This is a genomic window from Streptomyces physcomitrii (genome assembly GCF_012273655.1).
In the GTDB taxonomy this organism is placed as follows: Bacteria; Actinomycetota; Actinomycetes; order Streptomycetales; family Streptomycetaceae; genus Streptomyces; species Streptomyces physcomitrii.
Window position 1 is genome coordinate 57,672 of sequence record NZ_JAAWWP010000008.1, and the last position, 57,671, is coordinate 115,342.

Below are 57,671 nucleotides of genomic sequence, written 5' to 3' on the forward strand. Positions count from 1 at the left end.
CACTTGTAGTACTCGGGGTCGATCGTCGCGAAGGACCGCCGCCGGTCGTGGCCCAGGCCCAGCCTGCGCAGCTGGGCCCGCATGTTCGCCATGTTGGCCTCGGTGGAGACCCGCGGGTGGGTGCCGGTCTGCACCGCGTACTGCTCGGCGGGCAGGCCGAAGGCGTCGAAGCCCAGGGTGTGCAGGACGTTGTGGCCGGTCATGCGCTGGTAGCGGGCGGAGACATCGGTGGCGATGTAGCCCAGCGGGTGCCCGACGTGCAGTCCCGCACCGGAGGGGTACGGGAACATGTCCATGATGAACTTCTTGGGCCGGGCGGCGACGGCGGGATCCCCGGCCAGGTCACCGCTCGGGTTGGGCGCCTCGTACGTGCCCTGCGCGTCCCAGAAGTCCTGCCAGCGTGCCTCAATACCGGCCGCGGTGGCGGCGGTGTAGCGATGGGGCGCCGACTCGGAGGTGGCGGTCCCCGACGCGTCGGCGGCGGAGGAGTTGGTCTCGCTCATGATCCTCAAAGCTCCATGGGTCGTCTCTGCCTGCGGTCCGGAAACGAAAAATCCCCTCGCACAGGAGGGGACGCCGCGCCGATGCCGACCGAGGTTCTCCGTCGGTCGGGACTGATCAGCGCGGCCCGCTAAGCAGAAGGCGTACGGCACGCATGGCGTCAGGGTACCGCAGCCCCCACACCCCTCGCGACGAGGTAAGCCCCGCCCCGGTCCACCCCACCGAAGCCCAGCCGACCGCCCAACCGATCCCAGCGCCCGAGACGGACACCCAACCGAAGACGGCCCCTCAAGGCGGACACCCAACCAACCACCGCGACCCACAACGGCCACCGAACCGACCACCGTGACCAAAGGCAGACACCGAACCGACCACCGTGACAAAAGGCGGACACCGAACCGACGACCGCGACCGACGACGATGGGGGTGCGGGTGGCGAAGCCCCCGCCCCGCGCGGCGCCAGCCCGCGCAAAAACAACGAAAGCGACGAGGTCCACGCTCTCCGTGGACACACGTCGCCTCCGCTTTCGTGGAGCTAAGGAGAATTGAACTCCTGACCTCCTGCATGCCATGCAGGCGCTCTACCAACTGAGCTATAGCCCCGTGCTGCTTCCGCCTGGTTTCCCTGGCGGCGACGCCAACATTACACGGTCGGGGCGGCCCACCACCAAATCGTTTCCCGTGGAGGGGGACGGGGGCCGGACGGCGGTGCCGGGGAGGGGAGTTGGGGGGCCGGCAGGGCCGGTGCCTCAGGCGGTGGCGAAGGTGTAGAAGCGCTTGAGGGTGCAGTGCTCGTCGAGGAGCCTGCCGTAGATGGGCTCGCCTTCGAGTTCCCGGTAGGTCTCGATGGGGTCGCCTTTTATGATCAGCGCCCGCGCGCACTCCTCGCACCAGTACTGGTAGTCGGGGTTGACGGGCTCCATGTCGCGGACGATGGGCGTACCGCTGCCGCACCAGTCGCATTTCCTCCTGTGTGCACCCATCGCTCAGCTCCAGCTGTGGCCGCAGGCCGTACACACGTAGGAGACGCCGCCGTTGTCCCCGAGGACCTGGGCGACATGGGCGGATCCGCAGGACGGGCAGTTCAGGTGCGTTCTCACGGAGGCGGCCTCGTTCGCGGAACTCGCTACGCCGAGGAGCGGGATCTCCTCGGGGTTGCGCGCAGGCATCGCCTCTCCCTCCCGCCGGACCGGTGTCCCCCCGTCCGGCCGTACCGATTCTGCCACGGCCCGGCCACTACGGTCAGCGATGCCTTACGGGCAGACCGTCCACAGCGCGGGGAGCCCCTGGTCCCCCGACCGCACCCGAGGACGTGCCCACCCGAAGCCCAACCTGAAACCCCCGACCACAGGGTCCAGAAGAAGCCCCCGCCCCACCCGACGACCACACCGCGAGGCAGCCACCGACCAACGACCGCACCCGAAGGCGGCCCCCCAGCCGACGACGACGGCCCCCAAAGCCAGACACCCACCCAACCACCGCGACCAACAACGGCCACCGAACCGACAACCTCGACCCACGACGATGGGGGTGCGGGTGGCGAAGCCCCCGCCCCGCGCGGCGCCAGCCCGCGCAAAAACAACGAAAGCGACGAGGTCCACGCCTTCCGTGGACACACGTCGCCTCCGCTTTCGTGGAGCTAAGGAGAATTGAACTCCTGACCTCCTGCATGCCATGCAGGCGCTCTACCAACTGAGCTATAGCCCCGTGTTCTTCCCGCCCGGCGGGCGAACAAGAAGAACCTTAGCCTGCGGGAAGCCGGAAAGTGAAATCCGGCCCCGGGTGCCCCGCGGGCGGCTCAGTCGTCGTCGCCGAGGACGGGTTCGGGCAGGGTGCCCGCGTTGTGTTCGAGGAGCCGCCAGCCGCGCGCGCCCTCGCCGAGCACGGACCAGCAGCAGTTGGAGAGGCCGCCGAGGCTCTCCCAGTGGTGCGGTTCCAGGCCGAGCAGGCGCCCGATGGTGGTCCGCAGGGTGCCGCCGTGGCTGACCACGACGAGGGTGCCGTCCTCGGGCAGCTTGGCGGCGTGCGCGAGGACCACGGGGGCGGCGCGGTCGGCGACCTCGGTCTCCAGTTCGCCGCCGCCGCGGCGCACCGGCTCGCCGCGCTTCCAGGCGGCGTACTGCTCGCCGTGCCGGGTGATGATCTCCTCGTGGGTGAGGCCCTGCCAGACGCCCGCGTAGGTCTCGCGGAGCGCCTCGTCGTGGGTGACCTCCAGGCCGGTGAGCGCGGCGAGCTGGGCGGCGGTGTCCGCGGCGCGGCTGAGGTCGGAGGCGATGATCGCCTGCGGTTCCAGGGAGGCGAGCAGCCGGGCGGCACGGCGGGCCTGGCCGACGCCGGCCTCGGTCAGCGCGATGTCGGTGCTGCCCTGGAAGCGGCGCTCCAGGTTCCAGGCGGTCTGCCCGTGCCGCCACAGGATGATCCGGCGGCCCTTGCGGGGCGCGCGCTCCCGGGCCGCCTCCTCCTGCCGGGCGGAGGCCCCGGCGGACCCGGCGGTCGCGGGCCCCGGCGGTGACTGCGGCTGGGCGGGGGTGGTCACCGCATCTCCCCGCCGAGCTCCCGCAGCTCGGGCGCGACCTCGGCGGCCTCCTGGCGCTGCGCGTACTCGGCGCCCTTGCCGCGGGTGGCCTTGGCCTCCTCGGGCAGTTCCAGCTCCGGGCAGTCCTTCCAGAGCCGCTCCAGGGCGTAGAAGACGCGCTCCTCGCTGTGCTGCACATGGACCACGACGTCGACGTAGTCGAGCAGGATCCAGCGGGCGTCGCGGTCGCCCTCGCGGCGGACCGGCTTGGCGCCGAGGTCCTTGTTGAGGCGCTCCTCGATCGCGTCGACGATGGACTTGACCTGGCGGTCGTTGGGCGCGGAGGCGAGGAGGAAGGCGTCCGTGATGGAGAGCACATCGCTGACGTCGTAGGCGATGATGTCGTGCGCGAGCTTGTCGGCCGCGGCCTGGGCGGCGGTGGTGACGAGTTCGATGGCGCGGTCCGTGGCGGTCATTCCTGGCTTTCGTTCGGCGATGCGGGGCGGTGTGCCGGCCCGGTCGGCCCGGTCGTGGGCACGGCTTCCAGGATCTCACGTACCTCCGGCGTCCCCGGGACGGGCGGAACGCTGGTGCACAGCCGTGACCCGGGCCGCGGGGGCCGGCCGCGCCGCCGCCCGCCCCCGCCCGCCGTGCCCGGCCGGTGCCGCCGGGTTCAGTCCGGCTTCGGCGGCTCGTAGTCGCCGCCGAGCTGCACCAGGACGTCGGCGTTGGCCGGGACCTTGCCCTTGCCCGCGGCGCTCGCGGGCAGGCCGAGGGTCTTGGCCACCTCGACGGCCTGCTGCTTGCGGGACGGGTCGGCGTAACGGACCTGGGAGTCGCCGGTGTGCTGCCCGCTGCCGCCGTCGACGAAGGTGAAGCCGCCGTTGACCAGGCTGACCCGGGCGCTGTCGACCTCGTCCCGGCCCTCCTCGCCCCCGGTGCCGCCGCGGACGCCGACGCGCAGGGCGTCGCCCTTCTCGGGTGCCTTGACGGTGCCGCCGAGGACCTTCCCGACCACCTCGTCGGTGGCCGCGCGGCTCAGGGTGCCGTCGTCCCGCACGGGCAGCAGCGCGGTCTCGTAGTCGCCGCCCTTGGCGCGTTCGGCGAGGCCCGCGAGGAAGGCGCCGAGTTCGCGTTCGGGCAGCGAGGGGTCGAGGATCTGCGCCAGGGACTGCACGGTGACGGTGGCGCCCTGGGTGTCGGAGGAGAGCTTGCGCAGTACGCCCTGCATGACCTGGCCGAAGCGTTCCAGCTGGGCGGTGGGCTGCTCGCCGGGGGCGCGGTAGGTGGCGTAGGCGACGGCCATCGGACCGCTGAGGGTCTGCGCCTCGCCCTTGTGCACCAGCGGGGCCTCGCCCTTCTTCGCCTTCGGCGCGGGCACGTCGGTGTCGGTGGTGACCTCGATGCTGCCGACGAGTTCGACGAGGTTGTTCAGGTACGGGGTGTCCAGCCGCCAGGTGCCCTCGACGCGGGTGCCGAGCAGGGTGTCGACGGCCTCGCTGGTGCCGCTGGACCCGTCCTGGTCCACGGACTTGGCGAGGGTGGTCGCGCTCCCGTCGTCCCCGGCGACGGCGAGCGAGTTGGGCAGCAGTACGGTGCTGCCGCGCCCGGTGGTGGTGTTGTCGACGAGCAGCGCGGTGGAGGTGCCGCCGCCCTTGGTGTTGTGCAGATGGACCAGGATCATGTTCCGCTTCTGCGGACCCGCGGCCTCGGCGCCGCCCTCGTCCTGTCCGGCGCCGAGCCCCGGTATCTTCCCCGCGGACCAGAGGTATCCCCCGCCGCCGAGCAGGGTGAGCACCAGGACGCAGATCAGCGCCAGGCGGCGGCTGCGCCCGCGCCGCTTGGCCTCCTCGCGCCGCTCGGTACGGCTCTCGGTGAACTTCAGCCAGTCGATGACGTCCTCGGAGTCCTCGGTGGGCTCCTCGACGAAGGAGAACTGCTCGGTGCCGTAGTCCTCCCCGCCCCGCTCGCCGAACTGGTCCCGCTCACCGAACTCGTCCTGCCCGCCGAAATCGCCCTGCCCCTCGTCGCTCTCCCGCCCGTGCCCGGGCGCGGGCGCCCGCCGGGACTGCTGCGGGATCCGGTCCGCCTCGCCGAGCCCGGTCCGGCCCTGGCCGGGCTGCGGTGCGGTGTCCCCGAGCTGCGCGTAGGGATCCCCCGGCGGCACCGGCGGCTGCTGCCCGGTGCCGTCCCCGAGCGGACCGTACGGGTCCTGGGCGCCGGGGCCCTGCCCGCCCTGGTGGCCGCCGGTGGCGTACGGGTCGTGGGCCGGCTGCTGCCCGTACCCCGGCTGCGCGTAGGGAGACGGCTGCTCGTACGGGGAGGTCGGGTAGGGCTGGCCGTAGCCCTGGGACTCGTAGGGGGACGCGTAGCCCTGCGGCTCGTACCCCTGGGAGGCGGGCTGTTCGTAGCCGGAGGGGTCATAGCCCTGCCGGCCGGAGGTCTCGAAGTCCTGGGGCCGGTACGGCTGTTGGGGGCCGGTGTCCTGGGCGTACGGGTCGTAGCCGTAGCCCTGGCTCTGGCCCTGGGACTGGTCGTGGGAGTACGAGGAGTACGGGGACGGGTCGGCGTAGGGCTGCTGCCGGCCGTACGGGTCGTAGGAGTCCTGCGGGGGCGGGGCGTCCGGGACCCTGCGGTACACGGGGGCGCCCGAGGCGTCGTAGCCGACGAGTTCGTAGGACTCGCCGGCGGGGTCCCGGTGCCCGTCCTCGCCGTATCCGCGGTAGCCGTCGCTCATGGTGCGCCTCCGCCCCGGGGTGTGCCGCCGCGGTACAGGGCTCTCTTGTCGATGTACCGCACCACTCCGTCCGGCACCAGATACCAGACCGGGTCCCCCGCCGCGACCCTCGCGCGGCAGTCCGTCGAGGAGATGGCCAGCGCCGGGACCTCGACGAGGGAGACCCCGCCGTCCGGGAAGCCGGGGTCGGCGAGGACGTGGCCGGGGCGGGTGACGCCGATGAAGTGGGCGAGGGAGAAGAGTTCCCCGGAGTTCTTCCAGGTGAGGATCTGGCCGAGGGCGTCGGCGCCGGTGATGAAGAAGAGGTCGGCGTCGGGGTCGAGGGCGTGCAGCTCGCGCAGGGTGTCGGTGGTGTAGGTGGCACCGCCGCGGTCGATGTCGATCCGGCTGACCGAGAACTGCGGGTTCTCGGCGGTGGCGATCACCGTCATGAGGTAGCGGTCCTCGGCGGGGGTGACGTCCCGCTGGCTCTTCTGCCAGGGCTGCCCGGTCGGCACGAACACCACCTCGTCGAGGTGGAACCGGGCGGCGACCTCACTGGCGGCGACCAGGTGCCCGTGGTGGATCGGGTCGAAGGTTCCGCCCATGACGCCCAGGCGGCGCTTGACCGTGCTCACCGGACCGGCCGGCTTGTCCTGCTCTCCCATGCGTGCAGACCCTACCGGCCCGGCCGCGGGGGCCGGGGCGGAAGGGGCGGCCCCGGGCTTCCTCAGCGGTCGCGGTTGAAGCGGGTGGTGATCCAGAGCAGCAGCAGGAGGGCGAACAGGGCGCCGCCGCCGGTGAGATAGGGGTTGAGGCTTTCGTGGTTGCCGCCGTGCTCGCCGCCCTCGGAGGCGAGAGTGACCAGCTGGGCGGCGGTGCTGTGGAGGCTCATCGTGACCTATCCGGGAGCGGGGAGCGGGCAGCGGACAAAGAACTGCCGCCATCGTATGCGGGGCCCTCACGCCCCCACACGCCGACTCGGCACTTCGGCGCCCTCGCGGCCTTCGTGCCGGAGTCGGCGGATTTCGCGGGTACGGGCCCCGGCCCGCGATGTGGCCAAGAGCACGGCGGGCAGGGGGACGTGCGGGCGGCGGGACGGGAGGGCCGCCGGGGCCGCCGTGCCATGGGTGGGCGTGAGCGGTCCGGGCCGGTCAGTCGCGGTCGCGGTAGCCGCGGAGCAGTAGCCAGGCCAGGAGCACCGCGCCGAGGACCGAGACCACGATCACCACGCGCAGCAGATTGCCGGCGCCTTGTTCCGCTGCCAGGTCCGTGGCGAGCAGCACCGGGTGCGCGTCGTGCATGGCGGACTCTCCTGGTTCGGGTGGCTCCCGGCTGTTCCGGTGGCTCCGGTTCACGGTAGCTCCGCCCGGTTTCGCCGCCTCGGGCGGGGCCTCGACCGAGGGGCGCGCGGGGTGTGCGCGGCGGCTGCCGGGCCCTGGTCGCGCGCCCGTGGCGGAACCTTCCACCCTGCTCCGGGCGTCCTACTGTGAGGCCGGGGCGGCAGGCTCTTTGGCGATCGACGCCCGTATGCGCTCCCTGTGCGCTCCATTTCGACCACTGCCCGATGGGGGATTCATGACTGAAGGCTTCGAGAAGGTCCCGAGCAGGCAGCGCAGGCGGTTTCCCGGGATCTCCTCCCGGGCGTACGAGCACCCGGCCGACCGGTCGGCGCTGGTCGCGCTGCGCAAGCTGAGCGGTTTCGACACCGTCTTCAAGACGCTCAGCGGGCTCCTGCCGGAGCGGAGCCTGCGGTTGCTGTTCCTCTCGGACTCGGTACGCGTCTCGGACGCGCAGTTCGCCCACCTCAACGACATGCTGCGGGACGCCTGCTACATCCTGGACCTGGAGAAGGTCCCGCCGCTCTACGTCACCCAGAACCCGCGGCCGAACGCCATGTGCATCGGCCTCGACGAGCCGATCATCGTGCTGACCACGGGACTTGTGGAACTCCTCGACGAGGAGGAGATGCGCGCGGTCGTCGGCCACGAGGTGGGCCACGCCCTCTCCGGCCACTCCGTCTACCGCACGGTCCTGCTCTTCCTGACCAACCTCGCCGTGAAGGTCTCCTGGATCCCGCTGGGCAGCGTCGCGATCTACGCCATCGTCACCGCGCTGCGCGAGTGGTTCCGCAAGTCGGAGCTGTCGGCGGACCGGGCCGGGCTGCTCGTCGGCCAGGACATCCAGGCCTCGATGCGCGGACTGATGAAGCTCGCGGGCGGCAACCACCTGCACGAGATGAACGTCGACGCCTTCCTCGCCCAAGCCGAGGAGTACGAGCACTCCGGTGACCTGCGCGACTCCGTGCTCAAGATCATGAACGTACTGCCGCGTTCGCACCCCTTCACCACCGTGCGGGCGGCCGAGCTGAAGAAGTGGGCGGCCTCCCGGGACTTCCAGCGGATCATGGACGGCCACTACCCGAAGCGGGAGGAGGACAAGGAGGCCTCGGTCTCCGACTCCTTCCGGGCCTCGGCCGCGCACTACGCCAACGACATAAAGAGCTCCAAGGACCCGCTGATGAAGCTGGTCAGCGACCTCGCGGGCGGCGCGGGCGACCTCGGCGGCAAGGTGCGGGACAGGTTCACCGGCGGCGGCCGGGGCAACGCCCCGGGCGGCCGTTCCGAGGAGGCCGAGAACTCCGGGGGTTCCGGCGGTTCCGGCGCGGACGGCTCCGGTACGGACGGCTCGGGCGAGTCCGGGGACGGACGCCGGCAGTAGCGGCTCGCGGGGGCGGGCGGCGGGCGTCAGCCGGTGGGGGCGGTCTGCGGGCGTCAGCCGGTCGGTGCCGCGGCCCGCCCCTTCGCGCCGCCGCCCGCCGGGTGCGGGGCGAGGGCGCCGCAGAGCGCGGTCGCCGCGCCCCGCGCATAGGGGTCGGTGCCCGCGGCCGGGCCCTTGCCGCTGGCCCGCTGCCCGGCGAGCACGGGGCTGAAGCCGCCGGCCCAGTCGACCGCGCAGTCCAGCGGCCCGGCCTGGACGTAGGAGACGAGGAGCTCGGCGCGGTGGGCGCGCAGGTCCTCGCGGTCGAAGCGGAAGTGCAGTTCGCGGTGGACGGTGAAGAGCGAGGGCTCGACGCCGCCCGCCTGGCCCGCGGGGCGCACCGCGTAGACGAAGGTGTGCTCCGAGGTGACCTCAAGGGTGCGGGAGTCGGCCTCGGCGGCGTGCACGGTGCCCTGGACGCGGATCTCGGGGTCGGCCAGGCGCACGGTGCCCGGGTTGAGGCGGACCGCCCAGCCGGTGGCCGCGTACCGGGCGCCGGGCACCGGACGGGCGAAGCTCTCGTCGAACTGCGCGGTCTGGCCGGGGTCGAGCAGCTCGCGTACCGGCTCCGTGCTGCCGCCGCCGACCACCTGCGGGTCGAGCGAGGAGGCGACCAGGTAGTCCTTGGCGGTGGTCAGGGCGGACATGATCTGGCTGTCCGAGAAGTGCGGGGTGGGTTTGGCGGCGGGCAGCCTGATGCCCTCGCCGCCGATCGCGAAGCGGGCCGCCGGGCTCTTCCGGAAGAGCGCCCGCACCGTCGGCGCCCCCGGGACCCGGCCGGGCGGCGCCAGCGGTATCACGGTCATCCGCAGCGGTTCGGTGCGCCGTCCGGAGGCGGTCGGCGACTGGTAGGGGTGGCGGACCCCGATGTAGATGGCGGTGCCGAAGGCCACGGCGAGCAGCAGCACCAGGACGAGGGCCTGCCGGGTCAGCCCGCGGTGCAGCCGGGGCGTGCGGCGGACGGCGGGGATGTGGTCCGGGTCGGCGATGCGCTCCTCGGCGGAGAACTCCTGCAGCTGGGCAGCGCGGACGAACGATTCGTCGAAGACGACGGATCGGTACTCGTCGTCGCCACCACCGGGAGCGCCCTCGGGTGTGCCCTGCGGTGGGTCTCCTGGCCCGCTCATACCTTCAGAGTAGGTCGCGGCGGACCCCCGTAAACGCGCGGGTATGCGACAACTTGCGGCGGCTTTCGGCCCGACGCGCCCCCGCGCCGCTCCCCCGCCGGGCCCCGCGCAGGTCGGGGGCGCCGCGTCCGTCCCGGCGCGGTCCCGGCCGCCGTACGCGTGGTGGGCCTCAGGGCGTGCGGGCGGCGCCGGAGAGTTCCTCCTGGCCGCCGCGGATCCGGTCGGCGGATCCGGCGGGGGCGCCCTTGTCGACCTCGCTGGAGCTGGCCGGGCGGCCGGGCTCGGGGTTGCCGGAGGCGGAGGCGCCCCGGTAGACGGCGGTGAAGGCGAGGGCGACCACGCCGACGCCCATCACCACGGCGAGCATCCAGGCCACCGGGCGGTGCCAGCGGGCGTAGCCGCCGTACGAGCCGTAGCCGTCCTCCAGGTCGCCGAAGTCCTCGGGGCCGTAGGCCTCGTCGGGAAGGTGGCGGCCCTCGGTGGACGGGGCCCGCCACAGGCGGCCCCGGCGGATCTCCTCCGCCTCGGCGGCCGCGGCCCGGGCGCGGGCGGCGGCGAGGAGGCGCTCCACCGCGCTGGGTTCGTGGACGGGTGCCGCACGGACGAAGTCCTCGTCGAACACCACGGTCGCGGACTCCTCGTCCGCGCCCCCGTGGTCGTGGTTCTCGTCGGGGTCGCGGCCGTCGTGCGACGGTGTGCCCCCCACGTCCTTCGGCACGCTGCCCAGAGTAGACCCGCTGGACCGCTTTGTGCAGGGGGCCTTGTGCGGGGGCCCGGGATTCTCAGCCGCGGGTGTGGCCGTCGCCGGTGAGGATGTACTTGGTGCTGGTCAGCTCGGGCAGGCCCATGGGGCCGCGGGCGTGCAGCTTCTGGGTGGAGATGCCGATCTCGGCGCCGAAGCCGAACTGGCTGCCGTCGGTGAAGCGCGTCGAGGCGTTGACGGCGACCGTGGTGGAGTCCACCAGCTGGGTGAAGCGGCGGGCGGTGCGCTGCGAGGTGGTGACGATCGCCTCGGTGTGCCCGGAGGACCAGAGCCGGATGTGCTCCACGGCCTGCTCCAGGGAGTCGACAATCCCGGCGGCGATGTCGTACGAGAGGTACTCGGTCTCCCAGTCCTCGACGGTGGCCTCCACGACGGTGGCCTTGGTGCCCTCCGCGTAGGGCAGCAGCCGCTGGTCGGCGTGGACGGTGACCCCGGCCTCCGCGAGGGCGTCCAGGGCGCGCGGCACGAAGGCGTCGGCGATGTCCTGGTGGACGAGGAGGGTCTCGGCGGCGTTGCAGACGCTGGGGCGCTGCGCCTTGGAGTTGACGAGGATGTCGACGGCCATGTCGAGGTCGGCCTCGGCGTCCACGTACACATGGCAGTTGCCGGTGCCGGTCTCGATGACGGGCACCGTGGAGCCCTCGACGACGGTGCGGATGAGGGAGGCGCCGCCGCGCGGGATGAGGACGTCGACGAGTCCGCGGGCGCGCATGAGTTCGCGTACCGATTCGCGGTTCTCGCCGGGGACGAGCTGGATCGCGTCGGCGGGCAGGCCCGCGCCGCCGACCGCGTCCCGCAGCACGCGCACCAGGGCGGTGTTGGAGCGGTGGGCGGAGGAGGAGCCGCGCAGGAGTACGGCGTTGCCGGACTTCAGGCAGAGCGCGGCGGCGTCGACGGTGACATTGGGACGGGCCTCGTAGATGATCCCGACGACGCCGAGCGGGACGCGGACCTGGCGCAGGTCGAGGCCGTTCGGCAGGGTCGAGCCGCGGACGACCTCGCCGACCGGGTCGGGCAGGACGACGACCTCGCGGACGTCGGCGGCGATGGCGCGTACCCGCTCCGGGGTGAGGGTGAGCCGGTCGACCACGGACTCGGCGGTGCCGGCCTCGCGGGCGGCGGCGACGTCCTCGGCGTTGGCCTCGACGATCTCGCGGGTGCGGACCTCCAGGGCGTCGGCGATCGCGAGGAGGGCGTCGTCCTTGACCGCGCGCGGCAGCGGGGCGAGGTCCGCCGCGGCGGCCCGGGCGCGGTAGGCGGCCCGGACGACCGGCGTCATGTTGTCGTACGGCGAAACCGAGGGCAGCGAGGTCATGCCCCGAGGGTAGGCGACGCCACCAGTCGGATGGTCCGGTTCCAGGGGGTGAGACGGTCTGCGGGGGTGCGGGGCGGGGCGGCGGGCGTGCGGCGCCCGGCCGTGCCCGGTCGGCGGAGGCCGGGACGGCGGCTCGCCAGAGGCCGGGCCGCCGGGCGCTCGGAGGGGGTGCACGCCGACCGGGTCAGAACGGGTGCACGCCCATCGGGGAGGCCGGCGGCGGACCGTATCCGGCGGCGATCCGCAGGTGGTAGGTGTCCCGGTCGATGACTTCGAGGCCGACGATCTCCCAGGGCGGCAGCCGGGCGCTCAGCCGGTGCTCGCCCCACAGCCGCAGGGCGACCGCGGCGGCGTCGTGCAGGTCCCGGGCCTCCTCCCAGTAGCGGACCTCGGCGTGGTTGCCCGCGTAGCGGCTGGTCAGCAGGAAGGGGTGGTCGTGGGCCAGCTGCTCCAGGGCGCGGCGCACCTCGGCGAGCGGGGTCTCGGCACCGGAGACGCTGAGCGTGACGTGCCACAGCCGGGGCCCGTCGGCCGGTTCCGCCGTGCGGTCGTCGAGGCGCTCCCCGGCGGCGACGCTGGTGAGCCGGGGCTGCTGTCCCTGGTCCCGTCCGCGGGCCGCGCCGCCGGTGCGGGACGCCGTCTGGGGGCGCACTTTTCTCACGGCGACCTCCTTCGCGCAATGCCCGTGCCGCAATTTCCTGCAACAAAGTGGAGCAGGCGGGGCGCTCCCGCGGGAGCGTTTTCCGGAAGGTCCCTCAGCCGAGGCAGGAAGATCTCCGGCCATCCCCGGCTATTTATGCAAAAGCACCAGATCGTCGCGGTGTACCACTTCCCGCTCGTACGCCGGACCGAGGTCCCGGGCGAGATCCCGGGTGGAACGCCCGATGAGCTGGGGAATCTCCCGGGCGTCGAAGCTGACCAGGCCCCGGGCGACGGCCCGGCCCGCCGGATCGCGCAGTTCGACCGGGTCCCCGGCGGCGAACTCGCCCTCGACGCCCGCGAGTCCCGCGGGCAGCAGCGACTTGCGGCCGTCCACCACCGCGCGTACCGCGCCCTCGTCCAGAAGCAGGGCGCCGCGCGGCGTGGAGGCGTGCTGGAGCCAGAGCAGACGGTCCGCGCTGCGGCGCCCGGTGGCGTGGAAGTACGTACCCGTGTCCCGTCCGGCGAGCGCGTCCGCGGCCCGGACCGCGGAGGTGAGCACCACCGGGATGCCCGCGGCGGCGGCGATCCGCGCGGCCTCCACCTTGGTGGCCATGCCGCCGGTGCCGACGCCCGCCTTGCCCGCGCTGCCGATCTCGACGCCGTCCAGGTCGGCGGGGCCCCGGACCTCCGCCAGGCGCGTGCTGCCGGGCTTCGCGGGGTCGCCGTCGTAGACGCCGTCCACGTCGGAGAGCAGGACCAGGAGGTCGGCGCGGACCAGGTGGGCGACGAGGGCGGCGAGGCGGTCGTTGTCGCCGAAGCGGATCTCGTCGGTGGCGACGGTGTCGTTCTCGTTGACGACGGGCAGCGCGCCCATGGCGAGCAGCTTGTCCAGGGTGCGCGAGGCGTTGCGGTGGTGGGCGCGGCGGCTGGTGTCGTCGGTGGTGAGCAGCACCTGCCCGACCCGGACGCCGTAGCGCGCGAAGGAGGCCGTGTAGCGGGCGACGAGGAGCCCCTGTCCGACGCTGGCGGCGGCCTGCTGGCGGGCCAGGTCCCGGGGGCGGCGGCGCAGCCCGAGCGGGGCGAGCCCGGCGGCGATGGCGCCGGAGGAGACGAGCACCACCTCGCGGGCCCCGCCTTCGGGGGCGCGCCGGTCGCCGCGGGCGGTCGCGAGGACGTCCACCAGCGCGTCGACCCGGTCCGCGTCGAGGCCGCCGGAGGCCGTGGTCAGCGAGGAGGACCCGACCTTGACGACGACCCTGCGCGCCCCCGCCACCGACTGCCTCGCCCCTGACACGTTCATCTCCGTCCACCGCCCGGCCCAGCGGATCCCTGCCGGTCCGCTGCTCGTGCCGGCAAATCTACGTGAGCGCCCGCACCCGCCGCCCGCCCATTTCAAGGGGCGGACCGCGGCCCCGTCTTCGCGGCGCGGCTACGACTCCTGTACGACTCCCCTACGAGCACTCCACGCGTCCGCGGACCTTTTCTCACCTTTGCGCGCAATGACGTCGGGCAAGATTGCCGGGGGGCCGACAGAAGTCATACGGTCAGTGGTCGGCCATCGACATCCGGGGAGTACCTCCCCTGTGACGGGCCGCCCCCACCCCCTTGTCACACCCGGTCCGATCCCCCGCAGGAGCCCTCCCCGTGTCCTTTGCCGGACTCGCCCCCCGCCGCCTCGTGCAGCTGGGCGCGCTGACCTTGTTGTCCGCGCTGTTCGTCGCGCAGCTCATCGGTGCCTTGCTGCCCAGCGCCCCGCTCCTCGCCGTCGCCGGTGCGGGCGGGCTCGCGCTCGACACGGCCCTCCAGTACAAGCAGCCCGGACTGCTCTCCGCGCTGTCCAAGGTCCGCTTCGACGTCACCGTGCGCCAGCTGCTGCGCGACGCCCTGCTCCTCATCGGCCTGCTGCGGCTCGACGAGGTCGGCCGGGGCGCCCAGGCCGCCGCCACGGTCCTGCTGCTCGGCGGCTACCTCACGCACTTCGCCTGCCAGGCCGCCGCGGTGCTGGTCCGCCGCACCCGCTCGCTGCCGGTGGTGACCCGCAACATCGACGCCTCCGCGCTGCGGCTCTCCACCGCCCCGCCGCGGATCCTCTCCCGCCGCCCGGGGCACCGGCTGCTCGCCTTCTCGGTCCCGGCGACGCTCGGGCTCGCCGTGAGCGCGCTCGGCGGCGAGGGCCTCGGCGCCGTGCTGGGGACCGCCCTCTCGCTGGCGCTGCTGCTCGGCGGCACCGCCTTCCTCGCCACCTGGCTGCTGCCGAAGAAGCGCGCGGTCGACGAGCGCCGGGTGATGGAGTGGATCGACGCCTGGCTCGCGGACTACCAGCCGAAGGTCGCCATGTACTTCTCCGGCGGCGCCTCCTCGGCCTACCAGGCGAACATGTGGCTCTCCACCCTCGCCGGTCTCGACAAGCCGCTGATCGTGCTGCGCGAGCGCTTCATGGTGCAGAAGATCGACGCCACCGACGTACCGGTGATCTGCTACCCCAAGGTCGCCACCATGTTCTCCCTGGAGAACTCCACGCTGAAGATGATGCTGCACCCCGCGAACTCCGGTAAGACCTCCCAGGTGCTGCGCATCCCCACCGTCAAGCACGCCTTCATCAACCACGGCGAGAGCGACAAGCTCTCCTCCTGCAACCCCTACGCCAAGGCCTACGACGAGGTCTGGGTGGCCGGACCCGCGGCCCGCGAGCGCTACGCCCTCGCCGACGTCGGCGTGGAGGACAAGGACATCGTCGAGGTGGGCCGCCCGCAGCTCACCCCCATCCGCCCCTACGCGGGCCCGCCCACGGGTACGTACACCACCGTGCTCTACGCGCCGACCTGGGAGGGCTGGGACGGCAACCCCGGCAACACCTCGGTGGTCCTCGCGGGCGAGAACCTGGTGCGCCGCCTCCTCGCCGACGAGGGCGTCCGCCTGCTCTACAAGCCGCACCCGATGACCGGCTCCGTCGACCCGCGCGCCGGTGCCGCCAACGAGCGCATCATGGCGATGATCCGCGAGGCCAACACCCGCCGCACCGGCGAGCGCCCGGGCCCCGAGGCCGCCGCCGAGCTGACCCGCCGCACCACCGCCCTGGACGAGCTGACCAGCACCTCCTTCCGCAACAGCGCCGACGAGATGGAGCGGATGCTGCTCCAGGGCGCCCCCGACGGCTCCCGGGACGCGGCGATCCTCGCCGCGACGGCGGAGTGGGAGCGCGCCTACTGGGCCTCCTTCCCCGAGTGGGAGCACCAGATCATCACCGGCCCCCGCCCGGCGATCTTCGCCTGCTTCAACGTCGCCGACCTGCTGATCAGCGATGTCTCCAGCGTGGTCTCCGACTGGCTGAGCAGTGAGAAGCCCTACGCCGTCGCCAACACCTCGGGCCTGACCGAGCAGGAGTTCCGCGAGGGCTTCCCGACCGTGCGCGCCGCCACCCTCCTCAGCCCCGGCGCCGAGGAGATCCCGGAGCTGCTCGCCGCGGTGCGCGAACCGGCCAGGGATGGCCTCGGCGCGGAGCGCGCCGCGCTCAAGGAGCACCTGCTCGGCCCGGCCGAGCCGCCGTCCATGGTGCGCTTCCGCGCGGCCGTGGATGCCCTGTCCGCGCGGGCCGACGAGCGCCGGGTGCGGATGGTGGGACGCCTGGACGAGGGCGCCCCCAGCGGAGACCCCGAACTGGTCGACGAGCCCGCCGAGTCGGAGCACGGCGAGAACGGCTCCGGCGCGGAGGACGGCTCCGACACGGCGCACTCGCTGTCCGCGGAGCCCCCGAACGCCGAGGACACCGTCACCGCCTGAGCGGCGGACGGACCCGGCCCGGCGGCACCACCGGCCGGGCCCGGGACGGACAGCACAACCGAGGGCGGCCCGCCCGACTGCGGGCCGCCCTCGGCGCGTTCAGGCGGTCGGCCCGCCGGTCCACCGGCCGACCGGCCCACCAGTCGGCCGACCGGGCGCCGGTCAGCCGGTCAGCACACGTACGCACCGCGCGCACCGTACGCACCACCGCTCACGGCGTGTACAGCCGCTCGGCCGGGATGATCTGCTGGGGCTGGTGGGCGCTGGACCAGAGCAGCTTCATATGGGACTCGCCGCCGCCCTCGGTGTGCTCCACCCTGATCGCGTGCCTGCGGCCCGCCTGGAGGGTGACCGCGGCCCGGTCCACCTTCGGCCCGTGCGGGACCGAGCTGTCCAGGACCAGCTTGCCGTCGATCCACACCCGGGCGGTGTCGTCGGAGACCGTGGTGAGCGTGTACTGCTCCCCGTAGCGGGGCTCGACGGAGCCGGTCCAGCGGGTGCTGAAGTGGTCCGCCGGGATCGAGGCGGCGGGTGAACCGTCGAAGCGGTAGGACTCGTTGACGGTCGGGTCGGTCGAGGTGGCCGCGGGCGGGCCGGAGAACGTCTCATTGGCGTAGCTCTCCGCCTTCAGCCCCGTCCCCTTGCCCTCGCCCGCGGCGGGCGTCGGCTTCAGGCTCAGCTCGATCACCGAGGACGCCGGGGCGGGGGCGGTGCCCGAGGGCGTCAGGTCGAGCCCGTCGCCCGCCGGTGCGACGGCCACCCGCTGCCCGCTGCCGAGGACCCGGGCCCCGGTCACCTCCACCGGCGCCTCGGTCTTCAGGTGCAGCGGCTTTCCGGCGCCGGGCCACTCGTGGACGGCCGCGTACAGCTTGTCGCCCTTGCGGCTCACCGAGCCCCAGGAGGGCTCGGCGACCAGGCCCGCGGCCTCGCTGCCGTACACCGACTCGCCCTGCCCCGCGGTGCGCAGCCACCTGCCCATGGCGGCGAGGCGGTCCAGGGAGGGCGCGGGGACCCGGCCGAGCCGGTCCGGGCCGATGTTGAGCAGGAAGTTGCCGCCGCGACCCGCGACGTCGTTGAGGTTCCGGACGAGCCGCCCGGCCGACTTCCAATGGGTGTCGTGCGCGGCGTAGCCCCAGCTGTCGTTGAGGGTCATGCAGGACTCCCAGAGCTGCCCGGCGACCGGGGCGTCCGGGATCTCCTGCTCGGGGGTGCCGAAGTCGCCCTCGACCACACCGCGCTTGCCGACCCGGTTGTTGATGACCAGGTCCGGGTTCAACTCGCGCAGATAGGTCTCCAGTTCCGCCCCGTCCCGGCGGGACCAGCGGTTGACCGGGTTGTCCGTGTCCCATTCGCCGTCGAACCAGAACAGCGCCGGGTCGTAGCTGTCGACCAGCTCCTTGAGCTGCGCGTACATCCGCTTCTTGTACCGGGGGAAGGTCGCCGGATCGGCGAAGTCGGGGTCGTGCCAGTCCCAGATCGAGTAGTAGAAGCCGAGCTTGATGCCCGCGGCGTCGGACTCCTTCTTCAGCTCCGCGAGGAGGTCGCGCCGCTTGTCGAAGGAGGAGTGGTCCCGCAGATTCCAGCGGTTCTGCTTCGTGGGCCACATCGTGTAGCCGTCGTGGTGCTTGCTGGTGAAGACGATGTAGCGCTGCCCGGCGTCCTTGGCCGCCTTGACGACGGCCTTGGCGTCGAACTGCGCCGGGTCGAAGCTCGCGGCCTGCTTCTCGTACGCCTCCTTCGGGATCGCGCACTGCCGCATGATCCACTCCGCGTTCTCGCAGACCGAGCCGTCCGGCCGGGTGTAGGCGCCCTCCAGGTTGGAGTACGCGCCGAAGTGGATGAACATCCCGAACTTGTCCTGCCGGTACCAGCTGGTCCGCTCGGAGGTGAAGGGATCGTCGACCGCGTGGTTGGTGCCGGGGCCGCCCGCGGCCGCCGCCACCCGGCCCGCGGGGGCGGCGGGCGGGGCGGCGCTCACGGCGGGTGCCGTCACGGCCAGCAGGGCGACACCCAGGAGCGGCACAACCGCCCTGAGGGATCTGCGTGTCCGGCCCGTCTTCGCGCGGCCCGCCGGGAACCGGGCCGCCGCCCTGCGGCCTGCGGTCATCCGACCTGTCTTCGTATGCATGGACGCTCCAGGGAGGAGAGGGGGAGGTCTGAGCAGGGCTGGCCAGCCGCATACGGAACCTAGGGAGACATACATCGGATGTCAATGGACCGAACAAGGGGATATGGCGGGAACTTCTCGGCAATACCCCTTCAGAGATCCCACCTTTGAGGTCTGCTTCAGGAGCGCCCGGTCCGCCCCCGCAGATACGGCGAGGAGCCCCGGGCATCGCGCCCAGGGCTCCTCTCCACGGTCTCCGCCGCCTCTCCAACGCCTCCGGCGTCCTTGCCGTCGGTCAGGTCAGAAGGGTTCGAAGTCGTCGTACTCCCGTTCCGCCTCGTCACGTTCGGCCTGCCGGTCCCGGCGGCGCTGGGCGGCCGGGCGCGGGGCCTCGAAGCGGTGGTCCTCGCCGCGGCGGCCGAGCATCTCGGCGCCGGCCATGGCGGTGGGCTCCCAGTCGAAGACGACCGCGTTGTCCTCCGGGCCGATCGCGACGCCGTCGCCGGAGCGGGCGCCCGCCTTCATCAACTCCTCCTCGACACCGAGGCGGTTGAGCCGGTCGGCGAGGTAGCCGACGGCCTCGTCGTTGTTGAAGTCGGTCTGGCGCACCCAGCGTTCGGGCTTCTCGCCGCGGACCCGGAAGAGACCGTCCTCCTCCTGGCTGACGGCGAAGCCCGCGTCGTCGACCGCCTTCGGCCGGATGACGATCCGGGTGGCCTCCTCCTGCGGCCGCGCGGCGCGGGCCCGGGAGACCAACTCGGCGAGCGCGAAGGAGAGTTCCTTCAGACCGAGGTGGGCGACCGCGGAGATCTCGAAGACGCGGTAGCCGCGCTGCTCCAGGTCGGGGCGGACCATCTCGGCCAGGTCCTTGCCGTCCGGTACGTCGATCTTGTTGAGGACGACCACGCGGGGCCGGTCCCCGAGGCCCCCGTACTGCGCGAGCTCCTCCTCGATGATGTCGAGGTCGGAGAGCGGGTCCCGGTCGGACTCCAGGGTCGCCGTGTCGAGTACGTGGACCAGCACGCTGCACCGCTCGACGTGCCGCAGGAACTCCAGGCCGAGGCCCCGCCCCTGGCTCGCCCCGGGGATCAGGCCCGGCACGTCGGCGACCGTGTAGACGGTGGAACCGGCGGTCACCACACCGAGGTTGGGCACCAGGGTGGTGAAGGGGTAGTCGGCGATCTTCGGCTTGGCGGCCGAGAGCACCGAGATCAGCGAGGACTTGCCCGCGCTCGGGTAGCCGACCAGGGCGACATCGGCGACCGTCTTGAGTTCCAGGACGACATCGTGCAGGTCGCCGGGCTCACCGAGCAGCGCGAAGCCGGGGGCCTTGCGGCGGGCGGAGGCGAGGGCGGCGTTGCCGAGCCCGCCCCGGCCGCCCTCGGCGGCGACATAGGTGGTGCCGTGGCCCACCAGGTCGGCGAGGACGTTGCCCTGCTTGTCGAGGACCACCGTGCCGTCCGGCACCGGCAGCACCAGGTCCTGCCCGTCCTTGCCGGAGCGGTTGCCGCCCTCGCCGGGCTTGCCGTTGGTGGCCTTGCGGTGCGGGCTGTGGTGGTAGTCGAGCAGGGTGGTCACCGACTGGTCGACGACCAGGGTGACATCCCCGCCCCGGCCGCCGTTGCCGCCGTCGGGCCCGCCGAGCGGCTTGAACTTCTCCCGGTGCACGGAGGCACAGCCGTGGCCTCCGCTACCCGCGGCGACATGCAGTTCGACGCGGTCCACGAAGGTGGTCATGAGGGGTGCCTCCAAAGGGGGAGCAGCGGTTCGTCACGGCCGGGGGCCGTCCGCCGTCACCGTCAAGTCTGTACGGATCTGTACGTCGATGCAGAAAACGTCTGTACGCCGGGAAAGCTTGCACGCCGGGAAGGCTGTCCGCGCCCGTCCGCCGACGCGGCACGCGCGCCCGCCGCCGGCACGGACGGAACCGGCCTGCCCCCGCGGGGGCAGGGCGCGCGCACACCGCCCCCGCCTGCTCGTAACACGCGAGAGGCGGACCCTCTTCCCGTACGGAGATCCGTACGGGAAGCCAGGTCCGCCTCTCGGGAACGTGCTCCGAGCGGGTCCCGGGCAGGCCCGGGACTCCACCGCAGGTGCGCCTCGGTCAGGCGACCGGAACGATGTTCACGACCTTGCGACCGCGGAAGGTGCCGAACTCCACCGCACCGGGCTGCAGCGCGAACAGGGTGTCGTCGCCGCCGCGGCCGACGCCGCTGCCGGGGTGGAAGTGGGTGCCGCGCTGGCGGACGAGGATCTCACCGGCGTTCACGACCTGACCGCCGAAGCGCTTCACGCCGAGCCGCTGGGCATTCGAGTCGCGACCGTTCCGGGTGGACGATGCGCCCTTCTTGTGTGCCATCTCTTCTCAGTCCCTTACTTCGCAGCCGCGGGGATCTCAGTGACCTTGATCGCCGTGTACTGCTGGCGGTGGCCCTGACGACGGCGGTAGCCGGTCTTGTTCTTGTAGCGAAGGATGTCGATCTTCGCGCCCTTGTGGTGGTCCACGATCTCGGCCTGGACCTTCACCCCGGCCAGCACCCACGGGTCGCTGGTCACGGTCTCGCCGTCGACGAGGAGCAGGGTCGAGAGCTCGACCGTGTCGCCGACCTTGGCGGTGGAAATCTTGTCAACCTCGACGACGTCGCCGACAGCAACCTTGTGCTGACGACCGCCGCTGCGCACGATGGCGTACACGCGAACTCTCTCTCGCTAGGAACGAAACCCCTGATGCCAGCCGCTCACGCGGGCCGGGGCCCAGCGATCCGAGGAGACGAGCGGCCTCCCCCGCCTTGCTGCCGGACCCCGCGAGGATCCGAGCCGCAGCGGGAGGTGAGGTGCTCAGAGGTGCGGCGCACAAACACGCCGAGGGTCAAGATTACGGGCCCGGCGGCGAAAGGGCAAAACGGCGACCGGGGAGCGGGAAAGGGGCGACCGGCAAGCGGGAAGGGGCGGAGGAACGGGGCGGGCCCCGGCCGTCACCCAGCCGGGGCCCGCTCCTCGCTCAGCTGTCGGCTGTCGGCTCCGTCAGCTGTCAGGCACCGTCCTCGGCCGAAGCGGTGACCGCCGGGGCGCTCTGCTCCGCGGCGACCGTCTTCTTGGTGGCCTTCTTGGCGGTCGTCGCCTTCTTCGCCGTCGTCTTCTTGGCGGCGGTCTTCTTGGCCGCCGCCTTCTTGGCGGGGGTCGCGGCCTTCTTCGCCGTCGCCTTCTTCGCCGTCTTCCGGGCGGCCTTCTTCGCCGGAGCGGCCTCCTCGCCCTCCGGTGCGGACTCCGCCTCGGCGGACTCCGCGGCGGGGGCACCGGCGACCACCGTGACCGCGCTGTCCTCGGAACCGGCGGGCGCACTGGCGGTGCGCACCGCGCGGCGGCGGGGACGGGCCGGGGCGGCGGACTCCGCGGGCGCGGGCTCGGCCTCGGGCTCCGGCTCGGCGGCCTTCGGGGCGGGCTCGGCCACGGTCACCACCGCGGCCTCCGCCTCCCCGGCGCCCCCGGGCGAACCGGCCGGTGCCGTCACCTTGCGGGTGGCCCGGCGGCGGGTACGGCCCTTGGGCGCGGCGGACGCCTCGTCCTCGGGCTGGGCGGCGGCGGGCTCGGCCACGGGGGCGGACTCGGCGGCGGGCGCCGGTTCCGTCACGGGCTCGGCCACCGGGGCCGCGGCCTCGGCGGGCTGCTCCCGCACCTCGGCCGCGGAGGTACCGTCCGCGGACTCCTCCTCGGCCGCCCGGCCCTTGGACTTGGACGCGGACTTGGGCGCACCGGCCGGTGCCGAGGCACGGCGGGAGGCACGGCGGCGGCCACGGCCGCGGCCCGCGGCGGCCTCCGCCTCGGCGACGGAGCTGTACAGCTCCTCGTCCGGCCGGAACTCGGGCTCGGGGAGGGCGGCCGGCGCGGCGGCCTCGGCCGCCACCTCGGCGGGGGTCTCCGCGGGCTCCTCGGCGGGCTGCTTCGGCTCCTGCTCGGTGTGCTCGTGGTGGGCGTGGTCGTGGTGGGCGTGCTCGTGGTGGGCGTGGTCGTGCGTCTGCTCGCCGCCGCCCTTGCCGCGCTTCTTGCCGCGCTTGCCGCCGCCGCCCGAGGTGGTCGGCTGCTCCATGTGCACGATCACGCCGCGGCCGTTGCAGTGGACACAGGTCTCGGAGAAGGACTCCAGGAGGCCCTGGCCGACACGCTTGCGGGTCATCTGGACCAGGCCGAGCGAGGTCACCTCGGCGACCTGGTGCTTCGTACGGTCCCGGCCGAGGCATTCGAGGAGCCGCCGCAGGACCAGGTCCCGGTTGGACTCGAGGACCATGTCGATGAAGTCGATGACCACGATGCCGCCGAGGTCGCGCAGCCGCAGCTGGCGCACGATCTCCTCGGCCGCCTCCAGGTTGTTCCTGGTGACGGTCTCCTCGAGATTTCCGCCCTGACCGGTGAACTTCCCGGTGTTGACGTCGATCACGATCATGGCTTCGGTCTTGTCGATGACCAGCGAACCGCCGCTGGGCAGCCAGACCTTGCGGTCGAGCGCCTTCATCAGCTGCTCGTCGATCCGGTGGCTCGCGAAGACATCGGTCTCCGAGGTCCACTTGCTCAGCCGCTCGGCGAGGTCCGGGGCCACGTGCGCGACATAGCCGTGGATGGTCTCCCAGGCCTCCTCGCCGCTGACGACGACCTTCGAGAAGTCCTCGTTGAAGATGTCGCGCACCACGCGGACGGTCATGTCCGGCTCGCCGTAGAGCAGCGTCGGGGCGTTCGAGGAGCTGCTCTTGGCCTTCTTCTGGATGTCGGACCACTGCGACTGGAGCCGCTCCACGTCACGGCGCAGCTCGTCCTCGCTGGCCCCCTCGGCGGCGGTGCGCACGATCACGCCCGCGTCCTCGGGGACGATCTTCTTGAGGATGCCCTTGAGACGGGCCCGCTCGGTGTCCGGGAGCTTGCGGCTGATGCCGGTCATCGAGCCCTCGGGCACGTACACCAGGTAGCGGCCGGGCAGCGAGACCTGGCTGGTCAGGCGGGCGCCCTTGTGGCCGATCGGGTCCTTGGTGACCTGGACGAGCACGGACTGGCCGGACTTGAGCGCCGACTCGATCCGGCGCGGACCGCCGGACATGCCGAGCGCCTCGAAGTTGACCTCGCCCGCGTACAGGACGGCGTTGCGTCCCTTGCCGATGTCGATGAAGGCGGCCTCCATCGAGGGCAGGACGTTCTGCACCTTGCCGAGGTAGACATTGCCGACGTACGAGGTCGACTGCTCCTTGTTGACGTAGTGCTCGACGAGCACGTCGTCCTCGAGGATGCCGATCTGGGTGCGCTCGCCGCTCTGGCGGACGACCATGACGCGCTCGACGGCCTCGCGGCGGGCGAGGAACTCGGCCTCGGTGATGATCGGGACGCGGCGGCGGCCCTGCTCGCGGCCCTCGCGGCGGCGCTGCTTCTTGGCCTCCAGACGGGTGGAGCCCTTGATGGACTGCACCTCGTCGGCGCCGGTGCCGGGCTCGTCCTTGGCGCGGCGCTCCCGGGGCTCGCGGACCTTGACCACGGTGCGCTCCGGGTCGCCGTCGCCGGGCGAGGCGGGCTCGGAGCCGTCGCCCGCGCGGCGGCGGCGACGGCGGCGACGGCGGCTGCTGGAGGAGCCGGACTCGTAGCCGTCCTCGGAGTCGTCCTCGGCGGAGTCCTCGCCCGCGGAGTCCTCGGAGCCGCTGTCCTCGCGGTCCTGGCCGTCGCCGGAACCGTCCTCGCCGTCGGCCTGGTCGGCGCTCTCACCGCGACGGCGGCGGCGGCCACCGCGGCGGCGGCGACGGCGGGAGCCGGACTCCTCAGAGCCGTCCCCGTCCTCGGTGTCGCCGGAGTCCTCGTCGCCGTCCGCGGACTCGGCGCTCTCGGCGGATCCGGCGGACTCGGCGGAGTCCTGCTCGGCGGGCGCCTGGCTCTCGGAGACCGCGCGCCGGCGGCGGCGACGGCGGCCGGAGCCGCTGTCCTCGGCCTCGGCCTCGGCACGGCCCGCCTCGGCGCGCCCGTCCTCGGCCGGGGCCTCCTCGGCGGGCTGCTCCTCGACGGCCGCGGCGGCGGCAGCGGCAGCGGCGCTCTCGGGGGTCTGGAACATCGGCTCGGCGAAGACCGGCGCGCGGAAGACGGCGACCGCCGGGCGCGCGGGCGGCGCCGCGGCGTCCTCGCCCTCGCTCTCCTCGGCCGCCCGCGCGGCCTTCTTGCGGGCCGGCTCGGAGAAGCCTCCGGCGGCCTTACGGGTGGCACGGCGGCGGCCACGGCGCGGCCCCGCGTCCTCCTCGGCCTCGGCGGCCTCCGCCGGGGCTTCCATGTCGTCGCGGGCGGACTTGCCGTCGCGGCCGGACTTGGCGCCCCGACCGGACTGGGTGTCCTGGCCGGACTGCGCGGCGGGGGCGGACTGTGCGGCCGGGCCGCTGGGCACCTGCGTGGTCTCGGCGCCGGGAAGGTCGTCGGTGGCCGCGAGCCCCTCGGCGTCGTCGGCGGCCGGGGCCGCGGCCTGCGCCTCGGCGGCCTCGGCGGCGGGCGCGCTCACCCGGCGGGTGGCGCGGCGGCGGGCACGGCGCGGGGCGGCGTCCTCCTCGGCGGGCTCGGCGGGCTCGGCGGCCACGGGAGTCTCGGCAGGCTCGGCGGCGGGCGCTTCGGCGGCCGGGGTCTCGGCGGCGGGCGCGCTCTCGGCGGAGGCCGGGGCGGTCTCCGCGGGCGCGGCCTGCGGGGCACCGGCCGGAGCGGAGGCCCGGCGGGTGGCGCGGCGGCGGGTACGGGCCGGGGCCGCGGCCTCGGCGGCCGGTGCCTCGGCGGGGGTCTGGGCGGCGGAGGCGGTGGCCTCCTGGGTGGTGGCTGCCCCCGTGGCGGCTTCCCCGGTCGCGGCCGTCTCGGCCACCGCCGGAGTCTCCTCCTCGGTCTCCGTCACGTCCTCGGCCGGGGCGCTCGCCTCGGCGCCGGCGGCGGCGGCCGCCTTCGGCTCGGCCGCGGGCGGTCCCGCGGGCCGGGAGGCGGCGCGGCGCCTGCGGCGGGGCGGCAGGGTGTCGCTGGGGGAATCCTTGTCCTGTCCCACGGAGGACTCCGTGGGTTCGGTCGGCTCAAGCATGCGGGCGTTTCTCCCGTCAGGCTCCCGGGCGCCGCGCCTGGTCCGGTGACGTCCGGGGCGCGCGCTCGTGGTGCGCGCCGCCGCCGTCCGGGGCGCGGGCGCCGCACGGGAGCTCATCAGTGTCTTGTTCTCGCCGGTTCCGGTACGCCTTGTGCGTACGGCCTGGCGAAAGTCTTCTGGTGGGTGCGCTGCCCGACCCAGATGGCTCCCGAGTACCAGGGCGGCGCTGCGACGACTGCCTTACGCGGGACCGGGCTGCACCGCCGCGGCGGCAGCGCCATCGGCCTTGGGTGGGGCCGTGACTGCCTCGCGGTCAGGCGCGAGCGGATCGGTCACCGTGCCGTTCTCCTCATCGAACAGCCCCTGCGCCAGCCTGGTCACCGCTGCGGGGACCGGCGGCGCCAGGTCGGCCACAGCTCGAAGACCGGACAGGACGTCGTCAGGCCGTACGGCAGGTGTCACGTGCCGAACAACCAGGCGCAGTATCGCACAGGGCTGCTCGGTGGGCCCATCAGCCATGAGGTTTCCCTCAGGGGAAGACGGGCGGGAGGCCTCCGAGGCGTCGAGCAGTTCCAGCCGGACCACGGCGGCGCGGGCGTCGAAGGCCCGCATGCCGCTCTTGGTACGCCGCTGCACCTCGACGCTCCCGGCCGCCAGGAAGGCGTCCACCGCCTCCTTCGCCACCGCGGGCTCGACCCGGTCCAGGCGCAGTTCCCAGACGGAGGCGGTGAGCCGGTCGGCGAAGGACGAGGTGTGCGCCTCGACGGCGTCGGTGAGGTCGAGGCCGCGGGGCAGCGACTCGTCGAGCAGCGCCCGCAGGGCCTCGGGGTCCCGCGCCTCGGTGAGCGCGATCTCCAGGTACTCGGCCTCGCTGCCGGTGCCGGTGGGTGCGGCATTGGCGTACGAGACCTTCGGGTGGGGCGTGAAGCCCGCCGAGTAGGCCATGGGCACCGCGGCGCGGCGCAGCGCCCGCTCGAAGGCGCGCTGGAAGTCGCGGTGGCTGGTGAACCGGAGGCGGCCGCGCTTGGTGTAGCGCAGTCGGATGCGCTGCACCGCCGGGGCGGGCGGCGGGCCTACGGGCTGTCGCTTGCCCAGTGGTTCTTCTCCTTGATCCGAAGGCGCCGGGGCGCCTGACCCGCCGGGGCGGGACTCCGCTGCGGACGACGCCCCGAGGGCGCGGCCGGTCCGGATCGTCCCCGCACGAGCGCGGCGGCGGTTGCTCCGGACACCTTCCCAGGGTACGCGCCCCGGCCGCCGCGGTCGCCGGGGCTGTGGACGACGTCCTCGCGGCCTGCTCCCCGGGCCCGCGCCAAGGGTCTCAGGCCGTGTCGTACCGGACCGGCTCGCAGCGCTCGGCGCACCGGACCGGCTCTCAGGCCTTGTCGAACCGGACCGGCTCGGGTGCCGGATCCCGCACGGCGGAGTCCGCCCCGGGCAGCGGCATCGCTAGGCCGGGCTCGGCGGGCGCCCCCGCGGCCGGTTCCACCGCCGGGGTGCGGGGCGCGCCGAAGAGCAGCCTGCGCACCTCCGCCCGGGCCTGCCGGGCGCTCTGCCGGGCGGCGGTCAGGGCCTCCCGCACCCCGGCCCGCGCCTGGCGGACCGTCCGGACCGCCGGGCGCCAGACCGCGTCCCGTACGAAGTGCCCGGCCGGGGTGAGCACCGCGCGGTAGGCCCAGCGGACGGGTTCCACGAAGAGCAGCCGCAGCAGCCTGCCGAGGAGGCGCCCGACCGCACGGGAGATCCGGCCCGCCACCCGCCAGGCGTGGCCGAGGGCGTCACCGATCTCCAGGAGGACCACGACACAGAACCGGGCGACCGGGGCGAGCACCCAGCGCCACAGCGCGAGGAAGGGGACGACGAGGATCCAGCGCAGCAGGAGGCCGAGCCCGCGCACCACGGCCCCGGCGGCGGATCCGAGACCCCGGCCCAGCGGGGTGAGCACCGTGTCCCACAGCCATCCGGCCGCCGCGCCCAGCGCCCCGGCGACCGGCAGGACCACGTACCGCCACAGCCCCGACCACGGCCGGACGAGGACCGCCTTGAGCAGCCACCCCGCGCCGGTGACCAGCGCCCGGCCGCACCACCGCAGGCCCCGGCCCAGTGGGGTGAGCACCTGGGCGTACAGCCAGGCAAGCGGCAGGACCAGCAGGGTGCGCAGGAGCCAGGCCCCGGCGCGGCCGAGCGAGCGGAGGGTGTGGATGAGGGCGTGGCCGAAGGGGGTCAGGAGGCTCCGGTACAGCCACCGCAGCGGGACGACGCACAGCAGATGGCCGAGCCGGGCGAGGGCGTGCCCGAACGGCACCAGCGCGTACCGCCACAGCGCCACCCAGGGCAGGACGAAGAGCGCGCGGGCGAGCCGGCCGATTCCGGTGCCGATTCCGGCGGCCGCCGCGGCGAGCGCGGTGAGCAACCCCCGGCCGCAGCGGGCGAGTCCGCGCCCGAGCGGGATGAGCACCCGGGCGGAGAGCCAGCACAGCGGGGCCACGATCAGGGTCCGGAGCAGCCAGGACAGCGGGGCCACTACGAGGGTGCGGCCGCTCCAGGCCAGGGCGCGGCCGAGGGCCTGGAGCGGAAGGAGGACGAGCACCCGGCCGAGCCAGGCGAGTCCGCGGCCCAGGGCGGCGAGCGGCCGGACGATCAGGGTGTGCCCGAGCCAGGACAGTCCCCGCCCGAGCGGGCGCAGCAGCCGGTCCCTGAGCAGCCGCCCGCCCGCGGTGAGCAGATCCCAGGCCATCCGTACGGGGACCACGAGCACCAGGACGACGATCCGTACCGGCAGCCGGATCGCCACCGCGAGGCAGCCCTCCTCGGCGTGCGGGACCGGTTCGGCATGCCGGACCGGCGACTCGGGACCGCGGCGGGACACCGCCGAGGCGGCTTTGGGGCCGGGGGCCACCGGCACTCCGCCTCGACCGGGAGCCACCGGCACTCCGCCTCCACCGGGGACCGCCCCTTCGCCATGACCGGCAGCGGTCCCTCCCCCGTGACCGGCAGCCAGCACGCCTCCCCCGGAACCGGGAACCGGCGCGCCTCCCCCGGAACCGAGAGCCGACGCGCCTCCCCCGTCACCGGGGACCGGCACCTCGCCCCCGTCACCGGAAGCCCGCGCCCCGGCCCGGCTGCCGGGCCCCGGCCCCCCGGCCTCGCCGGTCGTGGGCTCGTCGGGTGGTGGGCCGTGCGGGGGCCGGTGTGTGTCCATGGGGGCGAAGACGCCTCAGGCGGCCGTATGGATCCAGTAGCGGAGACTTCCGTTTCTGTTGTCCTCGAAGCGGCCGCCGCAGGCCTCTATCACCTTGCGGGAGGCGGTGTTGGACTCCGCGCAGGTCAGCAGCGCGGGGTCGACGCCGAGCCGGTGGGCGTGCGGGAGGGCGGCGCGGAGCATGGCCTTGCCCTGCCCGTGGCTGCGGACGCTCGGGCGCACCGAGGCGACGAGGTGGCCGCCGTGGTCGAGCAGCGCCGGGGTGAGCCGGTGCCGGATGAACAGGGTGCCGAGGTGCTCCTCGCCCTCGGTCCACCACAGGACCGTGGCGGGGACCGGGAGTTCGGGCGGCAGGCGGACGCCCTCGGCCCAGCCGCGCAGTTCCTCGACGAAGGCGGCGAAGCCCTCGGCGCTCTCCCACCGCTTGCCGTGGCGGGCGATGATCCCTCGGGTCAGCGGCCCCGGCCCACCGGGAGCCGCGGCGACCTCGGCGGTGGTGGCGAGAAAGGACCGGTGGAAGCGCGGGTCCGGCTGGCTCAGTTCGGGCATGCTGCCGATTCTCGCCCCTGCCGCCCCGCGGACAGCAGGCGGGTCCGGCCGAAAGCTCCCGGCCGGACCCGAACTGCCTGTGTCATCGGGCTACTTGACGACGGTCAGCGGCAGCAGCTTCTTGCCGGTGGGGCCGATCTGGATGGAGGTGTCCATCTGCGGGCACACCCCGCAGTCGAAGCAGGGGGTCCAGCGGCAGTCCTCGACCTCGGTCTCGTCGAGGGCGTCCTGCCAGTCCTCCCAGAGCCAGTCCTTGTCCAGGCCCGAGTCCAGGTGGTCCCAGGGCAGGACCTCCTCATAGCCGCGCTCGCGGGTGGTGTACCAGGCGAGGTCCACGCCGTAGCCGGGCAGCACCTCCTCGGCGCAGCGCATCCAGCGGGCGTACGAGAAGTGCTCGCGCCAGCCGTCGAAGCGGCCGCCGTCCTCGTAGACGGCGCGGATGACGGCGCCGATGCGGCGGTCGCCGCGGGAGAGCAGGCCCTCGACGATGCCGGGCTTGCCGTCGTGGTAGCGGAAGCCGATGGAGCGGCCGTACTTCTTGTCGCCGCGGATGCGGTCGCGCAGCTTCTCCAGGCGGGCGTCGGTCTCCTCGGCGGAGAGCTGCGGCGCCCACTGGAAGGGGGTGTGCGGCTTGGGCACGAAGCCGCCGATGGAGACGGTGCAGCGGATGTCGTTGGAGCCGGAGACCTCGCGGCCCTTGGCGATCACGTTCATCGCCATGTCGGCGATCTGCAGGACGTCCTCGTCGGTCTCGGTGGGCAGTCCGCACATGAAGTAGAGCTTCACCTGGCGCCAGCCGTTGCCGTAGGCGGTGGCGACGGTGCGGATCAGGTCCTCCTCGGAGACCATCTTGTTGATGACCTTGCGGATGCGCTCGGAGCCGCCCTCGGGGGCGAAGGTGAGTCCGGAGCGGCGGCCGTTGCGGGTCAGCTCGTTGGCGAGGTCGATGTTGAAGGCGTCGACCCGGGTGGAGGGCAGGGACAGGCCGATCTTGTCCTCGGTGTACCGGTCCGCGAGTCCCTTGGCGACCTCGCCGATCTCGCTGTGGTCGGCGGAGGACAGCGAGAGCAGGCCGACCTCCTCGAAGCCGGTGGCCTTCAGGCCCTTGTCGACCATCTCGCCGATGCCGGTGATCGAACGCTCGCGCACCGGGCGGGTGATCATCCCGGCCTGGCAGAAGCGGCAGCCGCGGGTGCAGCCGCGGAAGATCTCCACCGACATCCGCTCGTGCACGGTCTCCGCGAGCGGGACCAGCGGCTGCTTCGGGTAGGGCCACTCGTCGAGGTCCATCACGGTGTGCTTGGACACCCGCCACGGCACGCCCGAACGGTTCGGTACGACACGGGAGATGCGGCCGTCCGGCAGGTACTCCACGTCGTAGAAGCCGGGCACGTACACCCCGCCGGTCTTCGCCAGGCGCAGCAGGAGCTCCTCGCGGCCGCCGGGGCGGTCCTCGGCCTTCCAGGCGCGGATGATCTCGGTGATCTCCAGGACGGCCTGCTCGCCGTCGCCGATGACGGCGCAGTCGATGAACTCGGCGACGGGCTCCGGGTTGAAGGCCGCGTGGCCGCCGGCCAGGACGATCGGGTCGTCGAGGCCGCGGTCCTTCGCCGCCAGCGGGATGCCCGCGAGATCGAGGGCGGCGAGCATGTTGGTGTAGCCCAGCTCGGTGGAGAAGGAGAGGCCGAAGACGTCGAAGGCGCGCACCGGGCGGTGCGAGTCGACGGTGAACTGCGGCACCGCGTGCGCGCGCATCAGCTCTTCGAGGTCCGGCCAGACGCTGTAGGTGCGCTCGGCGAGGACGCCCTCGCGCTCGTTGAGCACCTCGTAGAGGATCATGACGCCCTGGTTGGGCAGGCCGACCTCGTAGGCGTCCGGGTACATCAGCGCCCAGCGGACGTCGCAGGACTCCCAGGGCTTGACGGTGGAGTTGAGTTCGCCGCCGACGTACTGGATCGGCTTCTGCACATGCGGGAGCAGGGCTTCGAGCTGGGGGAAGACCGACTCGGCCGCTGCGGGCGAGCCGGTGGGGGGCGCAGACGCCACTGAGACCGCTTCCACTGCTTCGGCAGACATTCCGGGAACCTTCGTGAGCTGGCTTACGGGCATTCCGCCGCCGAGGGCACGGGACGGGTGACCCTCAAGACTACGGGTGACCCTCAAGACTAACGTGACGGAACGGGCCGCCCGCACGCCGAGCGGCCCGGCCCCCGCCCGGCGCACCGGGGACCGGGCCGGGACCTCACTTCTTGTGCCGGAGCCGTCTCCCGCTGTGCTCGACGCGCTGCCAGGCCGCGGGCACCTCGCTCTCACAGCGGGCGGCGGCCCGCTCCTCGCGCCCGTAGAGCAGGCCGTAGGTGAAGGCGTTCTCGCCCGCCGTCTCGGCCGCGGCGGCGAGTTCGCGCAGGCGGTCCCGGGCGACCACCCCGTCCTGGTGCTCGCCGAGCAGCTTCTGGAGCTTCTTGACGTCCTTGGCCAGCCTCTTCGCCGGGGGGCCGAGCAGTTCGGTGGCGGCCTCGGCGGCGTAGCGGGTGCGCTTGGCCTTCTTGCGGGCCTCGTGCAGGGCGAGGTCGCGCTCCGGGCCCGGGGCGGTGGCGGCGGCCTGCTCCAACCGGCGCCGCAGCCGGGCCAGTTCACGGCCGAGGGCCTTGCGGTAGACCTTGCGCGGCGGACCGCCGGCGGCCTTGCGGAACGGCGGGTCGGCGAGGAGGGCGTCGAGCCGGTCGAGGAGCGCGAGGTAGCGCTCGCTGTCGAGGGCGGCCGCCACCTGCCCGCGGGAGCCGCCGCGGTTCTCGCCCGCCCACTGGCGCAGCCGCTGCGGCACCGGCCCCTCGACCAGCTCCGGCGCCAGCTCCGCCAGGTGCGCGCCGAGGCGTTCGGTGAGCACCTCCAGGTCGCGGTCGGCGCCGAGTTCGCCCGCGAGCCACTTCAGCTCCGCGCCGAGCGGCTCGGTCACCTCCCGGTCCAGGAGGTCCGCGTAACTGCGCAGGGCGCTGCGCAGCCGCCGGGTGGCCACCCGCATCCGGTGCACGGAGTCGGGCAGTTCGCGGCGTACGGCGGGGTCGAGGTGGACGAGGGTCTCGCGCTGGGCGCGCAGATAGCCGAGGAGGCGGGCGCCCGCCCGGCCGGGCGGCTCCGCGGCCGGGGTCCCGGGCGGCTCGGGGGCGGTCCGCTCGGGAGCGGTCCGCGCCAGGGCGGTGGCGAGCTTGGAGGGGGAGGCGGCGCGGCGCAGGCCCGCCTTGCGCAGCCGCTTGTCGAGCTTGTCGAGCAGGGCGGGCGGCGCCCCCTCGGCGAGTTCGACCTCGGCCTCGGTCCACTCCGCGCTCGCCCCGCCGAGGCGTTCGGCGAGCACCCGGTCCACCGAGGCCTCGGCGAGCAGGGTGCCCCGGGCGTCCACCAGGTGGTGCAGCTCGCGCACCGAGACCAGCCTGACCAGCGGGACCAGGGCGGCGCCGCGGGTGAACCCGCGTACCAGGGCGGCGAGTTCGGCGGGGACCTCGGGGGCGAGCGGTGCCTGGATCTCCTCGCGGACGTCGGCGGCGAGGGGGAGTTTGAGGTGCCAGCCCTCGTCCTCGCCGCCGGTGCGTCTGCGCAGGGTCAGTCCGCCCGCGGCCAGCCGCGCGTCGGCGGTGTCGAAGTAGAGGGCGTCCAGCTCCCGGACACCCTGGTCCCGTACGGCATGGACCGGCCCCGTACCACCGAGTTCGGGCAGGCTGAGGCTCCCGGAGCCCGGCGGGCCCTGGTACTTCCGCTCGATCTCCCGCTTGGAGTGCGCCATACCCCGAACCTAGCGGCGAAAGGGGCAAAGCGGCAGGCCCCCTGCGGGAGGGGGCCTGCGGTCTGTCCTTCGCGTGCGAGGGGTGTCAGGCCGACATCGGACGCTGGACCCTGATCGACTGGAGCAGCCCTATGGCGATCCACACCGCGAACATCGAGGTGCCGCCGTAGGAGACGAAGGGCAGCGGCAGACCGGCGACCGGCATGATGCCGAGGGTCATACCGATGTTCTCGAAGGCCTGGAAGGCGAACCAGGCGATGATCCCGGCGGCCACCACCGTGCCGTACAGCTCGGTGGTCTCGCGGGCGATCCGGCAGGCCCGCCAGAGCAGGACGGCGAGGAGCAGGATGATCGCCCCGGCGCCGACGAAGCCCAGTTCCTCGCCCGCGACCGTGAAGACGAAGTCGGTCTGCTGCTCGGGCACGAACTGCCCGGTGGTCTGCGAGCCGTGGAAGAGGCCGGTGCCGGTGAGGCCGCCGGAGCCGATCGCGATCCGGGCCTGGTTGGTGTTGTAGCCGACGCCCGCCGGGTCCAGCTCGGGGTTGGCGAAGGCGGCGAAGCGGTTGATCTGGTACTCGTCGAGCACGCCGAGCTGCCAGACGGCGAGCGCCCCGAGCGCGCCGGTGCCGATCAGCCCGAAGACCCAGCGGTTGGAGGCGCCGGAGGCGAGCAGCACGCCGAGCACGATCAGCACCATCACCATGACCGAGCCGAGGTCGGGCATGAGCAGCACGACCAGGATCGGCACCGCGGCGAGGCCGAGCGCCTGGAGCACGGTGCGGTGGTCGGGGTGCTCGCGGTCGCCCGCGTCCACCCGGGCCGCGAGCAGCATCGCCATGCCGAGGATGATGGTGATCTTGCAGAACTCGGAGGGCTGCAGCGAGAACCCGGCCGGGAAGACCAGCCAGGCGTGGGCGCCGTTGATGGTGGCGCCCATCGGGGTGAGCACGAGCAGCACCAGGAAGAGCGAGACGCCGTAGAGGATCGGCACCACGGTGCGCAGACCGCGGTGGCCGAGCCAGAGGGTGCCGACCATCAGGGCGAGGCCGATCCCGGTGTTCAGCAGGTGCCGGACCAGGAAGTAGTAAGGGTCGCCCTGGTTCAGCTCGGTGCGGTTGCGGGTGGCCGAGTAGACCAGGGACGCACCGATCAGGGAGAGCGCGAGGGCCGAGAAGATTATCGGCCAGTCGAGCCTGCGCGCCGGGGAGTCGCGGGCCAGCAGCCGCGACATGGTGGAGCGCTCCGGGCCGTAGCCCGGGACGGAGAAGCCTCCGGCACCGGCCATCAGTCCCGCCTTCCGGTCAGCGGCGGCCCGCCGAGGGCGAGCTGCTGCTCCTCGGCCGGGTCCTTCGGCTTCTTCTTGCCCGGGTACTCGTCGACCTTCGGGGCGTCCATGGTGCCGTCGGGCTCGATCTTCGGCAGCTCCTTCTGCGGCTTGGGCAGCAGCGCCTTGCTGCCTCCCTGGCCGTAGAGGGCGTCGTAGATCTTGCGCACGGCGGGGCCGGAGGCGCCGGAGCCGGTACCGCCCTGGGCGATCGTCATGACCACCGAGTAGTCCTTGGTGTAGGTCGCGAACCACGAGGTCGTCTGCTTGCCGTAGACCTCGGCCGTACCCGTCTTGGCGTGCATCGGGATCTTGTCCTGCGGCCAGCCGCCGAATCGCCAGGCGGCGGTACCGCGGGTCGCGACTCCCGCGAGGGCGTCGTCTATCTCGTCGCGGGTCTTCTTGCTGAACGGCAGCTTCCCGTGCGGGACGGGCGCGATCTCCTTGACCTGCTTGCCGTCCGGGCTGACCACCGCCTTGCCGACGCTCGGGTTGTACAGGGTGCCGCCGTTGGCGATCGCGGAGTAGATGGTCGCCATCTGGATCGGGGTGACCAGGGTGTCGCCCTGCCCGATCGAGTAGTTGACGGAGTCACCGGCGCGCATCTTCATGCCCTCGAGGCAGTTCTCGTACGCGATCTTCTGGGCGTAGCTGCCGTTCTTCTTGCCGGAGCGGCACCAGGAGGCCTTGTTGGCCTCGTAGTAGTCCTTCTTCCACTGGCGGTCGGGGACCCGGCCGGTGACCTCGTTGGGCAGGTCGACGCCGGTCTCCTTGCCGAGGCCGAACTCATGGGCCGTCTTGAAGAACCAGTCCTTGGTGTTCTTCTTCGGCTTGGTGCCGCCGTCCTTCTTCCACTCGTTGTGCGCGAGCCCGTAGAAGACGGTGTCGCAGGAGACCTCCAGGGCGCGGCCGAGGCTGATCGGGCCGTGGTTCTCCGACTCGAAGTTCTTGAAGACCTGGCCGCCGATCGAGTACGAACTGGTGCAGGGGTAGCGGCCGTTGAAGGAGTACCCGGCCTGCACCGCGGCGGTGGTCGAGATGACCTTGAAGATGGAGCCGGGGGCCGCCTGGCCCTGGATGGCCCGGTTGAGCAGCGGATAGTTCGACTTCTTGCCGGTGAGCTTCGCGTAGTCCTTGCCGGAGATGCCGCCCACCCAGGCGTTCGGGTCGTAGCTCGGGTTGGAGGCCATCGAGACGATGCGGCCGGTCTTGTTCTCCATGACGACGACGGCGCCGGAGTCGGCCTTGTAGTTGGTGCCGGTGTTCCGGTCGTGCTGGGTACGGGCCTCCTTCATGGCCTCGTTCAGCTCGTACTCGGCGACCCGCTGCACCCGGGCGTCGATGCTGGTGACCAGATTGGCGCCGGGCTCCGCCTTGTCGTTCTTCGCCTGGCCGATGACGCGGCCGAGGTTGTCCACCTCGTAGCGGGTGACGCCCGCCTTGCCGCGCAGCTCCTTGTCGTACTGGCGCTCCAGACCGCTGCGGCCGACCTGGTCGGAGCGGAGGAACGGCGAGTCGGTGTCCTCGGCCTTCTTGATCTCCTCGTCGGTGACCGGGGAGAGGTAGCCGAGCACCTGGGCGGTGTTGGACTTGCCGGGCGCCGGGTAGCGGCGGACCGCGGTCGGCTCGGCGGTGATGCCGGGGAAGTCCTCGGCGCGCTCGCGGATCTGCAGGGCCTGCTTGCTGGTGGCCTCGTCGGTGATCGGGATCGGCTGGTACGGGGAGCCGTTCCAGCAGGGCTTGGGGGTCTTGGCGTCGCAGAGGCGGACCTTCTCCCGGACGTCCTTCGGCTTCATGCCGAGGATGCCGGCGAGCTTGGTCAGCACGGCCTCGCCGTCGTCGGGCATCTTCATCAGCTTGGTGCGGGAGGCCGAGACGACCAGGCGGGTCTCGTTGTCGGCGAGCGGCACCCCGCGGGCGTCCAGGATCTCGCCGCGCACGGCGGGCTGGACGACCTGCTGGACGTGGTTGCCGGAGGCCTCCTCGGCGTACTCGTCGCCGTTGCGGACCTGGAGGTACCACAGGCGTCCGCCGAGCGTGAGCAGCAGGGAGACGACGAGGATCTGGATGACGACCAGGCGGATCTGCACCCGCGGGGTGCGGCCGGTCTCCGGGATGTTGGTCATGGGCGGGGTCCACTCCCCGGCAGGTGCGCGGACGGGCGGTACGTCACGGCTGCCTCCCCTCAGTCGGTGCGTTCGCTACGGGAACGGGGGCGCGGGCCGGCCGGCGGGCCCCCGCGCTCCGTGCGTCTGCTGCTGCTCACAGCCGCTTGACCCCCTTGATGCGTCCGGCGCGGGCGACCCTGGCCCGGGTGGCGCGTGCCTTGAAGGAGCCGCGCTGCTTGCCGATGCTCAGTCCGGTCCCGGCGGAGAGCCAGCCCGCGGCGACGTCCTTGGTGGCGGCGGCGCCGGAGCCGCCGTTCTCGGTGACCGGGTCGCGTTCGGTGCGCCGCGCCAGGGCGACGATCAGCGGCACCGTGAACGGCGCGAGCAGCAGGTCGTACAGGGCGGCGGTGAACAGCAGGCTGCCGAGGCCCACATGGCGGGCCGCGCTGTCCCCGACCAGGGCGCCGACCAGGGCGTAGAGGAGGGTGGAGCCGACGGCGGCGGCCACCACCACGGCCATCGGGCCGAGCGCGGAGCGCAGTTGGCCCTTGTCCGGCTTGAAGAGCCCGGCGACGTAGCCGATGACGCAGAGCACCAGGGCGTAGCGCCCGGCGGCGTGGTCGGCGGGCGGGGCGATGTCCGCGAGCAGTCCCGCGCCGAAGCCGATCAGGGCCCCGGCGGTGTGGCCGTAGACCAGGGCGAGGCCGAGCACGGTGAGCAGGAGGAGGTCGGGTACGGCGCCGGGCAGTTGCAGCCGGGCGAGGACGCTCACCTGGATCATCAGGGCGAGCACCACCAGGGCGGTGGACAGGAGCACTCGGTTGACGCGCACGGTATCCAGCTCCTACTGCTCTTGCTCGGCCGGTTCGGCGGGCTGTCCCGCCTGCTCCGGCTCCACGGGGCGGGCCGGGTCCCGGGCGCCCTGCTCCTGCGGTTCGTTCGGGCCCTCGGGTGCGTCCGGGTCGCCGTCCTGTCCGGGGGTGGCCGTCACGGTCACCGTGGGCGTGGGCTTGGCCTCGGGCTTGTCCGGCAGGACGGTGTCGCGGGGGTCGGTGCGGGGCGCGGTGACGACGACGCCCACCACGTCCAGGCGGGAGAAGCCCGCGTACGGCTCCACGTAGACGGTGCGGGTGAGGTCGCCGCCGGAGGGGTCGACGCGGGTGATGCGGCCGACCGGGACGCCCGGTACGAAGGGCTTGTCGCCCTGCGAGCCGAAGGTGACCATCCGGTCGCCCTTCTTGACCTTGGCCTTGGAGTTCAGCAGCTGCACCCGCATCGGGCCGTTGCCGCCGCCGGAGGCGAAGCCCAGCTCGTCGGACTTCTCCAGGCGGGTGCCGACGGTGAAGTCGGGGTCGTTGGCGAGCAGCACGGTGGAGGTGCCGGGGCCGACCGTGGTGACCCGGCCGACCAGACCGTCGGCGTTGAGCACCGTCATGTCGCGCTTTATGCCGTCGCCGGAGCCGGCGTCGATGGTGACCGTCCAGGAGAAGCCCTGTGCGGCGCCGATGCCGATGACCTCGGCGCCCTTGATGCCGTACTGCCCGGCGCCCGCCTTCTTCAGCATGCCGTCGAGCTGCCTGACCCGGCTGCGGTTGCGGTCGTCGCTGCCGAGCTTGGCCTTCAGGGCGGCGTTCTCCCGCTCCAGGTCGGCGATCCGGTCCTCGCTGGCGCCGGAGTCCTTGACCGCGCCGACCGCGTTGCCGACCGGGTCGACGGCGGAGGAGACGCCGTCCTCCACCGGGCCGAAGACGGCCGCGGCGCCGCGACGGGCCCCGTCGACCGGTGAGTCCTCGCCGCCCCGGATGTCCACCGTGATCAGCGCGAAGGCGATCGCGATCAGCAGCACCAGGAGCAGACGGCTCTCTCGTGTGTCCCTCACGTGCGGCGGCCGTGCCTTCCTCGTAGGAATGTGTGTGGCTTATGCCTCTATACCAACGATCCGCCGCCCTCGCGGGCACCTGTGGACGCCGGTTCCGGGAGGGACGGGTCCTCCCGCTTCCCCCATCCGGCGCGAACCGGACGGGGTACGGGCGGAGTCAGCCGCGGCGCGGCTGCGCGTCCAGGACCTGCTGGAGCGCCTCGAACTCCTCGACGCACTTGCCGCTGCCGAGCGCCACGCTGTCCAGCGGGTCCTCGGCGATGTGGATCGGCATGCCGGTCTCGGCGCGCAGCCGCTCGTCGAGGCCGCGGAGCAGGGCGCCGCCGCCGGTGAGCACGATGCCGCGGTCCATGACGTCGCCGGAGAGCTCCGGCGGGCACTTGTCGAGCGTCGTCTTGACCGCGTCGACGATCGCGTTGACGGGTTCCTCCATGGCCTTGCGCACCTCGGCCGCGGAGACCACCACGGTCTTCGGGAGCCCGGAGACGAGGTCACGGCCGCGGATCTCGGTGTGCTCCTCCTCCGTCTCGAAGGCGGAGCCGATGGTGATCTTGATCTGCTCGGCGCTGCGCTCGCCGAGGAGGAGGGAGTACTCCTTCTTGATGTGCTGGATGATCGCGTTGTCCAGCTCGTCGCCCGCGACCCGGATCGACTGGGCCGTGACGATCCCGCCGAGCGAGATCACCGCGACCTCGGTGGTGCCGCCGCCGATGTCGACCACCATGTTGCCGGTGGCCTCGTGCACCGGCAGTCCGGAGCCGATCGCCGCGGCCATCGGCTCCTCGATGATGTGCACCTGGCGGGCACCGGCCTGCGAGGAGGCCTCGATGACGGCGCGGCGCTCGACGCCCGTGATGCCCGAGGGCACACAGACCACGACGCGCGGGCGGGCGAGGTAGCGACGCTTGTGGATCTTGAGGATGAAGTAGCGCAGCATGCGCTCGGTGATTTCGAAGTCGGCGATGACGCCGTCCTTCAAAGGACGCACGGCGACGATGTTGCCGGGGGTCCGGCCGATCATCTTCTTCGCTTCGGCGCCGACCGCGAGGATGCCACCGGTGTTGGTGTTGATCGCGACGACGGACGGTTCGTTGAGGACAATCCCTCGGCCCCTGACGTACACCAGCGTGTTGGCGGTCCCGAGGTCGACAGCCATGTCACGGCCGATGAACGACATCTTGTTCCCCATGAGGATGCGACTGGCCTTCCCGTGAGCTTGCGGCTTTTCAGGACGGCGAGGTGGGTGCTGCGGTGAAGGCTTACATCGTAAGGGCGCCCGCACAATCACAGCGCAAGGGTCTTCGCCATTGTCAGCAGATGTACGCCCGCTCCGCTTGTGGGAACGAGCCATCAGGGGAACGGGTTCCCCCGATCGGGAGGCCTATGCCGGGCGGCGGAGGTTTTTCTCCTCCGGTGCAGGTCACGACCATTACACGGCTGACGAAGCGTCAGAAAACAGTGGGATTACCACGACCGCCCGGGCGCGTCGCGCACGACACCCGGGTCATGGACGGGCAAATTCCGGCGCGCGCCGCAATTCGCGCGGCACACGCCGGACAAGCCGGATGCACGGGTAATTGGGGACGGCTCAGGCGAGGCCGGGGAAGAAAATCTTCAGCTCGCGCTCGGCGGACTCCTCCGAGTCCGAGGCGTGGATGAGGTTTTCCCGGGTGATCGTGCCGAAATCACCCCGGATGGACCCGGGCTCCGCCGCGATCGGGTCGGTGGGCCCGGTCAGCCGGCGCACTCCCTCGACGACCCGCTCGCCCTCGACGACGAGCGCCACCACCGGTCCGGAGGACATGAACTCCACCAGCGGCTCGTAGAAGGGCTTGCCCACGTGCTCGGCGTAGTGCTGCTCCAGGGTGTCGCGCTCCAGGGTGCGCAGCTCCAGCGCGCCGAGCGTCCAGCCGGCCTTGGCCTCGATCCGGCCGAGGATCTCGCCGACCAGGCCGCGACGGACCGCATCGGGCTTGAGCAGGACGAGGGTGCGCTGGCTCACGGGGGTGCTCCTTCGGTGACAGGTGTGCGGAGATCAGAGGCTACAGGGCGTGTCGCGGCGCCTCGTCCCCGGCTGACCACCCGTCACGCGGACTCGGGGGTGCCGCCCGCCGCGGCCTCCGCGGCGAGCTTCTCCTCGTACGCCGCGCGCTGGGCCTTGGCCACGTCGACCTTGCGGCCGTAGTGGATGCCCGCCCACCACAGCCCGGTGAAGCAGGCACCGAGGAAGAACATCACCGGCACCACGAAACCGCTGGCCAGCAGGCCGATCTGCAGCGCCCATCCGAGGGCGAGCGCGCCCGGCCGGGTGAGCACCCCGCACAGCAGCACGCACAGGGCCATGGCGATGCCGCTGACCGTCCAGACGGTGGCCTGGCCGAGGTCCGGGTCCTTCATCGCGACCAGGGCGGCGAAGCCGATCACGAAGAACTCGGCGATCAGCGTGGTGGCACAGAGCGTACGCATGGGTCAGCCCCTCCCCAGGAGCAGTCGGGCCTCGCCGACGGTGATCACGGATCCGGTGACGAGCACCCCGCCGCCCGCGTACTCGCCCTCTTCCTCGGCGAGGGTGATCGCGGCCTCCAGGGCGTCGTCCAGGCGGGGTTCCACCTGGACGCGGTCCTCGCCGAAGACCTCCACGGCGAGGGCGGCCAGCTCGTCCGGGTCCATCGCGCGGTGGCTGGAGTTGCGGGTCACCACGACCTCGGTGAACAGCGGCTCGAAGGCCTCCAGAAGGCCCCGGACGTCCTTGTCGGAGCTGGCCCCGACGACGCCGATCAGCCTGCTGAAGTCGAAGACCTCGGTGATGCCCTCGACCGTGGCCCGCGCGCCCGCCGGGTTGTGCGCGGCGTCCAGCACGACGGTCGGCGAGCGGCGCACCACCTCCAGGCGGCCCGGCGAGGTCACCGAGGCGAAGGCGGTGCGCACCGTCTCCAGGTCGAGCGGGCGGGCGTGCTGCGAGCCGATCCCGAAGAAGGCCTCCACCGCGGCGAGGGCGACCACGGCGTTGTGCGCCTGGTAGGCGCCGTGCAGCGGCAGGAAGACGTCCTCGTACTCGCCGCCGAGTCCGCGCAGGGTGAGCAGCTGGCCGCCGACCGCGGCCTGGCGGCTGGTCACCCCGAACTCCAGGCCCTCGCGGGCGACCGTGGCGTCCACCTCGACGGCCTTCTTCAGGACGACCTGGGCGGCGTCCACCGGCTGCTGGGCGAGGACGACGGTGGCGTCCTGCTTGATGATCCCGGCCTTCTCCACCGCGATCTCGCCGGGCGTGGAGCCGAGCCGGTCGGTGTGGTCCAGGTCGATCGGGGTGAGCACGGCGACCGAGCCGTCGACGACATTGGTCGCGTCCCAGCTGCCGCCCATGCCGACCTCGACCACGGCGACGTCGACCGGCGCGTCCGCGAAGGCCGCGTAGGCCATGCCGGTGAGCACCTCGAAGAAGGAGAGCCGGTACTCCTGCTGGGCGTCGACCATCTCGACGTACGGCTGGATGTCCCGGTAGGTCTCCACGAAGCGCTCGGCGTCGATGGGGGCGCCGTCGAGGCTGATCCGCTCGGTGATCGACTGGACGTGCGGCGAGGTGTACCGGCCGGTGCGCAGCTCGAAGGCGGCGAGCAGCGCCTCGATCATGCGGGCGGTGGAGGTCTTGCCGTTGGTGCCGGTGATGTGGATCGAGGGGTACGCGCGCTGCGGGTCGCCGAGGACGTCCATCAGCGCCGCGATGCGCTGCACGGAGGGCTCCAGCTTGGTCTCGCCCCAGCGCCCCGCCAGCTCGGTCTCGACCTCGCGCAGGGCGCGGTCCACCTCGGGGTCCGCGGGGCGGGCGGGCACCTGGTCGCCCACCGGCGGGCCCGACTGGGTGCGCAGCGTGCGGCTCCCGGCCTCGATCACGGCGAGGTCGGGGTCGCGGTCGGTCTCGGCGGCGATGATCTCCTCGAACTGCTGCGAGGGGTCGTCGCCGTCGTCGTCGCGGGCGTGGTCGTGCGGGGGGAGGTCACTCACGCGGACAGTCTACGGAGGAGCGGTGACACTCCGGGACAGGGCGCCCCCGGCGGGCGGCCCACCGGCGGCGGACGGCGGGGCGGGGTCGGCCCGGCACCGTCCGCGGGGGTCGGAGCGGCACCATCCGCGGGCCCGGCCCGGCACCACGCGGGGGCCGGACCCGGCGCCACGCGCGCATCCGACCCGCCAACGCACAGGGGCCGGGCCCGGCACCTCCGCGGTGTCGGGTCCGGCCCCGGGCGGGACGGTGCTCAGGCCGCGGGGAGCCGCTCCAGCTGGGCGGTCAGGCGGGCGATGTCCTCGTCCGCCTTGCCGAGCCGGGTGCGGATCTTCTCGACCACGTGGTCCGGCGCCTTGGCGAGGAAGGCCTCGTTGCCGAGCTTGGCGTTCGCCTGCTGCTTCTCCTTCTCGGCGGCGGCCAGGTCCTTGGCGAGGCGCTTGCGCTCCGCGGCCACGTCGATGGCGCCGGAGAGGTCGAGCGCCACCTGGGCCCCGGCGACCGGCAGCGTCGCGGTCGCCGCGAAGCTCTCGCCCTCGGGCTGGAGCCGGAGCAGCTGGCGGATGGCGGGCTCGTGCGGGGCGAGCGGGGTCCCGTCGAGCACCAGGCGGGCCGGGACCCGCTGGCCCGGCTGCAGCCCCTGGTCGGCGCGGAACCGGCGGACCTCGGTGATCACCTCCTGGAGGGTCCCGATCTCCCGCTCGGCGCCCGCGTCACGGAAGCCGGAGTCGGCGGGCCAGTCCGCGACCACCACCGACTCACCACCCGTGAGAGTGGTCCACAGCGTCTCGGTGACGAAGGGGACGATCGGGTGCAGCAGCCGCAGGGTGACGTCGAGCACCTCGCCGAGGACGCGCCGCGAGACCCGGGCCGCCTCGCCGTCCGCCTGGAAGGTGGTCTTGGACAGCTCGACGTACCAGTCGAAGACCTCGTCCCAGGCGAAGTGGTAGAGGGCGTCGGAGACCTTGGCGAACTGGAAGTCCTCGTAGTACGCGTCCACCTCGGCGACGGTCTTGTTCAGCCGGGACAGGATCCAGCGGTCGGTGGCGGACAGCTCCGCAGGCTGGGGCAGCGGGCCCTCGACGGTGGCGCCGTTCATCAGGGCGAAGCGGGTCGCGTTCCAGATCTTGTTGGCGAAGTTGCGGGAGGCCTGGACCCAGTCCTCGCCGATCGGGACGTCCGCGCCCGGATTGGCGCCGCGGGCCAGGGTGAAGCGCACGGCGTCGGAGCCGTAGGCGTCCATCCAGTCCAGCGGGTCGACCGCGTTCGGGTTCGACTTGGACATCTTCTTGCCGAACTCGTCGCGGACCAGACCGGTCAGCGCGATGGTGCGGAAGGGCACCTCGCCGTCCATCGCGTACAGGCCGAACATCATCATCCGGGCGACCCAGAAGAAGATGATGTCGTGCCCGGTGAGCAGGACGTCGGTCGGATAGAACTTCTCCAGATCCGGGGTCCGCTCCGGCCAGCCCAGGGTGGAGAAGGGCCACAGGCCCGAGGAGAACCAGGTGTCGAGGACGTCCTCGTCCTGCGTCCAGCCCTCGCCGCTCGGCGCCTTGTCGTCCGGGCCGAGGCAGACCACCTCGCCGTCGGGGCCGTACCAGACCGGGATGCGGTGGCCCCACCACAACTGCCGTGAGATGCACCAGTCGTTGAGGTTGTCGACCCAGTCGAAGTACCGCTTCTCCATCTCCTTGGGGTGGATGGCGACCCGGTCCTCGCGGACGGCGTCGCCCGCGGCCTTCGCCAGCGTCTCCACCTTGACCCACCACTGGAGCGAGAGCCGGGGCTCGACGGTGGTCTTGCAGCGCGAGCAGTGCCCGACGGAGTGGACGTACGGGCGCTTCTCGGCGACGACCCTGCCCTGCTCGCGCAGCGCGGCCACGATCGCCGAGCGGGCCTCGAAGCGGTCGAGTCCCTCGAAGGGGCCGTGCGCGGTGATGACGCCGCGCTCGTCCATGATGGTCAGCGACTCCAGGCCGTGGCGCTGGCCGATGGCGAAGTCGTTCGGGTCGTGGGCGGGCGTCACCTTGACGGCGCCGGTGCCGAACTCCGGGTCGACATGGGCGTCCGCGACCACCGGGATCGTACGGTCCGTCAGCGGCAGCTTGATCCGCTTGCCGATGAGCCGGGCGTAGCGCGCGTCGTCGGGGTGGACGGCGACCGCGGTGTCCCCGAGCATCGTCTCGACCCGGGTGGTCGCGACGACCAGGCTGTCCTCGCCCTCGCCGTACTTGAGCGAGACCAGTTCGCCGTCGTCGTCCTGGTAGTCGACCTCGATGTCGCTGATCGCGGTCAGGCAGCGCGGGCACCAGTTGATGATGCGCTCGGCGCGGTAGATCAGCTCGTCGTCGTAGAGCTTCTTGAAGATCGTCTGGACCGCGCGGGACAGGCCCTCGTCCATGGTGAAGCGCTCGCGCGACCAGTCGACGCCGTCGCCCAGCCTGCGCATCTGGCCGAGGATCCGGCCGCCGTACTCCTCCTTCCACTGCCAGACCCGCGCGGTGAACTCCGCGCGGCCCAGGTCGTGGCGGGACTTGCCCTCCTCGGCGAGCTGCTGCTCGACCTTGTTCTGGGTGGCGATACCGGCGTGGTCCATGCCCGGCAGCCACAGCGCCTCGTAGCCCTGCATCCGCTTGCGGCGGGTGAGGGCGTCCATCAGCGTGTGCTGGAAGGCGTGCCCCAGGTGCAGGCTGCCCGTGACGTTCGGCGGCGGGATGACGATGGTGTACGGGGGCTTCTCGCTCTTGGCGTCGGCGGTGAAGTACCCCCGCTCCACCCAGCGCTCGTACAGCTCCCCCTCTACCTCGGCCGGGGCGTACTGCGTCGGCAGGTCGGTGGTGGGCGCTGGCGTCTGCTGCTGAGTGTTCTCGGTCACGGGTTCAGTTTAGAGGGGTCACGAACCAGGTTTGAAACGGGAATCTTTGGTGTGCGTCCGCCTCCCGCCTGTCCCGCTGTTGGAGCCGTGAGCGAGGATGAGCGCAACGCACGCGCAGCACCTGGAGGGGGAACCCGATGAGCTACAACCAGCCCGGCCCGTACGGCGGGCAGCCGCAGCAGCCCGGACCGTACGGTCAGGGCGGAGGGCAACCTCCCCAGCAGCCCGGCCCCTACGGCGGCCAGCAGGGGCCCTACGGCCAGCCGCCCCAGCAGCCCCAGCAGCAGCCCGGGTACGGCTACCCGCAGCAGCCGCCCCAGCAGGCCGGCGGCTACGGCTACCCCCAGCAGCCCCCGCCCCCGCAGCAGGGCTACGGCTACCCCCAGCAGCCCCAGGGCTTCCCGCAGCAGCAGCCCTACGGCCAGCCGAACACGTACGTGCCGGGCCCGCAGCAGGGCGGCGGCGGCGGGAAGAAGACCGGCCTGATCATCGGCGCCGTCGCGGTGGTGGCGGCGATCGCGGTGGGTGCGTACTTCGTCCTCGGGGGTTCGGACGGCGGCGGGGGGCTCGAGGACGACGGGCCGCACATCCTCACCGCGCCGGAGAGCATCATGGACGGCTACAAGCGCTACGGACCGGAGCCCAAGCCGGAAGAGGCCAATTCGAGCGAGGCCGGCAAGTTGGCGAGCGGTGGCGTGACCGACGCCAAGGGGCTGTCCACGATCTACACGACGATCTCGATCACTCCGGGGGAGACCCCCGAGCCCTCCGAGATCGCGGCTTCGAAGGCCGTCACGTACTCAGGTCTCTACGGCAAGGTCAAGGACCCTGAGTCCGCCCTCGACCAAGCCATCGCCGGTATGAAGAAGGCAGTCGAGGACGGCAACGAGAGCGGCAGTTCCAGCCCGAGCGGCTCGAAGGACATGAAGTTCGTGGGCGAACCCGAGTCCGTGGAACCGAGCAACCTCGAAGGCGCGATCATGAAGTGCCAGAAGGGAGAGGCGAAGGACGCCACGGGCCAGTCCGACACGCAGTACCTCTGCTTCTGGGCCGACTACAGCACGATCGGCATGGGGATCCCTGCCGCCGGGGGCAAGGGAGTCGGCCTCGAAGACTCCGCTCGGATAACCGCCGACCTCCGCAAGGAAGTCCGCGTCAAGAAGTAGCGACGACCCGAACGACCAAGGGGCGCCCGGCACTTCACCGGGCGCCCCTTCGCGCATCCACCTCCCCCGTCACTCCGCGCATATGGCCGATCACCGCACATAGGCTCGTGTCCACTGGTCCATTGCGCGAGGGAGACGCATCATGAGCTTGATGCTTGAGCGACCGACTACAGACGGCACTGCCCCCTCCGGCTTCGAAGCGCTGTGCGCAGCGCTCGACGAACTGGACGTGCCGGACGGCTTCAAAGCCGAGGTCATCAGGGGGAACATCGTCATGTCGCCATGGTCGAAGGGCTTCTACGCCCGAGTGATGGACCTGGTGTGCGACCGCCTACGCGACCACCTGCCCGTACGTCACGTCATCAGCGCGATGCCCTTCCTCTACGTCTTCCCCTCCGTGGAACGCGCCTTCGGCCCGGACATCCACGTGGCCGACGCGCGCAGCCGGGAGACCACCGGCACCCGTCTCGACGGGGAAGCGCTGTCCCTCGTCGCGGAGCTGAGTTCGCCTTCCACGCGCGAGGACGACCTCACGGACAAGGTGGAGAGCTACGGCAGGGCCGGTGTCCCCGTCTACCTCCTCCTCGACATGCAGGAGCAGAGCGCGATCGTCCACTGGACGCCGACGGCCAAGGGCTATGCCTCTCATCTGGCCGTGCCCTTCGGCGAGAAGCTCTGGATTCCCGCGCCCTTCGACTGCGCGCTGGACACCTCGGGTTTCGAACCCCCGGTGGAGGACAAACGAGGCTGAGCGCAGACACGAAGAAGGGGCGCCCGGTGGATCACCGGGCGCCCCTCATGCGTAGAACCGACTGACGGGAGGTCGACTCCCCCGCTCTCAGGCCGACTTCTGCTCCCCGTTCCCCCTCCCCCGGGCGTCCCGGGGGATCAGGGTCGGGTTGACGTTGGAGCGGACGACCTCGGCGGTGATGACGACGCGGGCGACGTCCTTGCGGGACGGGACCTCGTACATGACCGCCTGGAGGACCTCCTCCATGATGGCGCGCAGGCCGCGGGCTCCGGTCTGGCGGAGGATGGCCTGGTCGGCGATGGCCTCCAGGGCCTCGCGCTCGAAGTCCAGTTCCACGCCGTCGAGTTCGAAGAGGCGCTGGTACTGCTTGACCAGGGCGTTGCGCGGCTCGATGAGGATCTGGAGCAGGGCCTCGCGGTCGAGGTTGTGGACCGAGGTGATGACCGGCAGGCGGCCGATGAACTCGGGGATCATCCCGAACTTCACCAGGTCCTCGGGCATGACGTCCTCGAACTGGTCCTTGGACTCGATCTCCCGCTTGGAGCGGATGGTGGCGCCGAAGCCGATGCCCTTGGCGCCCGCCCGGGACTCGATGATCTTCTCCAGGCCCGCGAAGGCGCCGCCCACGATGAACAGCACGTTCGTCGTGTCGATCTGGATGAACTCCTGGTGCGGGTGCTTGCGTCCGCCCTGCGGGGGCACCGAGGCGGTGGTGCCCTCCAGGATCTTCAGCAGGGCCTGCTGGACACCCTCGCCGCTGACATCGCGGGTGATCGAGGGGTTCTCGCTCTTGCGGGCCACCTTGTCGATCTCGTCGATGTAGATGATGCCCGTCTCGGCCTTCTTGACGTCGTAGTCGGCGGCCTGGATGAGCTTCAGGAGGATGTTCTCGACGTCCTCGCCGACATAGCCCGCCTCGGTCAGCGCGGTGGCGTCCGCGATGGCGAAGGGGACGTTGAGCATCCGGGCGAGGGTCTGCGCGAGCAGCGTCTTGCCGGAGCCGGTGGGGCCGAGCAGCAGGATGTTCGACTTCGCCAGCTCGATGGCGTCCTCGCGGCCCTGCCCGCCGCCGTTCTCGCCTGCCTGCACCCGCTTGTAGTGGTTGTAGACGGCGACCGAGAGCGCCTTCTTCGCGGGCTCCTGCCCGACGACGTAGCTCTCCAGGAACTCGTAGATCTCACGGGGCTTGGGAAGCTCTTCCCAGCGCACCTCGCTCGTCTCGGCGAGCTCCTCCTCGATGATTTCGTTGCAGAGGTCGATGCACTCGTCGCAGATGTACACACCGGGGCCTGCGATGAGCTTCTTGACCTGCTTCTGACTCTTTCCGCAGAAAGAGCACTTGAGCAGGTCGCCGCCGTCACCGATGCGTGCCACGAGGTGAATCCCCTTCGCCTGCCAGACGCCTGCTTCAGCGGCTCCTGGTGCCTCTATCCGACGGTACCCTGCCGGACCCGGTGTTCGGGTCCCCCTTGGCGCGGTTCACTTGTGCGTGGACCGCGCCAAGGGTGCGGGCGCTGTTCCCGCGACGTCTCAGACGACCGTGGAGTTGTTCATCTTCCGGGTGGAGATGATCTGGTCGACCAGGCCGTAGGACAGGGCGTCCTCGGCCGTGAGGATCTTGTCGCGCTCGATGTCCTCGCGGATCTGCTCGATCGGCGTGGTCGAGTGCTTGGCCAGCAGCTCTTCCAGCTGTGAGCGCATCCGGAGGATCTCGTTCGCCGCGATCTCGAGGTCGGAGACCTGACCGCGACCCGTCTCACTGTAGGGCTGGTGGATGAGAACCCGCGCATTGGGCAGGGCCATGCGCTTGCCGGGGGTGCCCGCGGCGAGCAGGATCGCGGCGGCGGAGGCGGCCTGGCCCATGCAGACGGTCTGGACGTCCGGCTTCACGAACTGCATCGTGTCGTAGATGGCGGTGAGCGCCGTGAAGGAGCCGCCGGGGCTGTTGATGTAGACCGAGATGTCGCGGTCCGGGTCCATCGACTCCAGGCAGAGCAGCTGCGCCATGACGTCGTTGGCGGAGGCGTCGTCGATCTGCACACCGAGGAAGATCACCCGCTCCTCGAAGAGCTTCGCGTACGGGTCGTACTCGCGCACGCCCTGCGAGGTGCGCTCGACGAAGCGCGGGATGACGTAGCGGGACTCGGCGCGCGGCCCGGTGTACTCGGCCTGCGCGCGGTCGTAGAGGCCGCTGCCGGGGAAGTCGTTCACTTCTGTCTCCTGAAAATGAGCTGAGGCGGTCGGCTGGAGGCTGTCGGGGCTCAGGCCGCCCCGGTGCCACCGCCGCCCGGCATACCGGCAGCCGTGGGCATGATGTCGTCGATGAGGCCGTACTCCTTGGCCTCCTCCGGGTCGAACCAGCGGTCGCGGTCGGAGTCGCGGGTGATCTGCTCGACGCTCTGACCGGTGTGGTGCGAGGTCAGCTCGGCCATCCGCTTCTTGGTGTGCAGCAGCCGCTCGGCGTGGATCTTGATGTCCGAGGCCGAGCCGGCGAGGCCGGCGGAGGGCTGGTGGATGAGGATCTCGGCGTTCGGCAGGGCGAAGCGCTTGCCCGGGGTGCCCGCGCTGAGCAGGAACTGCCCCATCGAGGCGGCCATGCCCATGGCGATGGTGACCACGTCGTTCTTGATGTACTGCATCGTGTCGTAGATCGCCATGCCCGCGGTGATCGATCCGCCCGGGCTGTTGATGTAGAGGAAGATGTCCTTGTCCGGGTCGGCGGCAAGGAGCAGCAGCTGTGCGGTGATCTTATTGGCGATGTCGTCGTCGACCGGCTGGCCGAGGAAGATGATCCGCTCGTTGAGCAGCCGGTTGTAGACCTGGTCGCCGAGGCCACCACCGATGGAAGGCTCGCCGGCGGCGGAGGGCATCAGATTCGTCACGTATCCACCTGCTCGTCTTACGACGGCGCCGGGCCGTCTCACGTCTTCTGCTGGGGCGTGGGGCCCCGCGTCCTCACCGCCGTCCGGCGGCGCCTGGGGACTCCCCTGCCCTCGTAGTCATGGACCCTAACGCGCAGGCAGGCGGGTGCACTCCCGCACCGGGGACTGTTCGCTGTGAGCGCAGGTGCACCAGGGGCCACGCAGGGGCCGCCGGGATCGGACGGCGGCGCGGCGGGGCGGGGCGCGACGGGGCCGCAGGCGGCCGCGGAGCGCGAGAAGCGGCGCGGGGGCGCAAGGGGCGGTGCCGCGGCGCGAGGACGGCGCTGAGGGCTCCGCGGGGCGGCGGGGCGGATCCGGTGGGGCGGGACCCCTCACGGGCGCCGGGACGGCAGCCCGGGCGCCGGGAGAGAGCCGGGCGCCCGGAGAGGGCCGGGCACAAGCCGAGGGGCCCCGGACGCGCACGACGGCGTCCGGGGCCCCTCGGCCGCGCACCCGTGCGGGCGCGCGGCGGCTCTGCGGAGAGCCGGGAGGGCGACGGGGCTCAGGCCTCGTTCTTCTCCTCGGCGGGCTTCTCCTCGGCCGAGCCCTCGGCGGCGGCCTCGGCGGTCTCGCCCGCCTCGGTCTCCTCCTCGTCGTCGCTCAGGTCGACGACCTCGCCGTTGGTGTCCTTGACGGTCGCGGCCTCGACCACGGCGGCCAGGGCCTTTCCGCGGGCGACCTCGCCGACGAGCATCGGCACCTGGTTGCCCTCGACGACCGCCTGCGCGAACTGGTCGGGGGACATGCCGGAGGAGGCGGCGCGGCGCATGAGGTGCTCGGTGAGCTCCTCCTGGCTGACGTTCAGCTTCTCCCGGTTGACCAGCTCGTCCAGGACGAACTGGGTCTTGATGCCCTTGACCGCGGCGTCCTTGGTCTCGGTCTCGAACTCCTCGGCGCTCTTGCCCTGGATCTCGAGGTACTTCTCCAGGTCCAGGCCCATCTGACCGAGCTGGTGGTGCTCCAGGTTGTGCTTGCGGGTGTTGATCTCGTCCTCGAGCAGCTTCTCGGGGACGGGCACCTCGACCAGTTCGAGCAGCTTCTCCAGGACGCGCTCCTGGGCCTGCGTGGCCTGGTCGTACTGCTTCATGTTCTCCAGCCGGGAGCGGCTGTCGGCGCGCAGCTCCTCCAGGGTGTCGAACTCGGAGGCGAGCTGGGCGAAGTCGTCGTCCAGCTCGGGCAGTTCGCGCTTGGCGACCTGGGTGACCTTGACGGTGACCTCGGCCTCCTTGCCGGCCGCCGAGCCGCCGGTGAGCTCGGAGGTGAAGGTGGCCTCGCCACCGGCCTCCACGCCCTTGACGGCGTCGTCGATGCCGGCGAGCAGCTCACCGGAGCCGATGGTGTAGGAGACGCCGTCGGCCACCCCGTCCGGGAGGACCTCGCCGTCGACCTTGGCCTGCAGGTCGAGGGTCAGAACGTCCCCGTCCTCGGCGGCGCGCTCGACCGGGCTGGTGGAGGCGAAGCGCTCGCGCAGCTCCTCGACCGCCTTGTCGACGTCCTCCTCGCTGACCTCGATCGGGTCGACCTCGACCTCGATGCCGGAGTAGTCCGGGATCTCGATGGTCGGGCGGACGTCCACCTCGGCGGTGAAGTTGAGCGTCTCGTTGTCCTTCAGCTCGGTGATGTCCACCTCGGGCTGGCCCAGGACGTTGAGCTCGGCCTCGTTGACGGCCTCGGTGTAGAACTTCGGGAGGGCGTCGTTGACCGCCTCCTCAAGAACCGCTCCGCGGCCGAACCGCTGGTCGATGACGCGCGCCGGAATCTTGCCCTTCCGGAAACCCTTCACCGTGACCTGCTGGTTGATCTTCTTGTACGCCGCGTCGAGGCTGTCCTTGAGCTCCTCGAAGGGCACCTCGACAGTGAGCCGAACCCGAGTCGGGTTCAGGTTCTCCACGGCGCTCTTCACGGTTCGGTCTCCTTGTGGCTGACTTCTTGGATTCTGCTGAGCCGGAGAGCTGCAGCGGATCGCCCCCTCGAACGTCCCGGATCCGTCCCCCTCGGGGCGTGGACGCAGGCACACGGGCGCGCAGCTTGCATAGTAACCGCAGGCGGGACACGCCCCAAAAGAAGAGCCCGGGGACCTCTCCCCGGGCGCTCCCGGCCGGGGAGGCGACAAGTGAGCGGGACCGCTCGCGCGCGCTCCCGTGAGGTGGTCGGGGTGGCGGGATTTGAACCCACGGCCTTCCGCTCCCAAAGCGGACGCGCTACCAAGCTGCGCCACACCCCGTGCTGGTGCGACACGTAGGGTACATGCCCGCGAGCACGGGGGACTTCCCGATTTCACGGCTCCGCCGCCTGGCGCGATGAAGCCGGTACGGGAGGCGGCACCGGACCGGTGCGGACGGGCCGGGCCGCCGCCGGAAGCGGCCGGGAGGGGCCCGCGGCGGAAGGGGTGTGCGGCGGGCGCCCGCGAGACGCTACGATGCTTCCCGTGCCGCGCGGTCACTGACCTGCGGTGCGAGGTGTGCGGGCGTAGCTCAATGGTAGAGCCCTAGTCTTCCAAACTAGCTACGCGGGTTCGATTCCCGTCGCCCGCTCCAGACGGCTCAGGGCCGGGACATGAGGACTGCTCCTCGCGTCCCGGCCCTGAGGCGTTTCGCCGGGTGCTTCCCGGGCGCTTCCGCCGGGCGGTCCGCGTGGGTGTCCTCGCCCGCGGGCCGGGGCAGTTGGGCGCCCGGGCGGACCGGAGGGTCCGGGGACCCTCCCGCCCGCGGCCTCAGAACTGTATGTCGCTGATGGTGTCGGCGATCGAGTTGAGGAAGTCGTTGATGTCCGGCGCCACGTCGGTCGAGGCCAGGAAGAAGCCGAAGAGCACCGCGACGACGGCCGGGCCCGGCTTTATCGATCCCCCGCGCAACAGCACCACCAGGATGATCGCCAGCATCAGCACCACTGACAGCGAAATGGCCACGTCGATCACACACCCTCGGTCGGTCCGCACTCCCCGGCCGGGGCACGTGCACACAACCCGCACACCCCCGCCAGAACCATCGTGCCACCAACGGGCCCGCCCCATGCCTTGAGTGACGGATCGTCGGCGGACCGGAGCCGGGGACGGCGTCCGCGGGCGGCTCCCCACGGCCCGACCACCCGCCCGTACGGGGGAATTGGCGGACCCGCGGCCACGTAATTGCGCGTGATCGTTTCCGGTGCCATCCAGTTGCCGCGCGGCGGCCGTCCCGCGCCGCTGACCAAATGGCGGACGGCTATTGCGAATTGGCGGGTCAGACGCGCCGGAGGCCGGTCCTCCGGCGCGAGACGGGGCGCCAACCCGCACCAACCGGTCATATCTCCGGTATCACCCTCGGACGCTATGCGCCGCTATGGGGATCGATGTCGGATGTGCCGGTCACGACGGACATAGCATTCCGGGGGCTGGCTATTGGGCTGCCCCGCCGCGTACTTGAGGCAATTCCGGGTAATCGCAGTCACCTATGGATTCGGTGTCGATGGTTTTACGAAGACGACCTCGCGAGGCTAGGGTTCCTCAGATGTTCCACGCTGCCACGATCTCTGAAAGCGCGGTGGGTCCCCTGTTCGTCCCGAGGTGTGAGTGGCGGGAGGGTCTGTGACCAGTTCACTGCGACCGCAGGACCATGAGGGCGGGACGCGCGCGGGCGGGATGCCGCTGCCCCCGGCCGTGGAGACCGCCGATCCCCCGGCGGCCGGGACCCCGCCGAAGGAGGCCGCTCCGGCCGCCGGGAAACGGGCGAAGGCCTCGCCGGGGCGCGACCCCTTCTTCGACAACGCGAAGTACCTGGCGATCCTCTTCGTAGCCATGGGGCACTCCTGGGAGCCGCTGACCGACCACAGCCGGGCCGCCGAAGCGCTGTACATGGTCGTGTACACCTTCCACATGCCCGCGTTCATCGTGATCTCGGGCTACTTCTCGCGCAGCTTCGACATGCGCCCGGACCGGCTCAAGCGGCTGATCACCGGGGTCGCGGTGCCCTATGTGCTCTTCGAGGTGGCGTACACCTTCTTCAAGCGCTGGGCCGACGACGATCCGCAGCAGCCGATCTCGCTGCTCGACCCCTGGTATCTGACCTGGTTCCTGGCGGCGCTCTTCGTCTGGCGGATGAGCACCCCGCTGTGGAAGGTGGTGCGCTGGCCGCTGCCGCTGGCGCTGGCCGTCGCGGTGCTCGCCTCCGTCTCGCCGGACATCGGCGACGACCTCGACCTCCAGCGGGTGCTCCAGTTCCTGCCGTTCTTCGTCGCGGGGCTGCTGATGAAGCCGGAGCACTTCCGGCAGCTGCGCGGGCGCAAGCTGCGGCTGCTCTCCCTGCCGGTGCTCGCCTGCGGCGCGGCCGTCGCCTACTGGGCGGCCCCGCGGATGAACTCGGCCTGGTTCTACCACCGCGACAGCGCGCAGGAGCTGGGCGCCCCCTGGTGGGCGGGCGCGGTGATGACCCTCGCCCTGTTCGGCTGCTCCGCGGTGCTGACCGCCTGCTTCCTGGTGTGGGTGCCGCGCCGCCACATGTGGTTCACGGTCCTCGGCGCGGGCACGCTCTACGGCTACCTGCTGCACGGCTTCCTGGCCAAGGGCTCGCGCTTCTGGGGCTGGTTCGACACCTACGCGTGGCTGAAGGAGCCGTACGGCGAGGTCTTCGTGACCCTGGTCGCCGCGGTCGTGGTCACCGCGCTGTGCACCCCGCCCGTGCAGCGCGCCTTCAAGTTCGCCATGGAACCCAAGATGAACTGGGCCTTCGCGAAGGACCCGGCGGAGCAGGCCCGCCGCCGCAGCGCCACCCGCTGACCACCCCGCGGCACCCCCCGCCGGCTCCCCCGCGGCGCGCCGCCCCGGCTCACCGGCCGGGTGCGGCGAGCCCGAGCAGCGTCCGCATCCGCGCGTACTTGGCCCGCAGCCGCTCCCGGGTGGCCGGGTCGAGTACGGCGAGGCGGTCCGGGTCGGCGTTGTGCGCGAGGTCCGCCTCCTTGACCAGGAGCGCGCCGGGGGTGGCGAGGATCCGCCGGGCGTACGCCTCGGGTTCCTCGCCCGCCCGCCGGGTCAGGGCGCGCACGATCTCCTTGGTACGGGTGCCGAGCGCCGCCTCCTCCAGCCACCGCCAGGTCAGGCGGTCGTCCTCGACGGCGTCGTGCAGCCAGGCCGCGGCGATCTGTTCGGGGTCGCCGCCCCGGGCGCGCACCCCTTCGGCCACCGCGCGCAGATGCTCGCGGTAGGGCCGCCCCGCCTTGTCGGTCTGCCCCTCGTGGGCGGCCAGGGCCAGCGCCTCCACCTCGGCGAGGCCGAGCCGTCCGCCGCTGCCGGCCTCTCTCGTACGGTCCATCGGCCCGTCCCTCCGCTCCCCCGTACCGGGTATACGACAGGCGCCCGGCTCAGGCGTCCCGGCAGAGCAGGAGCAGCGCGCGGTCGTCCTTCACATCCTTGGCGACGGCCTCGATGAGGTGCCAGGCGGCGCCGTGGAAACCGCCGACGACATAGCGGTCGGCCTCGCCGGTGAGGCGGCCGATGCCCTCGGAGATGTCCTGCTCGGAGGTCTCCACCAGCCCGTCGGTGAAGAGCATCAGGACGTCGCCGGGGCGCAGGCTGCCCTTGACCGGGTCGAACTGGGCGCCGCCGTAGACGCCGAGCAGCGGGCCCTGGCCGGAGATCTCCTCCCACCGGCCGGTGCCCGCGCTCAGTTGCAGGGCGGGCGGGTGGCCCGCGGAGAAGAGTTCGTAGTCGCCGCTCTCCAGGTCGAGCACCAGGTGGACGGAGGTGGCGAAGCCCTCGTCCCAGTCCTGGCGGAGCAGATAGGCGTTGGCGGCGGGCAGGAAGGCGTGCGGGGGCAGCGAGCCGAGCAGTCCGCCGAAGGCGCCGGAGAGCAGCAGGGAGCGGGAGGCGGCGTCCATGCCCTTGCCGGAGACGTCGGTGAGCACGACCTCCAGGGTGCGTCCGCCGTGCGTACGGGCCGCGACCACGAAGTCGCCGGAGAAGGACTGGCCGCCCGCGGGCCGCAGCGCCATCTCGCGGTGCCAGCCGCGCGGCAGTCCCGGCAGCTTGCTCTGCACCCGGATGCGCTCGCGCAGGTCGAAGAGCATGGTGCCGCCGCGCCGCCAGGGCACCCCGACCCGGGTGCGGAACTGGGCGAGCAGCAGCCCGAAGAGGCCGCAGGCCGCGACGACCAGGACCACTCCGGGGGTGACCCGGCCGGGGCCCTCCTCGTAGGGGCCGAGCCGCAGGGACTCCACGATCAGGGCGGCCGCGGCGGCGGCGTAGAGGGCGAGCAGGCTCGCGGGGCGCAGCAGCAGTCCGCCGGCGACGATCGGCAGGACCAGGGTGGCCGGGGCGCACCAGACGGCGTCCATCAAGGTCAGGGCGCAGATGACGGGGACGGTGGCGAAGAGTCCGGCGAGCGCGATCCAGTCGGAGCCGTCGCCGCGGAAGTAGTCGACACCGGATCTGCGCAGCGTGATGCGGGCCCGGTGCACACGTTTCTTGATCCGGTGCCCTGCCGTGTCGGCTTCCGCTCGTCGTACTGCCATCGCCCGTGGACCATATCCAGCAAGGGCCCTGCCGCGCACGGGTGGGCGGATATCTCCTCCCCCGGAGCGGGAAGCGGCCCGGAGGCGGGCGGAAGGAAAGACTCCGGTTTCGGGTGGAAAACGCCTCGCCCCGCGGCGGGCGCACTGGTAACGATGTGCGTATGAGCATCGATCTGCGTGTGCTGCGCGAGGCCGACTTCGACAGCTGGTACGCCCTTCTCGACCGAGCCTTCGGCGGGGTCCCCGAGCCCGCCGAGGAACGCGCCCTGTGGAAGGGCCTCATCGAGTACGAGCGCTCCCTCGCCGCCTGGGACGAGAAGGAGATCGTCGGCTCGGCCGGCGCCTTCTCCTTCCGGATGACGGTCCCCGGCGGCGCCCGGGTGCCGACCGCCGGGGTCACCATGGTCAGCGTGGCCGCCACCCACCGGCGGCGCGGGGTGCTGCGGTCGATGATGCGCCGCCAGCTCGACGACATCCGGGCGCTCGGCGAACCGCTGGCCGCCCTGGTCGCCTCCGAGCCGGACATCTACGGCCGCTTCGGCTACGGCTCGGCGGGCCGGGCGCTCGCCGCCGAGATCGACACCGCCCGGGTACGGCTGCGGATGCCGCCGGGCGCGGACGAGCCCCGGCTGAGCTTCGCCGATCCCCGGACCTCGCTGACGCGCTGCGAGGACCTGTACTCCCGGCTGGTCGGCGGCCGCCCGGGGCTCCTCTCGCGCGCCCCCGGCTGGGAGGAGCTCGGCCTGCTCGACCCGGAGAGCGAGCGCGGGGGCGCCTCGCCGCTGCAGTGCGTACTGGCCGAGCGGGAGGGCGAACTCGCGGGCTACGCGCGGTACTCGGTGAAACCGGAGTGGGACGCGGCGGGCCCCAAGGGCGTCGTCCGGCTGCGGTCCCTGGAGGCGCTGGACCCGGCGGCGCACGCGGCGCTGTGGCGGTTCCTCTTCGACCTCGACCTGACCTCGACGCTCTCCGTGCACAGCCGCCCGCTGGACGACCCCCTCACGCACCTGGTCTCCGACCCCCGGCGCTGCGGGCTGCGGACCAGGGACGTGCTGTACCTGCGGATCGTCGACCTCCCGGCGGCGCTCGCCGCGCGTACGTACCAGGTGCCCCTGGACACGGTCCTGGAGGTCGAGGACGCGTTCTGCCCCTGGAACACCGGCCGCTGGCGGCTGCGCGGGGACTCCGGCGGCGCGGTCTGCGAGCGCACCGAGGACGAGCCCCGACTCGCCCTCACGGCACGGGAGTTGGGCGCCGCCTACCTGGGCGAGGGCCCGCTCACCGCGCTGGCCGCGGCCGGCCTGGTGCGCGAGCTGGTGCCGGGTTCCCTGGCGCCGGTG

Annotated in this window: 46 protein-coding genes and 4 tRNA genes (2 of these 50 cut by a window edge); 7 read left to right on the top strand and 43 right to left on the bottom strand. The window is 72.3% G+C overall.

All coding sequences use genetic code 11. The features are described from left to right. From leuS to HFV08_RS14950, 11 genes are all read right to left on the bottom strand, one after another. A protein-coding gene (leuS, locus tag HFV08_RS14900) for a leucine--tRNA ligase (protein ID WP_168539670.1) crosses the window boundary here: on the bottom strand, positions 1-503 show its 5' portion. It extends 2,407 nt beyond the left edge of the window; 503 of the gene's 2,910 nt are visible here — the first part of the coding sequence; it begins with the start codon at positions 501-503; its stop codon lies off the left edge, out of view. Between the two features lie 528 nt (positions 504-1,031). Further along, positions 1,032-1,104 (bottom strand) — tRNA-Ala (locus HFV08_RS14905). 146 nt (positions 1,105-1,250) lie between these two features. Beyond that, positions 1,251-1,484, bottom strand: coding sequence for a hypothetical protein (locus tag HFV08_RS14910; protein ID WP_040253679.1), 234 nt, complete (start codon positions 1,482-1,484; stop codon positions 1,251-1,253). Between the two features lie 3 nt (positions 1,485-1,487). Continuing rightward, positions 1,488-1,670, bottom strand: a complete 183-nt coding sequence (locus tag HFV08_RS14915; RefSeq protein ID WP_168539671.1) for an IS1 family transposase — start codon at positions 1,668-1,670, stop codon at positions 1,488-1,490. 465 nt (positions 1,671-2,135) lie between these two features. Further along, positions 2,136-2,208, bottom strand: a tRNA-Ala gene (locus tag HFV08_RS14920). Positions 2,209-2,299: 91 nt separating this feature from the next. Further along, a complete protein-coding gene (locus tag HFV08_RS14925) occupies positions 2,300-2,920 on the bottom strand; it encodes a histidine phosphatase family protein (RefSeq protein WP_168540019.1) in 621 nt (206 codons plus the stop codon). Between the two features lie 113 nt (positions 2,921-3,033). Next, positions 3,034-3,492, bottom strand: a complete 459-nt coding sequence (gene rsfS / locus HFV08_RS14930; RefSeq protein ID WP_168539672.1) for a ribosome silencing factor — start codon at positions 3,490-3,492, stop codon at positions 3,034-3,036. Positions 3,493-3,689: 197 nt separating this feature from the next. Next, positions 3,690-5,753, bottom strand: a complete 2,064-nt coding sequence (locus tag HFV08_RS14935) for an LCP family glycopolymer transferase (protein WP_168539674.1) — start codon at positions 5,751-5,753, stop codon at positions 3,690-3,692. Then, the gene (gene nadD, locus HFV08_RS14940; RefSeq protein ID WP_168539676.1) at positions 5,750-6,400 is read right to left on the bottom strand and encodes a nicotinate-nucleotide adenylyltransferase; all 651 of its coding nucleotides are present in this window, start codon (positions 6,398-6,400) and stop codon (positions 5,750-5,752) included. Before nadD ends, HFV08_RS14935 begins: the two co-directional genes overlap by 4 nt. A 62-nt stretch (positions 6,401-6,462) precedes the next feature. Continuing rightward, complete coding sequence (locus HFV08_RS14945; protein ID WP_040253668.1) at positions 6,463-6,627, bottom strand: hypothetical protein; 165 nt, start codon at positions 6,625-6,627, stop codon at positions 6,463-6,465. A gap of 259 nt (positions 6,628-6,886) precedes the next feature. Further along, a complete protein-coding gene (locus HFV08_RS14950) occupies positions 6,887-7,036 on the bottom strand; it encodes a hypothetical protein (protein WP_168539678.1) in 150 nt (49 codons plus the stop codon). A 274-nt stretch (positions 7,037-7,310) separates the two neighbouring features. Here HFV08_RS14950 and HFV08_RS14955 point away from each other — a divergent pair, with 274 nt between their 5' ends. Continuing rightward, positions 7,311-8,453, top strand: a complete 1,143-nt coding sequence (locus tag HFV08_RS14955) for a M48 family metallopeptidase (protein ID WP_168539680.1) — start codon at positions 7,311-7,313, stop codon at positions 8,451-8,453. Between the two features lie 53 nt (positions 8,454-8,506). On the opposite strand, the gene HFV08_RS14960 is transcribed toward HFV08_RS14955, so the two are convergent. From HFV08_RS14960 to proB, 5 genes are all read right to left on the bottom strand, one after another. Further along, positions 8,507-9,619, bottom strand: coding sequence for an SCO2583 family membrane protein (locus tag HFV08_RS14960; RefSeq protein ID WP_168539682.1), 1,113 nt, complete (start codon positions 9,617-9,619; stop codon positions 8,507-8,509). Between the two features lie 169 nt (positions 9,620-9,788). Continuing rightward, the gene (locus HFV08_RS14965) at positions 9,789-10,337 is read right to left on the bottom strand and encodes an SCO2584 family spore wall biosynthesis protein (protein ID WP_168539684.1); all 549 of its coding nucleotides are present in this window, start codon (positions 10,335-10,337) and stop codon (positions 9,789-9,791) included. Positions 10,338-10,401: 64 nt separating this feature from the next. Next, positions 10,402-11,688 carry a glutamate-5-semialdehyde dehydrogenase gene (locus tag HFV08_RS14970; protein WP_168540021.1) on the bottom strand — a complete coding sequence of 429 codons (1,287 nt, stop codon included), beginning with the start codon at positions 11,686-11,688 and terminating at the stop codon, positions 10,402-10,404. A 193-nt stretch (positions 11,689-11,881) separates the two neighbouring features. Beyond that, entirely contained in the window at positions 11,882-12,358 is a 477-nt protein-coding gene (locus tag HFV08_RS14975) for a DUF8830 family protein (protein WP_512700958.1), read from the bottom strand. A gap of 129 nt (positions 12,359-12,487) precedes the next feature. Further along, entirely contained in the window at positions 12,488-13,633 is a 1,146-nt protein-coding gene (gene proB / locus HFV08_RS14980; protein WP_168539686.1) for a glutamate 5-kinase, read from the bottom strand. Positions 13,634-13,983: 350 nt separating this feature from the next. Here proB and HFV08_RS14985 point away from each other — a divergent pair, with 350 nt between their 5' ends. After that, positions 13,984-16,119, top strand: a complete 2,136-nt coding sequence (locus tag HFV08_RS14985; protein ID WP_168539688.1) for a CDP-glycerol glycerophosphotransferase family protein — start codon at positions 13,984-13,986, stop codon at positions 16,117-16,119. Positions 16,120-16,330: 211 nt separating this feature from the next. On the opposite strand, the gene HFV08_RS14990 is transcribed toward HFV08_RS14985, so the two are convergent. The 19 genes from HFV08_RS14990 to HFV08_RS15080 all read right to left on the bottom strand — a co-directional run bounded on the left by HFV08_RS14990 (position 16,331) and on the right by HFV08_RS15080 (position 45,010). Further along, positions 16,331-18,226: an alpha-L-fucosidase gene (locus HFV08_RS14990; RefSeq protein ID WP_168539690.1), complete on the bottom strand. Its 1,896-nt coding sequence runs from the start codon at positions 18,224-18,226 to the stop codon at positions 16,331-16,333. Positions 18,227-18,526: 300 nt separating this feature from the next. Further along, positions 18,527-19,963: a GTPase ObgE gene (gene obgE / locus HFV08_RS14995; protein WP_040253650.1), complete on the bottom strand. Its 1,437-nt coding sequence runs from the start codon at positions 19,961-19,963 to the stop codon at positions 18,527-18,529. 367 nt (positions 19,964-20,330) lie between these two features. Further along, positions 20,331-20,585, bottom strand: a complete 255-nt coding sequence (gene rpmA, locus HFV08_RS15000) for a 50S ribosomal protein L27 (protein ID WP_040253648.1) — start codon at positions 20,583-20,585, stop codon at positions 20,331-20,333. Positions 20,586-20,599: 14 nt separating this feature from the next. After that, a complete protein-coding gene (gene rplU / locus HFV08_RS15005) occupies positions 20,600-20,920 on the bottom strand; it encodes a 50S ribosomal protein L21 (protein ID WP_040253646.1) in 321 nt (106 codons plus the stop codon). A gap of 337 nt (positions 20,921-21,257) precedes the next feature. Continuing rightward, a complete protein-coding gene (locus HFV08_RS15010; RefSeq protein WP_168539692.1) occupies positions 21,258-25,295 on the bottom strand; it encodes an Rne/Rng family ribonuclease in 4,038 nt (1,345 codons plus the stop codon). 240 nt (positions 25,296-25,535) lie between these two features. Beyond that, a complete protein-coding gene (locus HFV08_RS15015; protein WP_168539694.1) occupies positions 25,536-26,348 on the bottom strand; it encodes a TIGR03936 family radical SAM-associated protein in 813 nt (270 codons plus the stop codon). 319 nt (positions 26,349-26,667) lie between these two features. Then, a complete protein-coding gene (locus HFV08_RS15020) occupies positions 26,668-28,191 on the bottom strand; it encodes a hypothetical protein (protein ID WP_210430339.1) in 1,524 nt (507 codons plus the stop codon). Between the two features lie 318 nt (positions 28,192-28,509). Continuing rightward, on the bottom strand, positions 28,510-29,043 hold the full coding sequence (locus HFV08_RS15025) for a GNAT family N-acetyltransferase (RefSeq protein ID WP_168539696.1): 534 nt from the start codon (positions 29,041-29,043) through the stop codon (positions 28,510-28,512). A gap of 90 nt (positions 29,044-29,133) precedes the next feature. Further along, the gene (locus HFV08_RS15030; protein WP_376770635.1) at positions 29,134-31,089 is read right to left on the bottom strand and encodes a TIGR03960 family B12-binding radical SAM protein; all 1,956 of its coding nucleotides are present in this window, start codon (positions 31,087-31,089) and stop codon (positions 29,134-29,136) included. A gap of 196 nt (positions 31,090-31,285) precedes the next feature. Continuing rightward, positions 31,286-32,821 (bottom strand): CYTH and CHAD domain-containing protein, encoded by a 1,536-nt coding sequence (locus HFV08_RS15035; protein WP_168539699.1) that lies wholly within the window; start codon positions 32,819-32,821, stop codon positions 31,286-31,288. A gap of 85 nt (positions 32,822-32,906) precedes the next feature. Beyond that, the gene (rodA, locus tag HFV08_RS15040; protein ID WP_168539700.1) at positions 32,907-34,106 is read right to left on the bottom strand and encodes a rod shape-determining protein RodA; all 1,200 of its coding nucleotides are present in this window, start codon (positions 34,104-34,106) and stop codon (positions 32,907-32,909) included. Then, a complete protein-coding gene (gene mrdA / locus HFV08_RS15045; protein WP_168539701.1) occupies positions 34,106-36,271 on the bottom strand; it encodes a penicillin-binding protein 2 in 2,166 nt (721 codons plus the stop codon). The genes rodA and mrdA overlap by 1 nt, the downstream gene beginning before the upstream one ends. 136 nt (positions 36,272-36,407) lie before the next feature. Beyond that, complete coding sequence (gene mreD, locus HFV08_RS15050; RefSeq protein WP_168539702.1) at positions 36,408-37,085, bottom strand: rod shape-determining protein MreD; 678 nt, start codon at positions 37,083-37,085, stop codon at positions 36,408-36,410. A 12-nt stretch (positions 37,086-37,097) separates the two neighbouring features. Next, positions 37,098-38,132: a rod shape-determining protein MreC gene (gene mreC, locus HFV08_RS15055; RefSeq protein ID WP_168539704.1), complete on the bottom strand. Its 1,035-nt coding sequence runs from the start codon at positions 38,130-38,132 to the stop codon at positions 37,098-37,100. A gap of 157 nt (positions 38,133-38,289) precedes the next feature. Next, positions 38,290-39,309 carry a rod shape-determining protein gene (locus HFV08_RS15060; protein WP_168539706.1) on the bottom strand — a complete coding sequence of 340 codons (1,020 nt, stop codon included), beginning with the start codon at positions 39,307-39,309 and terminating at the stop codon, positions 38,290-38,292. A gap of 411 nt (positions 39,310-39,720) precedes the next feature. Continuing rightward, positions 39,721-40,134 (bottom strand): nucleoside-diphosphate kinase, encoded by a 414-nt coding sequence (ndk, locus tag HFV08_RS15065; protein WP_168539708.1) that lies wholly within the window; start codon positions 40,132-40,134, stop codon positions 39,721-39,723. 83 nt (positions 40,135-40,217) lie between these two features. Then, positions 40,218-40,598, bottom strand: coding sequence for a DUF4233 domain-containing protein (locus HFV08_RS15070; RefSeq protein WP_040253623.1), 381 nt, complete (start codon positions 40,596-40,598; stop codon positions 40,218-40,220). Positions 40,599-40,601: 3 nt separating this feature from the next. Further along, a complete protein-coding gene (gene folC / locus HFV08_RS15075) occupies positions 40,602-42,134 on the bottom strand; it encodes a bifunctional tetrahydrofolate synthase/dihydrofolate synthase (protein WP_168539710.1) in 1,533 nt (510 codons plus the stop codon). A gap of 251 nt (positions 42,135-42,385) precedes the next feature. Continuing rightward, positions 42,386-45,010 carry a valine--tRNA ligase gene (locus HFV08_RS15080; RefSeq protein WP_168539716.1) on the bottom strand — a complete coding sequence of 875 codons (2,625 nt, stop codon included), beginning with the start codon at positions 45,008-45,010 and terminating at the stop codon, positions 42,386-42,388. 137 nt (positions 45,011-45,147) lie between these two features. Here HFV08_RS15080 and HFV08_RS15085 point away from each other — a divergent pair, with 137 nt between their 5' ends. Further along, positions 45,148-46,176 carry a hypothetical protein gene (locus HFV08_RS15085; RefSeq protein ID WP_168539718.1) on the top strand — a complete coding sequence of 343 codons (1,029 nt, stop codon included), beginning with the start codon at positions 45,148-45,150 and terminating at the stop codon, positions 46,174-46,176. A 142-nt stretch (positions 46,177-46,318) separates the two neighbouring features. Further along, positions 46,319-46,927 (top strand): Uma2 family endonuclease, encoded by a 609-nt coding sequence (locus HFV08_RS15090; RefSeq protein ID WP_168539720.1) that lies wholly within the window; start codon positions 46,319-46,321, stop codon positions 46,925-46,927. An 87-nt stretch (positions 46,928-47,014) separates the two neighbouring features. Here the strand turns inward: HFV08_RS15090 and clpX are convergent, their stop codons facing one another. The 5 genes from clpX to HFV08_RS15115 form a co-directional block, all read right to left on the bottom strand. Then, entirely contained in the window at positions 47,015-48,301 is a 1,287-nt protein-coding gene (gene clpX / locus HFV08_RS15095; RefSeq protein ID WP_040253615.1) for an ATP-dependent Clp protease ATP-binding subunit ClpX, read from the bottom strand. A 156-nt stretch (positions 48,302-48,457) separates the two neighbouring features. Beyond that, entirely contained in the window at positions 48,458-49,138 is a 681-nt protein-coding gene (locus HFV08_RS15100) for an ATP-dependent Clp protease proteolytic subunit (protein WP_168539722.1), read from the bottom strand. A gap of 50 nt (positions 49,139-49,188) precedes the next feature. Beyond that, a complete protein-coding gene (locus HFV08_RS15105; protein WP_168540025.1) occupies positions 49,189-49,797 on the bottom strand; it encodes an ATP-dependent Clp protease proteolytic subunit in 609 nt (202 codons plus the stop codon). A 553-nt stretch (positions 49,798-50,350) separates the two neighbouring features. After that, the gene (gene tig / locus HFV08_RS15110) at positions 50,351-51,751 is read right to left on the bottom strand and encodes a trigger factor (protein WP_168539724.1); all 1,401 of its coding nucleotides are present in this window, start codon (positions 51,749-51,751) and stop codon (positions 50,351-50,353) included. A gap of 244 nt (positions 51,752-51,995) precedes the next feature. Further along, positions 51,996-52,072: transfer RNA gene (locus HFV08_RS15115), tRNA-Pro, on the bottom strand. A gap of 239 nt (positions 52,073-52,311) precedes the next feature. On the opposite strand from HFV08_RS15115, the gene HFV08_RS15120 reads away from it, so the two are divergent. Beyond that, positions 52,312-52,385, top strand: a tRNA-Gly gene (locus HFV08_RS15120). Between the two features lie 176 nt (positions 52,386-52,561). Here HFV08_RS15120 and HFV08_RS15125 read toward each other — a convergent pair. Further along, positions 52,562-52,756, bottom strand: a complete 195-nt coding sequence (locus HFV08_RS15125) for a hypothetical protein (protein ID WP_040258196.1) — start codon at positions 52,754-52,756, stop codon at positions 52,562-52,564. Positions 52,757-53,413: 657 nt separating this feature from the next. Between HFV08_RS15125 and HFV08_RS15130 the strand changes: the two genes are divergently transcribed. Beyond that, positions 53,414-54,601 carry an acyltransferase family protein gene (locus tag HFV08_RS15130; RefSeq protein WP_376770636.1) on the top strand — a complete coding sequence of 396 codons (1,188 nt, stop codon included), beginning with the start codon at positions 53,414-53,416 and terminating at the stop codon, positions 54,599-54,601. 49 nt (positions 54,602-54,650) lie between these two features. Here HFV08_RS15130 and HFV08_RS15135 read toward each other — a convergent pair whose 3' ends face one another. Together HFV08_RS15135 and HFV08_RS15140 are read right to left on the bottom strand one after the other, a co-directional pair. After that, entirely contained in the window at positions 54,651-55,133 is a 483-nt protein-coding gene (locus tag HFV08_RS15135; RefSeq protein WP_168539726.1) for an HD domain-containing protein, read from the bottom strand. A 49-nt stretch (positions 55,134-55,182) separates the two neighbouring features. After that, complete coding sequence (locus tag HFV08_RS15140) at positions 55,183-56,331, bottom strand: PP2C family protein-serine/threonine phosphatase (RefSeq protein WP_168539728.1); 1,149 nt, start codon at positions 56,329-56,331, stop codon at positions 55,183-55,185. Between the two features lie 161 nt (positions 56,332-56,492). Here HFV08_RS15140 and HFV08_RS15145 point away from each other — a divergent pair, with 161 nt between their 5' ends. Beyond that, on the top strand, positions 56,493-57,671 hold the 5' portion of the coding sequence (locus HFV08_RS15145; RefSeq protein WP_168539729.1) for a GNAT family N-acetyltransferase. Its footprint extends 51 nt past the window's final position; the window shows 1,179 of its 1,230 coding nt (coding positions 1-1,179); it begins with the start codon at positions 56,493-56,495; its stop codon lies off the right edge, out of view.

What these genes read in the sequence shown, in the direction of transcription:
- HFV08_RS14910 (WP_040253679.1), bottom strand. Translation starts at nt 1,484, where the DNA reads ATGGGTGCACACAGGAGGAAATGCGACTGGTGCGGCAGCGGTACGCCC.
- HFV08_RS14915 (WP_168539671.1), bottom strand. Translation starts at nt 1,670, where the DNA reads ATGCCTGCGCGCAACCCCGAGGAGATCCCGCTCCTCGGCGTAGCGAGT.
- rsfS (WP_168539672.1), bottom strand. Translation starts at nt 3,492, where the DNA reads ATGACCGCCACGGACCGCGCCATCGAACTCGTCACCACCGCCGCCCAG.
- HFV08_RS14935 (WP_168539674.1), bottom strand. Translation starts at nt 5,753, where the DNA reads ATGAGCGACGGCTACCGCGGATACGGCGAGGACGGGCACCGGGACCCC.
- nadD (WP_168539676.1), bottom strand. Translation starts at nt 6,400, where the DNA reads ATGGGAGAGCAGGACAAGCCGGCCGGTCCGGTGAGCACGGTCAAGCGC.
- HFV08_RS14945 (WP_040253668.1), bottom strand. Translation starts at nt 6,627, where the DNA reads ATGAGCCTCCACAGCACCGCCGCCCAGCTGGTCACTCTCGCCTCCGAG.
- HFV08_RS14950 (WP_168539678.1), bottom strand. Translation starts at nt 7,036, where the DNA reads ATGCACGACGCGCACCCGGTGCTGCTCGCCACGGACCTGGCAGCGGAA.
- HFV08_RS14955 (WP_168539680.1), top strand. Translation starts at nt 7,311, where the DNA reads ATGACTGAAGGCTTCGAGAAGGTCCCGAGCAGGCAGCGCAGGCGGTTT.
- HFV08_RS14960 (WP_168539682.1), bottom strand. Translation starts at nt 9,619, where the DNA reads ATGAGCGGGCCAGGAGACCCACCGCAGGGCACACCCGAGGGCGCTCCC.
- HFV08_RS14990 (WP_168539690.1), bottom strand. Translation starts at nt 18,226, where the DNA reads ATGACCGCAGGCCGCAGGGCGGCGGCCCGGTTCCCGGCGGGCCGCGCG.
- obgE (WP_040253650.1), bottom strand. Translation starts at nt 19,963, where the DNA reads ATGACCACCTTCGTGGACCGCGTCGAACTGCATGTCGCCGCGGGTAGC.
- rpmA (WP_040253648.1), bottom strand. Translation starts at nt 20,585, where the DNA reads ATGGCACACAAGAAGGGCGCATCGTCCACCCGGAACGGTCGCGACTCG.
- HFV08_RS15010 (WP_168539692.1), bottom strand. Translation starts at nt 25,295, where the DNA reads ATGCTTGAGCCGACCGAACCCACGGAGTCCTCCGTGGGACAGGACAAG.
- HFV08_RS15025 (WP_168539696.1), bottom strand. Translation starts at nt 29,043, where the DNA reads ATGCCCGAACTGAGCCAGCCGGACCCGCGCTTCCACCGGTCCTTTCTC.
- HFV08_RS15035 (WP_168539699.1), bottom strand. Translation starts at nt 32,821, where the DNA reads ATGGCGCACTCCAAGCGGGAGATCGAGCGGAAGTACCAGGGCCCGCCG.
- rodA (WP_168539700.1), bottom strand. Translation starts at nt 34,106, where the DNA reads ATGGCCGGTGCCGGAGGCTTCTCCGTCCCGGGCTACGGCCCGGAGCGC.
- mrdA (WP_168539701.1), bottom strand. Translation starts at nt 36,271, where the DNA reads ATGACCAACATCCCGGAGACCGGCCGCACCCCGCGGGTGCAGATCCGC.
- HFV08_RS15060 (WP_168539706.1), bottom strand. Translation starts at nt 39,309, where the DNA reads ATGTCGTTCATCGGCCGTGACATGGCTGTCGACCTCGGGACCGCCAAC.
- HFV08_RS15070 (WP_040253623.1), bottom strand. Translation starts at nt 40,598, where the DNA reads ATGCGTACGCTCTGTGCCACCACGCTGATCGCCGAGTTCTTCGTGATC.
- HFV08_RS15085 (WP_168539718.1), top strand. Translation starts at nt 45,148, where the DNA reads ATGAGCTACAACCAGCCCGGCCCGTACGGCGGGCAGCCGCAGCAGCCC.
- HFV08_RS15090 (WP_168539720.1), top strand. Translation starts at nt 46,319, where the DNA reads ATGAGCTTGATGCTTGAGCGACCGACTACAGACGGCACTGCCCCCTCC.
- HFV08_RS15105 (WP_168540025.1), bottom strand. Translation starts at nt 49,797, where the DNA reads ATGCCCTCCGCCGCCGGCGAGCCTTCCATCGGTGGTGGCCTCGGCGAC.
- HFV08_RS15135 (WP_168539726.1), bottom strand. Translation starts at nt 55,133, where the DNA reads ATGGACCGTACGAGAGAGGCCGGCAGCGGCGGACGGCTCGGCCTCGCC.
- HFV08_RS15140 (WP_168539728.1), bottom strand. Translation starts at nt 56,331, where the DNA reads ATGGCAGTACGACGAGCGGAAGCCGACACGGCAGGGCACCGGATCAAG.